The sequence below is a fragment of the Deinococcus puniceus genome, from assembly GCF_001644565.1.
Lineage (GTDB): Bacteria > Deinococcota > Deinococci > Deinococcales > Deinococcaceae > Deinococcus > Deinococcus puniceus.
In genome coordinates this window covers 175001-230917 of the sequence record NZ_CP011387.1, presented here as the reverse complement: position 1 = coordinate 230917, position 55917 = coordinate 175001, and the positions used below count along the sequence as shown (strand labels likewise).

Below are 55917 nucleotides of genomic sequence, written 5' to 3'. Positions count from 1 at the left end.
GCTCACGGCCTCGACATCGTGGTGGGTGTCCGGTGTACACGCAAGCTCGAGGATGGCCGTCAGGTGCGCGATCTCATGGTCAGAGGCGATTTGGTCAAGCCCACAGGGCTTGACCAAATCATGTGTGTCTCCTGGGTCTGGCTGCACCGCAACCAAGAGCCGGAACAACGCTTTGTGATGTCCAACCTCAATCTCGGCGGCGTGTATCTGGCACGGGTCGGGAAAGGGCGCTGGCGGATCGAAGCCTTCTTCAAAACCATCAAGGGGCGCTTTGGACTCGAACGCTTTGCTCAACACAGCAAACAGGGCGTATTTCGCTGGTGGTGCCTCTCCACGTTGGCCTTTTTCCTCTGTCATTTCCAAGATCTGGATAGCCCCGTGAGGACACCACAGGTCTGGCCAGATTGGGGAGACTTGGCGAGAACCCTACGGTTCTCGTTCGTTCCAGAGGTGCGTCGCCAGGCACTTTTACTCGAGTTAGCTGCCCTCGACGCCTTCCAGCACGCACAAAACTGCGTGAAAACTTAAATCGTAAGATGTCAGCCAACCTATTGGCAGGTACAGTTGCAGACTCAACGACAAATGTCCCAATCTTTTGAATAATTTCGAGATAGCCGCCCCCACCGATCATTTCTGCTTCTTCGATATTAAGTTTTTTTAGCATTTGATACCCACCTTTTATTTTAATTCTTTGAGGCTTTCACTATGATTGAGTAAACTAACTTTACGCCACTCAATTTAGTGAATGAAATGCCCGCTGCACTTCACTGCTTTAATATATACATCGTATAGCTTTTTTGAGATATGTCTTTAGTTATATGTCTTTAGTTATATATGCCTATGCGGCGTTTTGTGCTACCCTGCCTGAAATTACAATTCTGTAACCATCTAGTTTTCGACCTGTCTGGCCGATTGCAGTTCCGAGGCCGGTCAAATTTGTCTTGGGGGAGAGGCAACGTAAAAGTCACACCCCAAGTCTGTCACGGCTGAGTTGCGGCGGCGCCTACTTCTTCTGCGCCTCTTTCGCCTTCTGCCAGCCATACGCCCGCACAGCGTCTACCGCGAACCACACGGCCAGAATCAGGCCGATTGCGCCTGTGACCCAGCTTTCGGCACGCAGGGCAAAGAAGGCCGCCACCGCGCAAGCGAGCGCCAGCAACACACTGAACAGCAACACTAGGTGGGGGGGCACGCGGCGTCCGAACATAGGATCAGGATACGGTGCCCAATGTCACGGGATTCTGTCTAGCTCTACAGGAGCGGGCCTCTGGTGGCTGAGAGATTCCTGACCGTTCGGCCCCGCCCGCCGTGCCACACTGACGCGAAAGATGCCTGACTTTGACGTGATCGTAATGGGAGCCGGACACAACGCGCTGGTGACGGCGGCGTATGCGGCCAAGGCGGGCCTGCGGGTAGGCGTGTTCGAGCGGCGGCATATCGTGGGCGGGGCCGTGAGTACCGAGGAACTGGTGCCCGGTTATCAGTTCGACTACGGCGGCAGCGCCCACATCCTGATCCGCATGACGCCTGTGGTGCGCGAGCTGGAACTGACCCGGCACGGCCTGCACTATCTGGAAGTCGACCCGATGTTTCACGCCTCGGACGGAGAAACGCCGTGGTTTATTCACCGTGACCCGGAGCGTACAGCGCGGGAACTGGACAACCTGTTTCCGGGGCAGGGCGAGGCGTACAGACACTTTCTGGACGAATGGACGCCGTTTGCCCGCTCCGTAGCCGACTTGTTCAACTCTGCGCCGGGGCCGCTGGACATGGGCAAGATGATGGTCAGCAGCGGCAAAGGGCGCGACTGGCAAGCGCAACTCTCGCGCATCTTGCGGCCTTACGGCGATGTGGCCGCCGAATACTTTACGGAGGAGCGGGTGCGTGCGCCGCTGGTGTGGATGGCCGCGCAGAGTGGCCCGCCGCCGACCGACCCCCTCAGTGCGCCGTTTTTGCTGTGGCACCCGCTGTACCACGAGGGCGGCGTGGCCCGGCCCAAAGGCGGCAGCGGCGGCCTGACCAAAGCCCTGCGGCGGGCCATAGAAGCCGAGGGCGGCCAAGTCTTCGTGAACGCCCCGGTAAAACGGATCGTGGTGAAGGGCGGCAAAGCGCAGGGAATAGAGCTGGAAAACGGCGATATGTACACGGCCAACGCGGTGGTGTCGGGCACGCACGTTCTGACCACCGCCGCCGCCCTGCCCGACGAACACGTTCCCGCAGCGGCCCGGCAAGTGCGCGTGGGCAACGGCTTCGGCATGGTGCTGCGCCTCGCCCTCAGCGAAAAGGTGAAATACCGCAACCACACCGAACCCGACAGCCGCGTGGGGCTGGGCCTGCTCATCAAAAATCAGCAGCAACTGATGAAGGGCTACGGCGAATATCTGGCCGGAGAGCCCACCACCGACCCGCCGCTGATCGCCATGAGTTTTAGCGCCGTGGACGACAGTTTGGCCCCTCCGGGCGGCGAAGCCCTGTGGCTGTGGGCGCAGTATTACCCCTATCAACTGTCTAGTGGCAGTTGGGAAACGCGCACCGCCGAGGCCCGCGAGAACATCTTGAACGCCTTCGAGCATTACGCGCCCGGCACCCGCGACACCATCGTGGGCGAGTTGGTACAGACCCCGCAGTGGCTGGAGACCAATTTGGGCCTGCACCGGGGCAACGTGATGCACTTGGAGATGAGCTTTGACCAGATGTTCTCGTTCAGGCCGTGGATGCAGGCCAGCCAGTACCGCTGGCCGGGCGTGAAGGGGCTGTATCTGACCGGGGCCAGCACCCATCCGGGCGGCGGCATCATGGGCGCGTCGGGGCGCAATGCCGCCCGCATCGTGGTGAAGGATCTGACGCAGCGCAAATGGCAGAATCTGGGAGCGAGGTTGGCCTCCAAATGACGCCGCTGCTTCGGCGCGGGCTGCTGGCTTTCGCGGCGCTGGGTGTGGCTTTTGCCGGGGCCTTGGCGGTCATGGCTGGACTCGTGGGCGGCTGGGCTGGCATTGCGGTAGGCGTGCCGCTGGCGGGCGTGCTGGCACTGGCGGGCGATCAGGTGGGGCCAGCGTTTGCACCCACACTGCGAACCCGCGCCGCTGAACTGGCCGCCCAGACTCGCCCGTGGATGGCCTTCCTCGCCCTCTACGTGCTGCTGAAAGTGCCCGTTCCGCTGTGGCCCGAAGGCTTTTCGTTGCTGGGCCTGCTGAGTACCGGGGCGCTGTTTGTCTCTGCCTTCCTGTACGTGCAGGAGAAGGAAAACGCGGCCAAAGCGGTGGCGATGGCGGCAATGGCCTTCGCGGTAGGCCTCGGCATAGAGGTGTTGGGCAGCCGCACCGGGTTTCCGTTCGGGGTGTATTCGTATGCCACCGCGCCCGCGCCCACAGTGCTGACCGTGCCGCTGATCGTGCCGCTGGGCTGGTTCGCCTTTACGCTGGCGGGGCTGCTGCTGGCCGGGGGGCGGGCGTGGCTGGCGGGCGTGCTGCTGGCCCTCTGGGACGTAGGATTAGAGCCGCTGATGACCGCCCAGCGCTACTGGCTCTGGAACGATCCCGCGCCCGTGTGGGCTGGTGCGCCGATTCAGAATTTCGTGGGCTGGTGGGCGGTAGGCACGGCCATTGCTTGGACATTTATGCGGATTGCGCCGAACATGTTCCGGCGGCAGGAACGCAAGCCTACGTTTGCCCTCGCCTACCCCATCGAAGCCTTCTTTTTGCCGGGGGGCTTGGTGCTGGTGGGCAGATATGTAGAGGCGGGCGTGACGTTGGTGGCGATGTTGCTGGGGCTGGGTTTGGCGCGGCTGCTGCGGCAGGAGCGCGGGCAGGCGGCGGGCGGCCAGCGTGCCTGAGCGTCTGCCCAAAAAAGAAGCCCATGCCTGGGCGACGTGGATGGTCAGGCGCAGCATTCGGCGCAGCGTGCAGGGCCAGTTGGCGGGCGTGTGGGTGCGCGGCAACCTGCCCCCCTTCTGCCCCACAGGTGGCCTAGCAGGCGGCGCGGTGCTGGCTCCCAACCATCATTCGTGGTGGGACGGCTATGTCGTGCTTGAAGTGGCGGCGTGGGCTGGGGCAGACTTCCGTGTGCTGATGACACCGCATCAATTGGGCCGCTTTCCTTTTCTGCGTCGGGTGGGAGCCTTGGCCGCCGCACAGGTGCGCGAGGCGGCCCGTTTTGCCCACGCCGGAAGCTGGATGGTGGTCTTCCCCGAAGGCGCGGTTCGGCCCTCTGGCCCGCTGCAAGAAGTCCGGGCAGGCGCGGCGTGGGTGGCCCGTACCGCTGGCGTGCCGCTGGTTCCGGTGGCCCTGCGCGTGCTGATGCGCGGCGGTCAGCAGCCCGAAGCCTACTTGCGCTTCGGCTCCCCTGTTTCAGAGGCGTTGTTGCCCCAGGCCATCGCGCGGGAACTGGCCCTGCTGGACGCCGAACTGGCCGACTCCGACCCCGAACAACCGCTGGCCGGATACCTGCGTGTGTGCGGGCGGCGCGTAACCCCCGACGATCCGGTGGCCCTGCCTGCGCGGATGCTGACGCGGATCACGGGTGACCGATGAAGGGTGCTCCTTCAAAGCGCGACTGGGGGCGGGTTTATCGCTCCGTGGCAATGGGATTCATCGTCAGCAAACTGGTGGTGATGGCGGTCAATGCCGTCACGTTTCCCCGGTTGCGGCCCCGGCCCCTGCCTGCGGGCGGCCCCCGCGTGTCTATTCTGATTCCGGCCCGCAACGAGGCCCACAACCTGCCGCGCACGCTGCCCGGTGTGCTGGCGCAGGGCGCACACGAAGTCTTGATTCTGGACGATCACAGCACCGACGGCACGGGCGAGCTGGCCTGCCGACTGGGGGCGCGGGTCATTCGGGGAGAAGACTTGCCCGAAGGCTGGTTCGGCAAGCCTTGGGCCTGCGACCAACTGGCGCGCGCTGCTACGGGCGACATCCTGATTTTCACCGATGCCGACGTGACGTGGGGGCCGGGGGCGCTCGGCGCGGTGGTGCATCAGTTGGAAGCGAGTGGGGCAGACCTGCTGAGCGCCCTGCCCAGGCAGGACAACCAGACCCCCGGCGAGCGCCTGCTGACGCCGTTGGTCGACCTCGTGGTGCTGTCGTATCTGCCTTACCCGGTGCTCAAGTTGCCTTTTCCGGCGGCGAGTGCAGCCAACGGGCAACTGATGGCCTTTCGCCGGGACACCTTCGAGCGTGCGGGCGGCTACCGCTTGGTCAGGAACGAGGTGCTGGAAGACACCCTGCTGGCCTCCCGCCTGAAAGCGCAGGGCGGACGCTTGGCGATGGCGCTGGGCGGCGACTGCATCGGCGTGCGGATGTATTCCTCATACCCGGAATCGGTGCGCGGCTTCGGCAAGAATTCGCTGCCCCTGCACCTCAATTCCCGCGCCCTGATGACGGTGGCCCTCGCCGGACATTTGGCGGTGTACACGCTGCCTTGGCTCTTGCCATCAAGTTCGTCTGGAGGGGCTGCCCTACGCCTGCTCCGGTTTGCTGGACTGCTGGAACGTCCACTGACCAACCTGATCACAGGCCGCCGCAAGCCCGCTGACTTGGCCGAAGGGCTGCTGGGGCCGCTCACCCCGCTGCTGGCCCTGCCCGTGTATCTTCGCGCTATGCGGCGGCGGGTGACTTGGAAGGGGCGGGCGTACAAGCAATGAAGGGTGTGTGGGACGAGTGTAGAAGCTGGAACGTGGATCGTGAGGAAGGCGCAGTACCACGTTCCGGGCGGCCATGACGCCCAAACACGTCATCGTCATCGGTTCCGGCTTCGCGGGCCTCGCTGCTGCCCTGCGCTTGGCGGGGGCAGGCGTGCGCGTGACCGTGCTGGACAGCCTAGACCGCCCCGGTGGCAAGGCGGCGCTGGGCTATCCGGAGTTTTCCAGCGGGCCAACGGTGGTGACTATGCCGCACCTGTTCCGGGCGCTGCACGAGCGGGTAGATTTGCCTTTGCCAGGGCTGACGGCGGCGCGGCCCACCACCATCTATCACTACGAGGGCGGAGCCGTAAAAGGCCGCACCTTCGCCCCCGAAGCCGTGCGTGTGGCGGGCCTCGATTCCACGCTGGAGCAACTGAGCAAGCGCGAGGCCCACAGCTACAAGCGCCTGCTGAACGCGTCCCGGCAGATGTACCGGGACGCCGCGCCCACCTTCATTTTTGGGCCGCCTCCGGGCCAACTGTCGCTGGGCCGCTACGCCCTGACCCGTGGAGGGCGGGCCGCACCCTGGGCGAAGCTGTCGCAGTACGTGAGGAGTGGGCCACTGCTGACGCCGTTCTGGTTGCGTTTTGCCACGTATCTGGGGGCCGATCCGTACCGCGCTCCTGCCGTGCTGCACAACATCGCTTGGGTAGAGTTGGGGTACGGCGTGTGGCATCTGGAAGGCGGGCTGGGCAAGCTGGCCGAAACGTTGCGCGGCAAAGCAGAGGCGCTGGGCGTGCAGTTCGAGTACGGCACCACCGTGACGCACCTGATCAAGCACGGTGGGCGGGTGCTGGGCGCACACACCAACCGGGGCGCGGTGGCCGCCGACGGCTGGATCAGCGCCGCAGACCGCGCCCTCACGCGGCACTGGCTGGGGCTGGGGGCCGAAACCACCCCGCGCGGCGTCAGCGGATTTGCCCTGCAACTGCGCCTGAAAACGGACGCGGGCCAGTCTCATCACGTCTTTTTTCCCGAACGCTACGCCCGCGAGTGGGCCGATATCCGCGCCGGACGGTTGCCCACCGACCCCACGTTGTACCTTCACACCGATGGGAAGCAGGCCTTCTTGCTGGTGAATGCCCCGCCCCGACCCGACGTGGCCGCTGAACCACACGCTTACGGCGCGTTCCTGCTGCAACAGCTTGGGCGGCGTTTTCCGGCCCACTTGCCCCCGCTAGAGGTGGACGAATGGCTGCCCCTCTCCCCTGCCGATTACGCCCGAACTGCGGTGGGCGGCGCACTCTATGGCCGCGCCCCACACGGCCTGATGGGCAGCCTCCGGCCCGGCTGGACATTGCCGCAGGCCCGCAATCTGCGGCAAGTGGGCGGCACGGTGCATCCCGGCGGCGGCGTGCCGTTATCGGTTCTCAGCGGCTGGAACGGCGCGGGCGACCTGTTGGGCCTGCCTTACGACGACCTCGGCGGAAAGGCGGCGCTGGATGAGGACTGACCTCTCGGCGTTGCCCGAACCGCCCACCCGCCCCGGCAACGGCCACTTGCAAGACTGGGCGCTGCACCCGCTGGCCCTGATCGAAGAAGGCGCGAACCGGGCCAGAGTGGGCGGCCTGTTCCGGCTTCGGCTGGGGCTGCCTGCGGTAGTGGGATTCAGTCCGGCGTGGAACCGGGCGCTCCTGACCGACCTGCACACCTTTCGCAGCGCCGGAAGCTTTTCCAAAGTGGTGCCTTATCTGGCAGGCGGCGTAATCCTCACCGACGCGCCCGCCCACGCCCCCCGACGCGGCATGGTGAATCCGGGCTTTGGCAAACGCCATATGGAAACCTTGAGGGAGCGCGTGCGGGCCGCATTACCCCCAATCCCTGTCGGCGAATGGGACGCCCTCGCTTGGGCCGATACCGCCGCCCTGAAGATGCTCAACGCGGCGTACTTCAGCGGCGAGTTCGATCCCCAGTTGTTGCACGCCTTTCTGGCTCCGCTGCGCCACCCTTTTCCTATTCCGGCTCTACCGCGCCCACTGCTGTTTGCGCGTGTAGACGCAGAATTGCGGCGGCTGGCCCATCAGCGCCTGACGGCTGGCGGCGGAGATGATCTGCTGGCGCTGCTGGCCGCTCTTCCCGGTGGGCTGGAGGAAACGCGGGTCAGCCTCGCGGCAGGCCACGACACCACCACGCACGCGCTGGCTTGGGCGGCGTGGCACCTCGCCCACAGCCCCGAATGGCACGCGCCCGCCCATCACCCCGCCGTGCTGAAGGAAGTCTTGCGCCTGTATCCCCCCGGCTGGATGGGCAGCCGCCGCCTGTCGCGCGATCTGCGGTGGACAACCGCCGACGGGCAAAGCGTGCGCCTGCCACGCGGCACGCTGGCGCTGTATAGCCCCTACCTGAGTGGCCGGGACGCGGCGCTGTGGCCCGAATCAGGTGAATTTCGGCCCCAGCGGTGGCAGGCCGCGCCGCCTGCGTGGGCCTATCTCCCTTTTGGCGGCGGCGAGCGCATCTGCCTCGGCATGCACCTTGCCCACCTGATGATCTTGGAAGCGTTGGCGACGCTGCCCGCGCTGGAGCCTATGCGCGGTAATGCCACCCCACGCCCCGGCGTGACGTTGGGGCCAGCAGGCCCGCTGGTAGTGCGGGAGCGGCTGAAGCATCGGCCTGCATAGCTTGACTGGCCCTGCATACCGCGCTATATTTTTATTTATCAGCGTCCCTTGGGGCGCTCTTTTTGTTGTGATCATAAACCTGCCTGCCCCTACACTGACCCCATGACGCTCGGACTCAAGCGCGGAACCGTCGCCCTTCGGCCCTCATCCGCCGAGTATCCCGCGCTGTTTGAGGAAGAACGCGCCAGAGTCCGGCAGTCGCTTGGTGCGTTGGCGTTAGACATTCAACATGTGGGCAGCACCAGCATTCCCGGCTTGGCAGGCAAACCGATTCTCGATCTCGCGGTGGGCGTCCAAACCTCAGAGCAGATGGACGCTTGCACCCTGCCTTTACAAGCTATCGGCTACACGGCTTTTGGAGACCGCGAAGGCTGGGGCGAGTATTTTTTTGCCAAAGGGAGCGACACTAGACGCACGCATTATGTTCACCTGCTGGCCATCAGCCACCCGAAATGGGCGGACTACCTGCTGTTTCGGGACGTGTTGCGGCGGCGGCCCGACTTGCGTGACCAATACGGCCAGATCAAAGCGGCGTTGGCACAGGCACACGCAGGCAACCGCACGCAGTACACCGCCCAGAAGGGACTCTTCGTGCAGCGCGTGCTTGCAGAGTTTGCCTGCTAGCCTGCCCCCATGACTGTTCTGCCCACCCACCCACCGTTTGAAACCGTGTACGGCGCGGTGCAGTCCCTCGATTGGCTGTGCCTTGCCCCTCACCCCGACGACGCCGAGATTGGCGCGGGCGGCACGCTGATTCGGCTGGCGCGGGCGGGGCGAGCGGTGGGCGTGCTGGAACTGTCGCGGGGCGAGAGCGGCACGCAGGGCACGCCGGAAGAACGGGCGGCGGAATGCGTGGCTGCCGCCGAAATCATGGGACTGGCTTGGCGCGGGCAACTGGGCCTGCCCGATGGAAGCCTCGCCGATACCCCCGCCGGAGCGCAGGCGTTGGCCGCCACGTTGCGGGCGGTGCGGCCCCGCGTGCTGGTGGTACCTCACCACGCTGACCGCCACCCCGACCACTTCGGCACCTATTCACTCGCCAAACGCGCCGTGCATCTGGCCGCACTGAAAAAAGCCGATGTGGCGGGCGACCCCCACCGCGTTTCCCGTGTGCTGCTGTATCAGGGCAACGCCGATATTCGGGCCAATCTGCTGGTAGACGTAGGCGCAGTCATGGCCGACTGGGAAGCCGCCATCCGCGCCCATACCAGCCAATTTAGCGGGGCGTACATCTCGGAAACGGTGACGCCCGAAATCATAGAGCGCCGGAAGGGACGCCTAACGTACTGGGGAACGCTCTTGCGGGTGCGCTACGCCGAGGCGTTTGAGACGGAAGAGCCGCTGTTGGTCGACCCGGAGAGGCTGTAATTGGAGTGTGGTGGGTGGAACGTGGGAAAGGCGCAGGTGGGCAGAAAGATCAGGGTTTTTAGCTCTGAAGTTTGGCAATCTACCTAAAGATTAATTTCACATATCCACGAGCCACGAGCCTACCTTTGCCTTTCCCACTCACCACTGACCACTACTACCCACTCACGGGTTTGGCCCCCAACTTGCGCCCCGGCCACAGGTAATACACCTCAGTCAGCACGAAGACTGCTGCACCGAGGCCAAACACTCCGGCGGGGCCTGCGAGTTGCCACGCCGCGCCGCCCAGAAGGGGGCCGATGGCGTTGCCCAGACTTTCTGTCGCCATGACGGTTCCCCACGCGGCGGCGCGGTGTCCGGTGGGCAGGGTGCGGGCCACCAGCCCATTCCAGCCCGCTATGAATGCGCCGTAGCCCACGCCCAGAATCAGGGCCACCAAGGGCAACCGCTGCGGCAGACCGGGCAGGGCGGCCAAGGCAAAAGCCAGTGCCAGCAGCAACAATCCGGGGGCGAGGGCGCGGCGGGGATGGCTGCGGTCTGCGAGGCGGCCAGCCAGCCACAGGCTCAGGCCGAGGGTCACGCCGAACAGAATGCCGGGCAGAAGAAGGGCCGGGAGGGGCAACTGGAGTCGCGCCAGCAGCGGATAAATCAGCGTGATGACCAGCCCCGGTGCGAGGGTTTGAGCAAAAGCGGCAGGCAGCAGCACCGCCACACGAGACCAGCCCGCCCAAGGGTTCCGCGCCGTTTCTGCTCCTTCTTGCTTGGGCAAATGCAGCCGCCAAAGCGTGAGGGCCAACACCAGTGCGGTCACCTGAACGCCCAGCAGCACCGCCCACGCCGTGTCAGGGCGGGTTTGCATCAGCGGCCCGACCAACAAGATGCCCGCCAAAATAGCCGGAGTCGCCACCAGATTGCTGACCGACAACGCCCGCGCCGTGCGTTTTGGCCGCGCAAATGCCTGAGACGCGCCCATCACGCCCGGCCAAAGTGCGGCATAGGCCACGCCCCACGCCGCGCCGCCCACCACCAGCCACACCGGAGAAGGGGCAAGGCGCGTGCCCACCACGACGGCCAAGCCCAGCACCGCGCCCAATGTCAGCAGTCGGCCCAGCCCCCAGCGCTCGGTGACCAGTCCCAACGGGCCTTTGGCGAGGGCGTCGGCCAGATAGTGTGCGCCGACCATCAGCCCGATCAGCGCCGTAGAAAAGCCGAGGCTGGGGCCAGCCACAGGCAGCACCGACACCACGAAACCCGTGCGAACCAGTTCGGACGCCAGCAGCAGAGCCAAAAGTCTCCACACAGTCAGGGGGCGCGTCCAGAGCATCAGGGGCGATTGTAGCGCCGTCCTCCGCAACAGGCTGACAGAGGGCAGACCCGGCGTAAGGGAATAGTAATGACCATCTCGTTAGACTGCTCCTTAGAAAGCTGCCAGTGCGCTGAGCAGCGGTTTTTTATGCCTGTTGTGTGCCGCCCCTCCCCCGCAGTCAAGGAGTTGCCCCGTTATGAGCCTGTTCGACCCCATCGATTCCGACTTCCAATCGTTCCTGTTCGTGGAATCCGTGGTCTTTCCACAGGTCTTGGCGCTCCCCACACATGAATACGCGCCGGAAGGCGAACTGTATACCTTCTGTTTCGCCAACGGCTACGGTGCCCTCGTGGTGCGCCTGAGCGGGCATACGCTGGCCGACGCCTTTGAGCTGTGCGTGCTGGACTGCACCCAGCAGCCGCCTCAGCCTACCTTCCGCACACCAGTCGCCGCCAGCGTGTTGCCGGGCCTGTCGCATGAAGCTGTAACGCAGTTGTTGGTGCAGGCCGAACAGTTGCCTAGCCACCCAGCCTTGTTGCAGGCGCAGACGTCGCTGCTGGACGAGGTGTTTTAGACAGTGTGTAGGGCGGTCTAAAGGTCTAAGGTCTGAGGAAGGGCAATCGCGTTGCTCCCTCACCACGTCCCCGCCCACAGCCGCGTGAGACCCCAAGGCACGTGAAACGCGCGGGCCAATTCAATCTCTAAGACGACTGGCAATTCGGCTTCAGAAGAAAGAACAAGCCGAGTCTGGATGCGACAGGATGAATCCTCCTCAGCGGACTCGTAGAGCTGGGCAGCAGAGCGACAAACACTCCCCTGACCCATGTGGGGGTGGGGGAATCCAACGTGGAACAAGCCCAAGAACCCCCTCCGCCCTTTGGCAGAGGCGCAGGCCCCGGCGGGCTGTTAGGCTGACCCGCAGAGGAGAACCGACCCTGCCGTGCTGCTGACCCTGACGCTGACCCAACCCGCTGTATCTGACGCTGCCCAAACCGACGCTGCCCAAGCCGACCCCCTCCAGCCTGCTTCCGACCTCGGATTCCTGCTGCACAAGCACCCGGAGCGCGTGCAGACGCAAACGCTGTCGTTTGGCACCGCGTCGGTGTTCTATCCGCAAGTGTCGGCCCAGCGCACCACGGCAGCCCTGCTGCTGGAAGTCGACCCGGTGGGCCTGTCGCGCACGGCCCGCCCCGGTGCCGACCAACAAGGCGGTGCCCCACTCGAACCGTATATGAATGACCGCCCCTATGCGTCGGGCAGCTTTCTGGCGGTGGCCCTGCGCGATGCGTTCGGCACGGCGTTTACAGGCCGCAGCAAGGATCGGCAAGCGCTGGCGGATCGGGCGCTGGCCTTCTCGGTGCATCTGCCCTGCGTGACCGCACGCGGGTCGGAAGACTTACCCCAGCGCCTGTTTGGGCCGCTGGGCTACGCGGTGCAGGCCACGCCCATTCCCCTCGACCCCCTTTATCCCGAATGGGGCGAGCGGCCTTACGTGGACTTGAGGCTGTCGGGGCAGGTGCGGCTGCGTGATCTGCTGGCCCACCTATACGTGCTGCTTCCCGTGCTGGACGGTGGCAAACGGCACTACTTCCTGAACGAAGCCGAAGTCGACAAACTGGCCCGGCACGGCGCGGGCTGGCTGGACACGCACCCGGAACGCGACCTGATTACCCGCCGTTATCTGCGGTTCGCGGCGCTGGTGCGGCAGGCCGAGGAGGGGTATTCGGAGAGCCAGACGGCTGAACTGACAGAACCTACTCAAAGCGCAGCGCCCCGGCCCCGCCTGCACGACGAACGCTTGCAGTGGGTGGCCGAACAGGTGGCGGCCAGTGGGGCAAGCAGCGTGCTCGATCTCGGCTGCGGCGAAGGCAAATTGCTGCGCCTGCTGCTGGAGAAGGCCCAATTTCGGCACCTGCTGGGCATGGACGTCAGCGCCCGCGCTCTGGACATTGCCGCCCGCCGCCTGAATCTGCGCGAACGCCCGGAACTGGCTGCCCGCGTGACCTTGCTACACGGCAGCCTCTCTTACCCAGACTCGCGCCTGAAGGGGTTTGACGCGGCCACACTGGTGGAAGTGATAGAGCATTTGGAGCCGCACCAGATCGGCCCGCTGACCCGGCATGTGTTCGGGGACGCCCGCCCCAGCACGGTGATCGTGACCACGCCCAACCGCGAGTACAACGCAGTGTTTGAGGATGGGGGTGAGGGCATGCGCCACGCCGACCACCGCTTCGAATGGACGCGGGCCGAGTTCGAGGCTTGGGCGGCGGCGGCAGCCGGAGCGCACGGCTACACGCTGACGCTGCACGGCCTAGGCGACACGCACCCCGACTACGGCCCGCTTACGCAGGCGGCAGTCTTCGTGCGCCAAAACGGTTAAACGATGCTGCGCCGCTTGAGCTTGCTGGGCCTTTTGAGCGTTGGCCTCACTTCGGCTCAGACGGTGCCGCCCCTCAAACTGGCGGGCAGCACGCCGCCTTGGATTCCGGGCGCATCGTTCACAGCCCTGCCACCCGAAGCCGCCTTCCGCGAGTTATACGGCGGGCGGATAGACGGCGTGCTGGGCACCTTGCCCGGCCCCCCACCCCCCAAAGGAACCGGAGAACTGGTCAGCATTCCGGTGGGCCTGTTCCCGGTGTCGGTGGTGTACAGCTTGCCGGGAGTGGCCCTGAACCTCGACATTCCGACCCTGTGCCTGATGCTGTCGGGGCGCGTGCGGGAGTGGAATCATGCACGGCTGCGGGCGCTGAATCCGGGGGCGGCCCTGCCCACTTTGCCCGTGCTGGTCAGTGCGCGGGTGGCCCGCAACGGGGTCAGTTTGGCCGCTGCCGGGGCCTGCGTGAAGGCGGGCATGTGGCCGAGGGCGTGGCTGAAATCCAACTGGGTGGCGGGCGCGAGCTTCAGGCGGGCGACGTCGGAGTTGCAGCGGGCCGACCTGACTATTCCCGGCGTGCTGATGGTTCTGGGGCCGCGAGACGTACTGGGCGGCGCACAGGTGGCCCAGTTGCGCTCGCCGGGGGGCGCGTTCGTGGGGCCAGAAGCTCTGACACTGGAGACAGGTTTAGGCAACGCGCCGACGCCCTATCCGGGGGCTTCCCCCTCTCTGCCCGCTGCTCCTTTTCGGCCCCTGCCGCCCGCCACCGAAGTCGGCGCGTACCCCCTGCGCGGCGTGGTGTGGCTGAGCATGCTGAAAGAACAGGCCTACCGGGGACGCCGTGCAGCACAGGCACAAGCCCTAGTCCGCTTGGCCGAAGGCTTGCAAGCTGGAGCCTCAGCCAGCGGACTAGGCGGCGGGTTCGTAGGCCTGCCCCTCAACGCCCGCCCCGCCCTGCGCCTGAGCTTTCAGGGCAAAAGAGTGGAATTGGACGCCTCTGCTTCCGCTTCCAGTCCGTAGATTTCCAGAAAACGGCGCGTGCGTGCGGCCAGCGTGGGCAGCGGCGCAACCTCACCGCAGACCCAATCGGGCGCGTAGTTGCGGCACACAGCGGGGCGCGTGGCGTAGACGGCGCACAAACAACCCGCTCCCAGATTCACGCACGGTACGCCCAACGGCTTGCCCAGCGCGTGAATATCCGGCGCGGCGCAGCAAGCCCCACACGCGCTGCATTCCCGCACCAGCACGGAGCGGGCGGGAAAGGTGGCTGGTGCGGCGAAAGCGTCCATGCTCGTGGAGGGGAGAACGTGGATCGTGGTCAGCTCGTTTCCCACGATCCACATTCTTCTTACCCGATTTCCCCCACCGCCGCGATCAGCGCGTCATTCTCCGCTGGCGTTCCCACCGCCACACGCAGGCAGCCATTCAGTCCGGGCAGGCGGTCTTGGCGGCGCACGACTATTCCGCGCTCTAGCAGATGGCGGTAGGCGGCGTCGGCATCGGGCGTGCGGAGCAGGAAGAAATTGGCCCCACTGGGAATGGGCGTGCAGGTGGGGTGTGAGGCCAAAGCAGCCAGCACCCGCCCCCGCTCCTGAACCACTTCGGCGGCGCGGTGCTGCACGTATTCGGGGTGTTCCAACGCCACTTCCAGCGCGGCTTGCGTCAGGGCATTCACATTAAAGGCCGACACCAGTTTTTGCAGCTGAACCGCCAGTTGCGGGGAAGTCAGCGCGTAGCCCAGCCGCGCCCCGGCCAACCCCCACGCCTTGCTGAAGGTACGCAGGCTCAGGCGGTTGCTGCCCCCCTGTACCAGCGCGCGGTAATCGGTGCCGCTGTACTGGTGGTAGGCCTCGTCGATGACCACGACCCAGCCCTCGGCGGCCTCTACCACGGCCCGCACATCGGCCTCGGCGTCGGCGTATCCGGTGGGCGCGTGCGGCTGGGTCACGTACAGCACGCCGGGCGGGTTTGATTTGAGGGCAGCCTTCAACCCCTCTACAGGGAGTGAAAAGTCTGGATTCAGCGGCACCTGTACCAGCGTGGCCCCCAAGAGTTGGGCCTCTAGGGTATACACGCTGAAGGTAGGGCTGACCGTCAACACCGTTTGGCCGATGCCCGCGAGTTCGGTCAGGAGTTTAATCAGGACGTTGCTGCCCGGCGTGACCACCACGCCCGCCGCATCCCAACCCTCGTAGGCGGCAATCGCGGCTTGCAGGGTGTCGGCGTGCAAGTCGGGATAGCGGTTCCACGGGCGGGCCAGCATCCGCTCCACGGCCTGCGCTTTCAGCTCGGCGGGAAAGTCGTAGGCGCTCTCGTTCTGATCGAGCTTGATAGGGGCGTCTATGGGCGTAAACGGGTAAGCGGGCACGTTACGCACCGCCGCCCGCACGCCGCTGGTAGGCTGTGCAGACACAACATCAGAGAGGAGAGGCGTAGAAGTCATACACGGGTTTTAGCATTCTGCGCCGGGTTTTGCCGTGAAGTGTCCAGCCACCAGAGATGCAGACCAAACGCCCGTTAGGTGACGCGGCGGCGTGCTACCCTGACCCCAATGCGCCCGCCGCGTTCCCCGATGCCATGACGGATTCTTCCAGCCCCCCACCCGCCCCCGCCGCACCGCCTGCCGCGCCCACCAAACCGCGCCGCGAGCAGATTCATGAGGTCGCCAGCCGCCTGTTCTCGGAGCGCGGCTACCACGCGACTTCTATGCGCGATCTGGCGGGCCAACTGGGGATGCAGGGCGGCAGTCTGTACGCCCATATCGCGTCTAAGGACGAACTGCTGATCGGCATCGTAGACCGCGCCGCTCGCCAATTCGACGGCGCACTGTTTACCCTGCGCGGCGACTCCATGCCCGCGCCCGAGAAAATCCGCGAGGCCATGCACCGCCATATTCGCGTGGTAGCCGACAACATGGAAAGTGCCACCGTGTTTTTCCACGAGTGGAAGCACCTGTCGCCCGAAGCCTATACCCGCGTGACCAACTGGCGCGACACCATCGACGCCTTTTACCGCGATCTGGTGATTCAGGGCATCCGTGAAGGCAGCCTGCGCGCCGATCTAGACCCCAAAATGACGGCCAACCTGATCTTGTCGGCGGTGAACTGGGCCTACACGTGGTATCGCCCCGGCGGCAGCATGACCCCGCGCGACGTGGCCGAACAGTACGCCGATATGCTGCTGACGGGTTTGCAGGCGGCCCCGGTGGTGGCTGGCCCGGAGAGAAGATGAGCCAGCTTTTCTCCTTCTCGTTTCACTTGGCTAGAGTTGGCAACAGCACCCACCCTCTACCGGAGCAACCATGAGCAACCCTACCGTCACCGTCAAAATCCGCGACGCCCTGAAATACGCACAGGCCCGCGCTGAAAAATTCAGCCGCACGCAACAACTGGAAATCGGCACCGACTTGTTTATTCGCATCGCCCCCGGTGGGCGGCGCTTCCTGCTGTTCTGCCTCGACGGGGAACCGGACGGGGCCAACGCCCGCGCTATTGCCGCCACATTGGGCCTGAAGGACCCGCAGTACGGCTGGCATCAGGGGGCCACCTTGCGCTCCTTGACGGTGATTGAGGCCGGGTCGGAAGTGGTGGCGGAAGCAGCGGAGACCGAGAAAACGGAAGACTAGCCCACTCTCAAAAAAATAGGACAGGCAAAAGCAAAACAGGGCAAGCCCATTCGGTGCTTGCCCTGCTTCAATTTCGAACCTTAGTTTTTAGGGTTGCTGCCTTCAAACGCGGCCTTGAACTTCTGCAAGTCTTCGGCAATCTGCTGGCTGGGTTCCTCGCCAAACAGCTTGGCGACGGCTGCACCGAGCGGGCCAGCGGGCGGGCGGTAGCTGAGGGCCACGTGAATGCGTGTGCCGCCGGTGGGCATGCTTTCAAACTGCACGCTGCCCGCGTTGTCCACAGTGGCTCCGGGGAGGCTGTGCCAGCCGATGCGCTCGCCGGGTTTATCGTTCACAATTTCAGCTTCCCATTCCACGTGCGTGCCCAACGGAGCCTTGGCGACCCAGCGGCTGCGCTTGTCGTCCAGCACGGTCACGGTTTCCAGGTGACTCATGATGTGGGGCAGGTTGTCCAGCTTGCGCCAGTAATCGTAGACCTGCTGGGCGGGGCGGTCTATGACCACGCTGTGCTCCACGAAAATGGGCTTGGCGGCGCTGGCGTTCCCGCTCAGGCCCGCCGCTGCCATCACCGGGTCGTTGCCGGTGGCGGCGCGGTAGGCGAGGTAGCCGCCCACTGCAGCCATGCCGAGGCCGAGAACGCCGCGTTTCCTGAGACCCATCAGCAACAATGCCCCGCCCGCCGCGCCGCTGATCATGCGGCCTTGATCCATTCCTTCAGTTTTGGTCATGTGTAAATCCTCCGTGGGTTGCAGTGTAGGTGTGCTGGCCGCTGCGGCGGGTGAAGTCTTGCCCAACACAGATTAAGGCCAAGCGGGATTGAGTGCCGCGTAGTCAGATAAGAAAAGGCTCAACTGGCCTTGAAGGTGTCGCACTGGGCCGCGTCGCCGCTGGAGAAGCCGCGCTTGAACCACGTCACGCGTTGCTGGCTGCTGCCGTGCGTGAAGCTGTCGGGCACCACGTAGCCTTGGCCTTGGCGCTGGAGCGCATCGTCACCGATGGCAGCGGCAGTATTCAGCGCCTGCGTGATGTCGGCGTCGGTCAGGTTGGCGGCCTCGCTGCCGCGCACTTTGTTGGCCCACACGCCCGCAAAGCAGTCGGCCTGCAATTCGAGGGCCACGCTGTAGCGGTTGCTTTCGGCCTCGCTGCGGGCCTGACGCTGGGCGCGTTCCACCTGATCGGCAATACCGAGTTCGTTCTGAACGTGGTGGCCGACCTCATGCGCGATCACGTAGGAATAGGCGAATTCGCCGCCGCCACCGAGCCGCTTCTGCATGGTGGCAAAAAAGCTGGTGTCCAAGTAAATCTTATTGTCCAGCGGGCAATAAAACGGCCCCACGCTGCTGTCGGCATTGCCGCATCCACTGGTGGTGCCGCCGCTGTACAGCACCAGCGTGGGCTCGGTGTACACCCGGCCCGACTGCTGGAACACCCCCGTCCAGACCTGATTGGTGCTGCCCAGAATCCGGTCTACGAACTGGAAGCTTTCATCGTTGGCAGGCGCAGAACTTTGAGTCTGAGATTGCTGGGTGGGCGCAGTTTGCGAGCCGCCGCCCAGAATGACGCTGGGGTCTACGCCAAAGAACATGGCGATCAATGCGATGATCAGGCCGCCCACGCCGCCCACCGCGATGCCGCCCCCCGGCAGGCCACCGCCGCCCCGCCGATCTTGCACTCCGCCCCCACTGCTCGGAAGATTTTTCCAGTCCATAACGGCAGTCTCCTTGATGTGGTCGCCGCGCACCCAACCCCTACGCGCACGCTGACGGCAGGGCCGGGACACTGCGCGGCTGTGTGAGGGGCATTCTAGGCCGGGGCGCGGGGCAAAACGCTGACCGCGCCTTTAGGTTGGCCTTTTAGATGGCAGGGTTGGAAGGTGAACCCCCCCGTTGCTCTCGCAACGCCCCCCCTTAGAGGTGGGAACAACAGCTCTTGCGCTCCCCTCAAGGGGGGCTGGCTGCAAAGCAGACTGGGGGGTTTAGGCGCAAAATCCAAAGCAAAAACCCCCTCTCCGCGCAGGAAAAGGGGGCCAGAGAGATTGAACTGTTCAGTCGCCCGCAGGCAGCGCGCCCCCGCCCAGATCAGGCTTGGGCTGCTGCACTCTGGGTTGCGGCGGCTTGATGCGCTTGCGTTCGAATGTCCAGAAGACGGTGGGCACGACGAAAAAGGTGAGCAGGGTGGAGGTGATCACGCCGCCCAGAATCACGATGCCGAGGCCCTTGCGGAATTCTGCGCCGTCGCCCGTGCCCAGAATCAGGGGAATGCTGATGACCAACACGGTCAGCGTGGTCATCAGGATGGGGCGGAAACGCAGTTCGGCGGCTTCCACGAGGGCTTCCCTGAGCGGCATGGTACGCACGCGCTCGGTCACGAATTCGAGGTACAGGATGGAGTTTTTGGTCGACAGGCCCAGCAGGATCACCATGCCCAGCACCGTGATCACGTCCAGATTGACCCCGAACAGGCTGAGCGTCCAGAGTGCGCCCACGATGGCAATCGGCACGGGCAGCAGCAGGTAGATGGGGTAGCGGAACGAGTTGAACTGGCTGCCCAGCACGAGGTAGGTGAGCAAGATTGCCATGATCAGCACGATGGGGCCGTAGAACACGAGGTCTCCGGTCAGGCCCGCGCTGCCGAAGGCACTGGCGTTGCCCAGCGTCACGCCGCCCGTGAGCAGGCCCGCTTTCGTCACGTTGTCGATGATGGTCTGCTGGTAGCCGAAGGCGTTGGGGCCGTTCTCGATCAGGTCGATGTCGATGGTGGCGGTGTAAGCTTTATTTAGGCGGCTGAGGGTCGCCGGAGCCTGCGACAACTGGAACGCGCCCAGTTGAGACAGCGGCAAGTTGGCATTGAGCGCCTGCGAGTACACCGTCTGAGACAGCAGGCTCTGTTCGTCCTGCACAAGGGCCGGGTCAAGGCGCACCACGATGTCGATAGAGCGGTCTCCGTCGCGCAGGCTTCCGGCGGTAGAGCCGTCGTTGTAGGTACGCAGGGCCTGTGCCACGTCGCTGGCACTCAGGCCACTGCCCGCCAACCGCGCCGGGTCGGGCACGAAGGTTCGCTCCTGCCGGGTGGCGCTCAGGGTGCTTTTCAGGGTGGCGATGTTGGGGTCTTGCGAGAGCAGGCGCACGACTTCGCGGTTGCGCTCGATCAGCAGGGCCTGCGTGGGGGCCGTCAGGGCCAGCGGAATATCGGAGCTTCCGCCGGGGCCACCCTGTTCGGAGGCCGCCCGCAGTTCGGAACCGGGAATGGCGCGGGCAATCGGCTGCAAATCTTCGAGGTAGCGGGCGCTGAGGGTTTCGATGTTCTCGCGCTCGGCCTTGGGAATGAGGGTCACGGTGAGGCTGGAAGAATTGGCGCTGCTGCCGCCCAGCGCCCCGCCACTGCCCACGCTGGTCTGCACGAGGCGCACTTCGGGGCGGGCCAGCAGGTTCTCTTCGATGCGGCGGGTCAGGGTGTTGGTGGTGGTCAGGTCAGTGCCCACCGGCAATTCCAGATTTACCGTCAGAATGCCGCTGTCGCTGGCGGGCGTGAAGGCAAAGCCCACATTCCGCAGGGCGAGCGGCACGCTGAACATGAACAGGGCGGCGACCAGCATCACGATCCACGAGCGGTCTAGGACGCGCTCCACGCTGCGGGCATAGGCGCGGGCCACCCCGGTCACGGCGCGGTTGGTGATGCCGTGCAGCGTACCCGTCAGGGCTTCCAGCACGGCGTACAGCACGATCAGGACGTAGCGGACGACGGCCAGCACCACCGGAGCCAGCAGCACCGACAGGCCCAGCGCCACCGGAAGCGGCAGCACTTGCGCCAGACCCGCGCCCGCCGCCGCGCCTGCCAGCAGCAGTCCCACGAGGCCGCCCGCACGGCGAACGCCCGTCAGGGCGCTGCGCAGCAGTTCGGGGAAGCGGGCCAGCACACGCGGCAAGTCGCGCCACGTGACCGGTTCGGCTTCCTCGGTGTAGGCCATTCGCACGGTCAGGAACAACAGGCTTTCCAGCCAACTGAGGACGATGGCGGCGGCGATCCCCAGCGCAAATTGGCTAAAAAACTGGCCGATGATGCCGGGAATGAAGCTGAGCGGAATCAGGACGGCCAAGAGTGAAAAGCTGGCGGCAGTCACGGCGCTGAACACTTCCGAGCCGCCCAGCAGCACCGATTTCACACGGTCATAGCCCATGTCGCGGTAGCGCTGCACGTTCTCGGCCACCACGATAGAGTCGTCTACGACGATGCCGATAGCCACGATGATGGCCAGCAGCGAAATGATGTTGAAGGTGAAGCCCAGCAAACTGAACAGCAGCGGCGCGGCACTGATGGAAATAGGAATCGCCAGAATGACCGCAAACGCGGCATTGAGGCGGCCCAAGAACAGCATGCAGATGACGCCCACCGCCGCTACGGCGATCAGGAATTCCTTGAAGGTGTCCTTGATGCTGCCGCGAGTTTCTAGAGTGGTGTCGTTGGCGAGGCTGAGGCTGTAGCCAGCGGGGAGCGGCTGGGCCTGCATGGCGGCCCGCACGTTGTCGGTCACGGCCACGGAGTTGGTGCCGCTGGCCTTACGAACGTCGAGCAGCACGGCGGGTTGCCCGTTCACGCGGGCAAAGCTGGTGCTGGCAGCGGCCCCGTCGCGGATGGTAGCGACATCGGCCACGCGCAGCCCGGTAGACGGATCGACGATGATGCGGCTCACGTCGGTGACGCTGGTGGGGGTATTGCGGGTAGAGAACTGGGTGGTGTTGCCGCCCTGCGTCACCGTTCCGGCAGGCAAATCGAGGGCCGAGGCACTGATGGCCCCCGTGATCCGGGCGGGCGTGAGGTTGTAGCTCTGCAAGCGGGCCGGGTCAAGCAGCACCTGAATCTGGCGCTGCGGGCCACCCGAGAGGCCCACGTCGGCCACGCCGTCCACACGCTCTAGGCGCGGCACCAACGTGTCTTCGGCAAAGGTGGTCACGTCGGCGGGGCGGGCCGAGCCACCCAAGAGGGCCAGCGTCAGAATCGGCGTGGCGTTGGGGTCAAATTTTTGTACCACCGGGGCTTCGGAACCGTCGGGCAAGATGCCGCGAATGGCCGCCACCGCCTGAGACACGGAGTTGGCGGCGCTGTCGATATCCACGCTATCGGCAAAAGTGATGACCACTGCCGACTGGTTGCTGACACTGGTGGTGTTGATGTCGATGACGCCCGCGATGGTACTCACGGCGTCTTCCACGCGGCGGCTCACTTCGCGGTCTACTTGGTCGGGGTTGGCCCCCGGATAGGCCGTGCTGACCGCCAGAATCGGCACCTCGAAATTGGGCAGGAGTTCCACGCCCAGCCGCAGGGTCGCCACCAGTCCGAACAGCACCAGCATCACGAAAATGCCGATAGAGAACACGTAATTGCGGACGCTGAAGCGGATGATCGGATTGATGGCGGGTTCGGGCGTGCCGTCGGGGAGCGTGCCGCGAGCTTGAAGGTCTGCGCCGTCGGGATCGTGGGTACTCATGGGGCCTCTCCTGTGCTACTCCCCGCCGTCGTGGTGGGCGTGGCCGCCGTTTCTACCCGGATACTCGCGCCGTCTTGCAAGCTGGGGGGCACCGGAGAAATGACCTGTGCGCCCGCGTCCAGCCCTCGCACTGCCACTTGCCCACCCGATTCGGCCACCACCGTGACCGTCTGACGGCGGGCCGACTTGCCTTCCGCGAGGTACACGGCGTTTTCTCCGCCATCAACCTGTACGGCCCCGCTGGGAATCAGGACGCCCTGCCCCAGGGTGGCGCGGTAGCGGGCCTGTGCGCTGGCTCCCACCGGCAACGCCGCGCCGCCCTGCACCCGCGCCGTGATGGGCACGAGGCGGTCTGCTCCGGCGATTCGGGGGCTGTCCTGCACGGTGGCGACGTAATTCACGCCCCCGTAGCCGAGGTTCAGTTGGGTTCCGGCGGTCAGGGCGGCGGCGTCGGCGGTGGTGGCATTGAACTGCACCTTGATCGAACCGGGGTCGACCAACCTGAACACGGTGCTGCCCTGCCCCGCGAACTCTCCGACCTGCACATTCAGACTGGCCACCGTGCCCGCGAAGGGAGCGCGAACCGCCGTGCGGGACAGGTTTTCATCGGCCTGACGCACTCCGGCCTGTGCGCTGCTCAGTTGCGCCTGCTGAAGCGGCACGCTGCCCTGAGCGTTCTGACCGTTCTGGGAGAGGGAATTGCGGGCCTGCGCCAACTGGCTCTGGGCCGTAGCCAACTGCGCCCGCGCACTCTGCAAGTCGGCCAGGCTGATGCCGCCGAGCGCGTACAGGCTTTCGCTGCTCTGGGCATTTTGCTGCGCCTGAGACAACGTGGCCTGAGCCGCCTGCACCGCCGCATTCAGCGAGGTGGTGGCCTGTCCGGTGGTGGTGCGGGTCTGGTTCAGATTGATCTGGGCCTGCTGCACCTGAAGCCGGGCATTCTCTAAGGCCTGCCGCTGCTGAGAATCATCAAGTTGCACCACCACCTGTCCAGCGCGCACCTGCTCGCCTTCCGTGACCAGCACGCGCACCACGTTGCCGCCACTCTGGGCCGCCACGTTGCTGTCGCGGTCGGCCTGAATGGTGGCGCTGGACGTGCGCTCCACACTCAGGGTTCCACTCTTGGCGGGCACCACACGCACGCCGAGGGTAGTGGTTTTGGCGGGCGCGGCGTCCAGATCGTTGCTGGTGCCAGTGCCAGTAGCAGCAGCGGCGGGTTTGGCTTCCCCTTCCGCCGCTGCCGTGTTGCCGCCGGGCGGCGTGCAGGCCACCAGCAGCGTCAGGGTCAGCACGGTCAGGGCAAGAGGGAGACGTTTCTCTACCATTCCCCTCACCTCACCAGTCCGGTGACATCGGTGCCCGACGCGCTGGACAGCGCCGCGAGTGCCCGCCACAGGTTGTTCTGGGCCTGAATGACCGCGAAGGCCGATTGCTGCGCCTGCACCTGCGCCTGCTGCACTTCGACGGCGGCGGCGGTTCCGGCTTTCAGGCGGGCCTGCGCCTGCGTCAGGCTGGTTTGGGCGTTGGCGCTGCTCTGGCGGGCCAGATCGACCCGTTCCTGCGCGTCCTGAAAGCTGCGGTAGGCGTCGCGCACCTGCGTATTGGCGGCGCGGGCGGCGTCGTCGAGGCTGCGCTGCGCGTTGGCCAGCGACGTGCGGGCGTCTTGCAGGGTGCGAACCGGGGTGTAATCGTTGTTGGCCAGATTGACCTGAAGGGTGGCGAAACTGACGCCCTGCGCGGCCTGCACCAGCGAAGGCAGGCGTTTCTCCAGCCCCGATTGCAGGCCCGCCAGCGTCAGCGAGGGCTTGGGCGGCGCGGGCGGAGCCACCAGAGTCAGGTCGGTGCCGGTGGGCAGGCCGATGGTGCGGGCCAGTTGCGCTTCCAATACAGGTTGCTGGGCGCGGGCGTCGGCCAATTCCTGACGGTTCTGGTTCAGGCTGGTCTGGGCGCGGTTCACGTCCAATTGGGTCGCCACGCGGGCCTGAAGACGGGCGCGGGCAATCGCCAAGTTGCGCTCATCCAGCGCCACCTGAGCGGCATTCAGACTCACCCGTCCGGCGGCTTCAAATGCGCCCACATACTGCCCCAGCACCGTCTGGGCGATGTTCAGCTTGGTGCCGTCCAGCGTCACGGCCTGCGCCGCCGCGTCCTGCTGGGCCTGCGTCAACGTGGTGATGATGGAGGTGGGATCGGCCTGCACCGCTTTCAGGTTGGCCTGAGCCTTTTGCAGATTGGCGCGGGCGGTGGTCACGTCGGGGCCGCTGGCGAGGGCGCGGGTCACGGCACTGTCCAGAGAGAGGCTTACGGCTTGGGCAGAAGCACTGGCCGCCAAAGAGAGGCCGAGGGTGAGCAGCAGGGCAACAGAACGGGTCAGGGTACGGGTCATGGGTGGCCTCCGAAAAAGGTGAGTGGTCAGTGGTGAGTGAGAAAGGCGTGGGGAGCGGAAAATTGACGTGCTGAGGGAGAGAAATTCAGAAGCTTATCGGTCACGGCAGTTGTTCTTCAGCGCTCCCTAGAACCCCCCATTCAGCAAGGTGGGATCGAGTTCGGTGCTGGCCTGTGCAAGCAGCAGCGAGGACACGTAAGCGTTGGCTGTAGCGGCGTTCAGCGCGTTCTGGGCCTGTGCGGCGCTCAGTTCGGCCTGCGCGACGTCCAGAGGCGTGACCAATCCGGCGTCCAAGCGGGCGCGGGTGGTGGTCAGGTTGGCTTGTGCGCGGGCCAACGCCGACGCCGCCTCCTCTACCCGGTCAAGCGCGGTCAGCAGGTCGGCGGCCTTTTGGCGCACATCCAGATCTACGCTCTGGCGGGCCGAATCGAGGGCCAATGCTGCGGCCTGCTGGCCCACATTCGCGCTGGCGAGGGCCGTGCCTTTGCCGCTGCCGAACACGGGCAGGCTGGCATTCAGGCTCAGGGCCAGTCCGGTTTTGGCGGCCTCGCCCGGATCGCGTAAGGGAAAGCTGACCTGCGCCGCCGCCACGCCCGATTTGACGTTCAGGCTGCCGCCCACCGTGCGCCCGGCCCCACCTTGCCCGCTGCTCAATTGCCCGTACTGCACGCCCGCAGAAATATCGGGGAGAGACAGATCGAGTTGCGCGGCGCGTTGCTGCGCCCCGGCATCGGCCAGTTGTGCAGCGGCGCGGATCACTTCGGGGCGGGCCAGCAGAGCGCGGGCCACCAATGCGTCTACGTCGACGGGCGCGGCGGGCAGGGACGGCACGGCGTCGAAGGCGGCAGCGGTGGCAGGCAGCGTCACGCTCTGGCCGAGCAGATTCGCCAGCCCCCGCGCCGCCAGCTTCACGGCAGTTCTGGCCTGCGCTGCCGCGTTCTGGGCGCTTTGCAGGCCCGCCTCACGCTCTTGCAGGGCCAGTTCGGGAATCAGGTTGGCGGTGCGCTGGGCACGGGCCACCTCCAGTTGGCGGGCGGCAAGGGTGGCCTGAGCCTCGGCCAACGCTGCGCCTGCGGTGGCTTCTCTCGCCGCACCGTAGGCCCGCACTGCCCCCACCACCAGCGACACGCGGGTATCACGCAAGTCGGCCCCGGCGCGGTTCAGGGCGCGTTCGGCAATCCGCACCCCCTCGAAGGTAGCCGACCAAGGCAGCACGCTGGCCGACACCTGCGCGGTCAGGGTGGCATTGCCCAGCCAGTCGCCAGAATCGAAGGGAACCTTTGCCAAACTGGCATCGGTGCCCACCGTGACATTCAGGCCAGCACGGGCGCGGGCACTCTCTAAGCTCAGTTGCGCCGAGCGGTACTGCAAATCGGCGCTGCGCCAGCCTGGAGACGCCCGCACCAGCGTCAGCGTCTGCCCGAGGGTCAGCGTGGGGGAAACAGCGGCAGGGGCAACAGACACAGGAGGAACAGGAGCGGGGGCAGCAGCCGGAGCCGCTTCAACCGGGGCGGTGGGAGTGGGCGGGGCGGTCTGGGCCTGCGCGGCGGGCAGCCCCACCAGCAGCGTGACAGACAACAAAACAGTAGGAGAAAATCGCATAGGGGCAGGCAACCTCAGGGGGAAGGAGTGAAGCGGAGCAGAGGAAAGAACGGGCGCGGCGCGGCAATTAACGAGTGCGGACTCACTTACACCCAGACTTTACGGGAAAGCCAGTCAAAAGGTTCCCACCTCACCCTTGGCTTGGTCAGCCCAGACGGTCACGGTTCCAGCCCCGGCCACAGCACATCCATCACGCCGCGCACCAGCCGCCCACTGTCCATCGGAGGGTGAGTCGGGTCAGGCATCATGTGTTCGAGGTGCAGGTACTGGGTCATCGCGCCCATCCAGAGCAGCGCCGTCACGTCGGCGTCTACAGGCCGGATGCGTCCCAGCGCCACTTCTGCCCGCAAATAAGCCGCTACCGCCTGCGTGTCCTCGCGCAGTGGGTTTTCCAGCTTCATTAGCAGCGGGTTGGCCTGTCCACGAGAAAACATCAGCATCAGGTTGGGCAAAAAGCGGGCGGCGGCCTCGAGGAGTTCCAGCGCCGCACGTTCCAGATTGCGCCGCACGTCGCCGCAGCCCACTTGTGCATTCAGGTGTTCTCGCCACCGGGGAGCTTCGCGCAGCCCCACCACTTCCTCAAAAATATCCTCCTTACTCGGAAACCGCTTAAAGAGCGTGCCTTCGGAAATCCCGGCACGCCGCGCAATTTCGGCAGTTGTGGCCGAAAATCCATGTTCTAGAAACACTTCACGGGCCGCCGCCGTGATCTGTTCGTCGCTGATAATGCGGGGGCGGGCCATAAGTGAGTGTTTACTCGCTAATAGGGAAGTCTGACCGTAGGGAGGGTGACAATTCCAGTGAAAGCCTTGAGCGGGCGCACACCTGACGGCGGGAAAATGGGCCTAGACTGCGGGGTATGACACAACCCAGCGGCGGCAAGCACTCTGGCGACTCCCAGCAGGGCGAGGTTGTTATCAGCGAGGTGTTGATCAGCGGCGTAGACACTGGCCCCGCCGACGCCGAGCGCGAAAACCGGACGCCCACCGAGGATCACGCCCGCTTTCAACCGCTGGCGCATCCGCTGGAGGAACCGGAGGATGAGGACGGGTAGGAGGGGCAGCGAAGCTTGCGGGCGAACCCCCCGTTGCTGACGCAATCCCAGAGTTGAGCTGGAAGGTGAACCCCCCCGTTGCTAGCGCAATGCCCCCCCTTAGAGGTGGGGATTAAAAGCCGTTGCGCTCCCCTTAAGGGGGGCTGGCTGCGAAGCAGACTGGGGGGTTCACACGCGGCTCAATTCCTACTTCCCTCTCGGCATAAACTGCTCAGCCCCGCCCACCGCCTCAAACTCGGCCTGCACGGTCTCTAGCACCCCATCCGGCTTGCTGGCCGCGTCTCCCGGCAGCGTTTTGGCCCACACTTCCAGCGCGTCGGGGTAAGTGTCGCCGTCGGCATCTCCGCCTGATTCGAGCAAGGTAAATAGGATTTCAGGGAATTTGGCCTTGCCGCCCGCTTCGGCATTGGCCTTGAACGTGGCTTGAATGGCCTCGCCAAAGGGGTTCCACGGTGCGCCGCCGGACTCCTTGACGTGGCAATAGCTGCACGACATCACACGGCGGTCTAGAGCCGCCAACCCGCTGCCGTCATCCAGATGAAACTGATTGATGGCTTGGAGGCGGTATTTGGGCAGAGCGAGAGCAGCGGGGGCAGCCAGCACCAGCAGAGCGATGAGGCCGCCCAGAACGTGCTTTTCGGTGAGTTTCAGGCCAACCCCCATCAAGCCAACCACTGCGGCCCTTTAAAGTCTCCGCCTAGAATGTCGCGGGCATTCAGGCCCAGCCAGCCGCTCAGTGCGCCCGCGTACACGCCCCGGAAATCCTGCTTGTATTTGATGTCGCCCAGCGAGAGGTCTTCCAGATCAGGACTGTCGCCGTGGATGCCGCCCTTCACGCCCTTGCCCAGCGCAAACATCACGCTGCCCTGCCCGTGATCGGTTCCGGCAGAGTCGTTTTCGGCCACGCGCCGCCCGAATTCGGAAAAGCCCATGACCACTACCCTTTCGGCCACACCCTGCCGCTCCAGATCGGTCTGGAAGGCGGCAAGCCCAGAGGCCAACGTCGCCAGCAATTCATCCTGCTCGCCGCGCTGCCCCGCGTGGGTATCGAAGCCGCCCAGACTGACATACAGGATGCGCTGGCCCGTGCCAGACGCGATCAATCGGGCCGCGTCCTTCAGTTGCGTGGCAAATTTGCCTTCTGGGTAGCTGGCCCCGGCCTTGTATTTGCCCACATTGGCCTGCACTTTTTGGGTGTTGCTCATCATCTGGCGGGTGGCCCGCACCAGATAGTCGGCCTCGCCGTCACGGGGCGCGTCCAGCATGGCTCCGAACGCGCCTTCTAGGCCAGCAGGCAGCTTGACCTGAAAGTTGTCTACCGCGTCGATGCTGGGCAAACTGAATTCGGCGGCGCGGAGGGCCTGCGGCGTGCTGGAGCCGATGTTGCTGGCACAAAAGGGGTCACCGATCTGCTCGGCAATGCGGCCAATCCAGCCCTCGGCCTGCGCCTGCGTGGGGTCGGCGGTGTGCCAGATCGCCATGCTGGCAAAGTGCGAGCGGTTGGGATTCGGGTAGCCGATATTTTCCATCCACGCCAGTTGGCCCGAGTCCCAGAGGCCCATCAGCGGTTTCAGGCTGGGATGCATTCCCAAATCTGGCCCAAGCGTCAGCACGTCTTTTTTGGGAATGGCGATGGTAGGCCGGGCCGCATAGTACGCGCCGTTGCTGTAGGGAATCAGGGTATTCAGGCCGTCGTTGCCGCCCGTAAGCTGAATAACGACGAGTGTTTTTTGTCCGGTGGCTTGTGTGGCTGCCCGCGCCAGAAAACCGGGCATTCCGCTGGTGGCGGCGACGGCGAGGGCCGAATATTTAAGGAAGTCGCGGCGGTGTAGGGACATGGGGGAACCTCTGTGAGTGGTGAGTTTGGCAGTGGAAGGTGAACCCCCCGTTGCTTCGCAACGCCCCCCCTTGAGGGGAGGATCTAAGAGCTTTTGTCCTCCCCTTGAGGGGAGGTGGCCCGCAGGGACGGAGGGGTTAGCTTTTAAGCCAATTGAAATTCCGGACTGATCAGCATTAGATACGTCCGTTGCTTGGCACTCAGGCCGTTTAAAGCCGCCGCCGTCGCTGCCCGCTCCGTGCCCAGCAGGGCCAGCGGCGTGGGCGGGGTGTCCAGCTTGGGGGCGTTCGCGCCGAGGCTGAGGGCGGCGGCCAGTTGCATGCGCCCCAGCAGGGTGGTGTCATTGATCCATTCTCGGCCCCCATCCCAGCCCTTCACGGTGTCGGGTTGCAGCAGCAGTTGGCCCATGCGTCCGGCGGTTTGCACCAGATTCAGCAGTTGCTTGGCTTCCATCTTGGGGCTGCCAAAACTGCGGAGGGCGGCGGCGATAAACTCCACCGGGCCACGAATCACGGCGGCGCGGCTGGCATAAAACACTTCGCTGGACAGCAGTTCTTCCAGTACGGCGCGAATGTTGCCGCCCGTGCGGGCAAACGTTTCGGCGCTGCCCTTCACGGCGGCCTCGGTGGGCACATCGGACACGAAGGCGCGGTGCAACTTGCGGGCCACGAATACGGCGGTGGCCGGATGCCCCGCCGCCAGCGCCAGCACGTCTTCGCCCGTCAGATTGCCCGTTTTGCCCAAGTAGGTCTTGCGCCCGTTGTCGTGCTGCTTGGGGTTGAACACGAATTTCGGAGCTTCCAGATACTTTTGGTTGCCGCGCCCGCCGATAAATGTCCAGCCACTCAGCGCCCGCGCCCCTTCCTTCACGTCTTCCTCGGTGTAGTTTTGCTGCGTAGGGGAGCCGATCCCGGTGGTAAACAGTTCCAGCAACTCTCGGCTAAAGTTTTCGTTGGGCTTGCCGTTGCGGTTCTGATCGTTGTCGAGGTACCGCAGCATGGCGGGCGTGCGGGCCACGTCCAGCGCGAAGGCCGAAAAGCTGGGCGTGGCCGCGTGCCGCCGCAACAGCGACAGGTATTCGGTCAGCGCGGGCACGTTCTTCACCTTGTCGGTGCCCACCACAAAATGGTTGCTCCACAGCAGCGTCAGGCGTTCGCGTAGGGGGTGGGGGCCGTACAGCATTTCGAAGAGCCAGCGGGCACGGATCAGTTGCAGGCCCGCAGCAGGGGTGGCCGCCTGCGCCGGGTCAAAGGGATTGCCGGGAGCCTCAGCGCCGTCGAAACTCAGGAGTTCACGGGCCACGGTGCGGGCATCACGGCCCACCAGTGCGCGAATTTGGGCGTCGGTGGCCCCGAACGAAGTGCGCCTCAGCAGGTGCGCGGCGTCCTCAGCAGTCAGGGGGCGGGAATAAGGGGGGAGGGTCATGGGGGCGCTCCTGAAGGGGGTGGATCGTAGATCGTGGAAAGGGCGGGGGGATTCTGTCAGTGGTGAGGGGAAAAAGCGAGGCGGGGCACAGCATTTGAGCCTTTCGCTCACGGCCCACAGCCAAGCTCTTACCTGTTGGAGTCAACCGGAGCCGCAAAAGTTCCCAACCCCGCTTCATTCACTTGCCGCACGTTCGCCAATGCCAGTTTCAGGGCCGCATCGGGCAGGTTGCCTACCAGCCACACGAAGCGCACGCCGCCCGCTCCCGCCACGCGCACCGAGGCCACACCCACCGCCCCGCGCACGTTGCGCGGGGCCACGATCAGGGCCAGCACGTTCACGCCGTCCGACAGCGTGATTTCGATACCACCCTGAGCTGCGGCGCGTGCTCTGGCGGCCACAGGGACAAAGCCAGCGGGCAGGCGCAGGCCCGGTAAGGCGGCTTTCAGCACCGCGCCGAGGCCGCTGCCGGAAGGGAGTTGTGGCGCGGGTGCGCGGGCCAACGCTCCATTCACCTTCAGGAAAGCGGCGCGGCGGGCCAACGTGCCGTCTGGCATGCGTTCCTCGAAGGCCAGCGGCACATTCCATTCCCGGTCTATCCACAGGCTCCAGCGGGCCGCCGCGCCCTGCTTGGGCGTCAGGTCAAAGCGGGTGCTGGGGCGGCCTGCAATGGCTTCTGCATCGCTGCGCGTGACCGTAAAATTGCGGGCCAGCAGCGCGGGCCGAAAGGGAACGGCAGGCAGGGCGTTGGCCGTGCGCGTGGGCGTGGTTCGGGGCGGAAAAAACACGCTGACTTCCACTTGCCCGCGTGCCGTCCACTGGCGGGCTTTTTTGAGGGCGGCGGCGAGGTCTTCGGCAGCAGAGGTGGAATAGGTAGCGTGGGCAGAACTCAGCAAAAGCAGGCCCAGCACGGGCAGGAGTTTTACCATCCTTCCCCCAGAGCATCCTGATAGACGGCATACGCGGCACTGGCGGGCAGATCGGACGGCATCAGGGCGGGCCGCAACACACTGACTCCGGCAATGACGGCGGCTGAGGCGAGGGCGGCGGCAATCCATTTCGCGGGTATGTTGTGTGTGCGCCAGATCGGGCGGGGAGGTGGCGCGGCAACCGCTTGAGCCTGTGCCATCTCAGTTTGGGCCATCTGAGTTTGCTCCAGCCTCGCCCGGTGGCCTGCCAAAAACCGCGCTGCCGCACCTGCATCAGCTTCATTCGGTTCTCTGGCCCTTGCAAACAGCGCGTCCAGTTCGGCGTCGCTGGTATCCCTCTCTGGCTCAAATTTGGCTGGGTCAAACTGACTCATGGGGTCACTCCTGTTTTGGTCAGCAGCGCGCGCAACGCGGCCCGCGCCCGGTTGATTCGGCTTTTCACGGTGCCCAGTTCCGCGCCCGTAATGTCGGCTATTTCGGCGTAGTCCAGCCCCGACAATTCGCGCAGAGCCAACGCCTCGCGCTGATCGGGCGGCAGCGTGTGCATGGCGCGGGCAAGGCGTTCGCGCAGGTCGGTATTTTCTCCAGACAACGCCAGATTGTGCGGCGCGGCAGGCTCGGCCACCGATTCCAGCGGCACATTCTGGCGGGCTTTCAGCGCCCGCATGCAGGCATTCAGGGCGATTCGGTGCAGCCAGGTGGAAAAGGCCGCCTCTGCCCGGAAGGTGTTCAGGCCACCGTGAACCGCGATAAACACGTCCTGCACCACGTCGTCTGCCGCGCTGGGGCCAACCATGCTGGCGGCGAGGCGGTGAATACGCGGCGCGTGGCGCGTGACTAGCACCTCGAACGCCCCCTCGCGGCGCGGCCCCGACTGCCGGAAGGCCTGCACCAGCGCCTCATCAGGCAAATGTTGGAGATCGGGAGAGTCATTCAAGGTCACCTCATAGGTTAGAGGCGGGAGGCGGGGGAAAAGTTCCACACAGGGTTGAGTTGGAAGGTGAACCCCCCGTTGCTCCGCAACGCCCCCCCTTGAGGGGAGGACACAAGCACTTTCGCTCCCCTCTAAGGGGGGCTGGCTGCGGAGCAGACTGGGGGGTTTACACGCGACTCAATCTGACTTGGAAGGTGAACCCCCCTTCCCCCGTTACCATAGGGCCATGACCGCCCGCACGCTTTCACCCTCTGCCGAGGATTACGTCAAACAGCTGTACGCCCTTGGCCTGAGTGGGCAAAAAGGCGGCGGCAAAGTCAGTACGCAGGCGTTGGCCGACGCGCTCGGTGTAGCTCCGGCCAGCGTAACCGGGATGCTCCGCAAGCTCAGCGAGCAGGGCCTCGTGTCTCACGCGCCGTATCAGGGCGCACGCCTGACCGCCGAGGGCGAGCGGGTGGCGCTGGAAGTCTTGCGGCATCACCGCCTGCTGGAACTGTTTCTGCACCGGGCGTTAGGCGTGCCGCTGGACGAGGTACACGAGGAAGCCGAGCGGCTGGAACACGCCCTGAGCGAGCGGCTGGAGGCCCGCATCGCCGCGTGGCTGGGCGACCCCACGCACGACCCGCACGGCGACCCGATTCCCACGCTGGCGGGCGAGGTGCCTGCACGCGCAGAGCGGCGGCTGTCTCAGTTGGCGGTGGGCGACGGCGGTATGGTGGCCCGCGTGCCAGACGGCGACGCCGAGCAGTTGCGGGCGCTTGTGGCGGCGGGCCTGACTCCCGGCGTTACCCTACAGGTACGGGTGGTAGACGCCGCGTTGGGCACGCTGACCGTTGAGATCGGCCCCACTGCAGAGCACGCTCTGACGCTGGCCCTCGCTGTGGCCGCGCAGGTTCACGTTCATGCCGGAGCTGGTGTGGCCGAGTCTGGTGTTACTGAGTCTGGTGTTGCCGGGGAGAAGGCCCCCGGTTGAAGAACGTGTTTAGGCAACAACTGGCCGCCGCACACCTCGCCCTGACCTTTCTGACCACGCTGCCGTTGCCGCATATCCAGAAGGTGCAAGACGGCGATTTTGCGCGGGCCAGTGCTTACTATCCGCTGGCCGGGTACGCGGTGGGCGGCGTGGTGGCCCTGACGCTGTGGCTGCCCCTACCCTTGCCGAACGGCGTGCGGGCGGCGTTGGCGGTAGGCGCGTGGTTGCTCGTGACCGGAATGCTGCACTTTGACGGCCTCGTGGACAGCGCCGACGCCCTGTTCGCCATGAAAAGCCCGGAGCGCCGCCTAGAAATCATTCATGACGTGCATGTGGGCGCGTTCGGGCTGGCCACCGGGGCCCTGAGCCTGCTGATGCTGTGGAGCCTGCTGGCGGCCAATATTCCGGCTTACGCGGCAGTGGTGGCGGCGGTGGCGGCGCGGCTGGTGCTGCTGGCCCCCATGAACCTGTTTCCGGCGGCGCGGCAGGAATCTTTGGGCGCACGCTCGCGCGAGGGACGCTGGGGGCTGGCGCTGCTGCTGGCCGTGCCCGCGCTGCTGCTGCCGGGGGCAGGCGTGGCCTTTCTGGCGGCCCTGATCGCGGCATTGCTGGTGGCCCGGTTCGCGGCGGGGCGCTTGGGCGGCGGCATCAGCGGCGATATCTACGGCCTCGTGGTGGTGGTGGCCGAACTGGTGGCGCTGGGCGCATATGCATGGGGGAAGGGGTGAGCTTGGAGTCTCCCCCACTCACCCTGCACCTGATCCGGCACGCGCCCACGCTGCCCAATGTTCAGCGGCGCTATCCAAAAGTGGGAGAAGACGCGCCCCTGTCGGACGCGGGGCGGGCACTGGCGACGAAACTGTCGGGCACACTGGCAACAACACGAGCGGCTCCGGCGTTGGCTTACACCTCCCCGACACAGCGGGCACGCGAAACGGCGGCGCTGGCAGGCTTTCCGCAGGCGCAAGCGGCCCCAGCCCTGCAAGAAGCCCATTTTGGCGTGATGGCAGGCCACACTTGGGCGGAACTGGAGGCGCAGTATGGGACGGCCCCGCGAGACTGGATTGAGGCCCTCTCTGATCCTGATTCCGACTCCGGGCCACCGGGCGGCGAAACGGGCCGCGCCTTCCATGCCCGCCTTCAGGAGTGGCTGGACGACCTGCCACACGCGGGAACGGTGCTAGCTTTTACGCACGCTGGCCCGCTGCTGGCCCTGCTGCGCCTGACCGTGGGTCTGCGGGCCGCCGAAATCGCGCCGGGGGGCAGGGCGGTGCTGCACCGGGCCGCAGTGCATCCATCTTCGATGGGCGGGGACTGGTGGCTCTCGCATCTGGGTTCCCCTGCTGGTTAGGCTGAGGGCATGACTTCCGTACAAGTTCCCTTCTTGGTCACGGGGGGCACCGGGCAACTGGGCCGCCCCCTCGTGGCCGAACTGTTGCGGCAGGGGGCCGAGGTGCGGGTGCTGACCCGCCGTCCGCCCACTGCCGCGCCCACTGCGGGCCTGACCTATCTCGTGGGCGACCTCGTGACGGGTGAGGGGCTGACCGAAGCTCTGCGCGGCGTAAGCACCGTGATTCATGCCGCCCATGACCCCGCCGACCCCGTGCAGGACGTGACGGCCACCCGCAATCTGCTGCAAGCTTGCCGGAATACCGCGACCCCGCCCGCCGTGCTGTACGTGTCGATTGTGGGCGCGGCTCAGGCCACCGCCTTTGGCTATTACGCGGGCAAGGTGCGTGGTGAAGCACTGGTACAGAGCAGCGGCCTCCCCCATCTGATTTTCCGGGCCACCCAATTTCAGGAATTTGTGGCCGAAATACTCACCGGATTGACGCGCTGGCCGCTGGTGCCGCTGGTGCCGCTGCTGCCGGGGCAACTGCAACCAGTGGCCGTAGCAGATGTGGCGGCTGTGCTGGCCGACCACGCCCTGCGCGGCACACGCGGCGAAACGGTCTTGGCCGGGCCAGAGGTGATGACGCTGCACGACCTGACGCGGACGTGGCTGGCCGCCCACCACCAGCGCAAGCTGTTGCTGCCCCTGCCCTTCGTGCCACCTCACCCCTTTTTGCAGGCTATTGGGCGCGGCGTCCTCACAGCACCGCAGGCAGCCTACGAGGGGCGCACTTGGGCCAACTTCCTGCGCGAATCCACCCTATGACCCTGATTTTTGTGACGGGCGGCGTACGCAGCGGCAAAAGCAGGTTTGCAGAGCGGCTGGTGCAGGAGCGGGCGGGTAGCAGCGTCACGTACCTCGCCACCGCGCAGGCCTTCGACACCGAAATGGAAGACCGGATTGCCCGCCACCGCACAGACCGCCCCGCCGAGTGGCACACCATAGAGGAACCGCTGGACGTGCTGAGCGCTCTGCAAGTCGCCCCCACGCCCGCCATTCTGCTGGACTGCCTGAGCCTGTGGGTCAGCAACCTGTTGCTGTCGGGACTGGATGAGGCGGCGATTCTGGCGCGGGCCGAAGCCGTACTGCACGCCCAAGCCCTGCGCGGCGGCCTGCTGATTGCCGTCACCAACGAAGTCGGCAGCGGCATCGTGCCCGACAATGCGCTGGCCCGCAGCTACCGCGACATTCTGGGCCGTGTGAACCAACGCTTTGCCGCCGCCTCCGCCGAAGCGTATCTGCTGGCAAGCGGGCTGCCGCTTCGGCTGAAGTAGACGGTTCAACCCCCAGTCTGCTTCGCGGCCAGCTTCCTGCGGGGAGCGTAACTGCTTTTGTCCCCACCTTTAAGGGGGGGCGTTGCGCCAGCAACGGGGGGGTTCACCTTCCAAGTCTGCCCTAAGCTCTCCCTATGCTCATCTCTCCCCTTTCCCCCCTGCCCCCCGAACTCGCCGCCCTAGTCGCCGCCATACAACCCGCCAACGCCGCTGCGGTGGCCGCCGCCCGCATCCGGCAGGCCCAGCTGACCAAACCGCTGGGGGCTCTGGGAGAGTTAGAAGACATCAGCGTGCGGCTGGCGGGCGTGTTCGGCTCTGACCGTCCGCACCCACGCGGCGTGGCGGTGCTGGTGGCGGCGGCAGATCACGGCGTCGCAGCAGGCCCTCACCCCGTCAGCGCCTACCCGCCCGAAGTCACGCCCGCGATGGTCGCCAACTTCTTGGCCGATACGCCCGCCGGACTGGGTGGAGCCGCCGTGAACGCCATTGCCCGCAGCGTGGGGGCGCGGGTGTACGTGATGGATGCGGGCGTGAATGCCGACCTGCCGCCCCATCCGGCGTTGGTACGGGCGGCGGTCAGGCGTGGCACTTCTGACCTGAGAACGGGGCCAGCCATGAGCCGGGATGAGGCACTGTCCCTGATTCTGGCTGGTGCGGCACTGGCCCGCCAAGCCGTGCAGGACGGCGCAGACCTGATCGTGCCCGGAGAAATGGGAATTGGAAACACCACGCCCGCTGCGGCCCTGACCGCCCGGATGTTGGGGCTGGACAGACTGGGGCAAGACGCCGCCGCCGTGACTGGACGAGGCACGGGCGTAGACGACGCCACGCTGGAGCGCAAAGTGGCCGCCGTGCGCGAGGCGTTGGCACGCGGCGGCAGCGATCCGGCTGACCCCTTGGGCGTGCTGGCCGACCTCGGCGGCTTCGAGATCGCCGCGATGCTGGGCATGATGCTGGGAGCGGCGGCTCTGGGGAAGGCCATCATTTTGGACGGATTCGTAGAAGGCAGCGCGGCCCTGCTGGCTGTGGCGTTGGCCCCCGCCCTAGCCGACTCCCTGTTTGCCGCCGGAGAGTGCGCCGAAGTGGGCCACGCCGCGCAGTTGGCTCACCTGAACCTGAAGCCCATGTTCCGGCTGGGCCTGCGCCTGGGCGAGGGCACGGGGGGCGTACTGGCCGCGCCGATGTTGCTGGCAGCGGCAGCCACCCTGCGCGAAATGCAGACCTTTGCCGAAGCTGGGGTTCCGGGTGGGGCTTGAGTGCGTCTAAGGGTCTAGGGTCTAAGCACAGGCAATCGCTGCAAAGGCAATCGCTGGCGCTCATCCACCCCCTCCCCGGCCCTCCCCCTTCAAGGGAGAGGGAGCCAAACCAAGCTCTTTGGTCTTGCCCTTTGCCCTCGCCCCTTGCGGGACTCGGAGAGCTGCGCAGCAGAGAGGGGCGCTGCCAAAGCAGCGGGGTGAGGGGGCCACCGGGAAGACTCCCCCGCTCCAGCACCTTAGACGCCCTTCGCACCAACGCCTCCCCCGCTATCCCGCAAAATAGGCCTATGCCCGACCACGAACTGAACTTTGCCCGCGAAATCCTAGGCTCGCGCAATTACCGCGACGTGCCCGACGACGAGGTGTTGGCGCAGGCCGAGCGGCTCTTGGGCGACTGGATGTCGGGTGAGGCCCGCATGGAACGGCCCAAACTGTACGACCATTACGCGCTGCTGCTGCTGGCCCTGATCCGCCGCACCCGCAGCCTAGAAGACCGTGTGACACAACTAGAATCCCAACTGAAGGCAGACAGGTCAGAATGACTGCCCACATCCGGGTCAAGGTCTGCGGCACCACCTCTGTCACCGACGCCGTACAGGCTGCCGAAGCCGGAGCCGACGCCCTCGGTTTCATTTTCGCGCCGATCAGCAAACGGCTGGTGACAGTGGAGGCAGCGCGGGCCGCCAGCCTGAGCGTGGGGCCTGTGGTGGCGCGGGTCGGCGTGTTCCTGAATCAGGGGCTGGACGAGGTGCTCAGGACGGCGGAGCGGGCGCGGATGAGTGCGGTACAGCTTCACGGCGATTTGTCAAGCCTTTACGTGAGCGAGGTGGCCCGCTATCATCCCGTTCTGCGTGTGTTGCGCCCCGCCGATTTGAGGGGAAATGCAGACGCGCTAGAGGTGCTGGACTTGCCCGGCGTGACCCTGATGCTGGACGCACCGGAGCCGGGCGGCGGTGTGCCGCTGGACTGGGAAGCCTTGCGCTCCGTGTTTCCGGCGGGGGCTTGGCTGGCGGGTGGGCTGGGGCCGCAGAACGTGGCCGCCGCAATCCAAGCGCTGAACCCGGCAGGAGTGGACGCCGTGAGCCGCTTAGAAAGTTCTGCGGGCGTGAAAAATCATGAGTTGGTGCGATCTTTCGTCTTGGCCGCACGTTCTGGCCTCTCCGCTGATGGGGCCTAGTTATCCACAGGCACGCGTTTCACTGTGGATAACTTTCGGACTTTTCAAAGGCCTTTCGGAAACCCCCTTCTGGGCTGTGCCAGACAATCAAAACCCCCTGTTTACCGGGGGTGTTTCGCTGGTGTATCCACAGGTTGTCCACAAGGCCTGTGGATAAAATTGTGGATAACTTTCAGGGGCTGGTGGGGCCGAGTTGGGAGTCAGTGTGAGATTTTGCCGTCAACGGCGGCAGGCTGAAGCTCTCTGCGAGGGCGCGGCCAGCCTCTACCACATTGCCTGCGTTTGGCAGCTGCAGGCCCGCCGCTGCAAAGGGAACGCGGGCCAGCGTATGGGCCTTGACGGTCAGGTTCTCGGCATTGCCATGATCGGAGGTGAGCAGCACCCGCGCCCCGACCTGCAAAGCCCCGGCCAGCAGCGCGTCTACCCGCGCCAAGTAGGCCCGCGCCGCTGCCGCCACCGCCGGACGGGTGGGCAGGCTCCCGAGATGGCCTAGGGAATCGCTGAACCACAGGTCTGCCGCCAACAAATCGTGTGTTTGGGCACTGGCGGCCAAGCTCTCGCCGAGGCGAAACATCTCGTCCAGTGGACGAACTGGCGGCCAAGGTTCGGCGTAGCTGAGGCCCAGCGTGGCAGGCACGGGCGGCACACCGGGCGGGTTCAGGGGGCTTCCGGCAGCCAGAAAAGAGAACGGAAAACAGCCCATGCGGGGCCGCCGCGCCTGCGCTTCGAAGTACGGGGGTGGGTAGTGGTTGGCGAGGGCCACCCTTGCCCCCACCTGCGCCAGCCGCACTGGAAGCGCCGATTCCCGCAGAAGGCGCTGCAATGTCGGCCCCGGATGCGGCCCAAAATGCTCGCCCATCACACGCACAGCGTCTATTCCAGTGAGCCAGCACGCCTGCCCCGTGCCCGATTGCGGCAGCCCCGGCACGCCCAGAGTGGTATCGAGCGCCTGACCCGCGTCGATCAGGGGCCGTAGCGTAGAGAGCGGCTGATCCCAAATAGAGTCTGGCCCCACCGCGTCGAGGGGATGGCCCACGCCGTCAAGGGCGAGCCAGAGCAGGGCGGAGGGCATAGGGGGAGTGTAGAGGGTGGGGGCTGGAACGTGGTAGGTGGATCGTGGATCGTGGGAAAAGCGCGGGTGGGCAGAAAGATCAGGGTTGTTAGGTGTGAACTTTGAACACAGCCCTAGAGATTCATTTGACGGCTCCACGCTCCACCCGGCACGTCAGCGCCCTACCACACCCACGCTGAACCGGGTTCATTGCCTTCGTTCAGCATTTGGTCTAAAACACTGAACGTGCCCACACGCTTGCTGCCGCTGCTCTCCGACTTTCCTCAATCGGGGGAGGCATTGGGGGCACGGCTGGGCGTGGGGCGCGTCACAGTAAACACGCTGGCGCGGCGGCTGGAAGAAGACGGCGTGCCCGTCGTCGTTTCCCGTGAGGGATATGCACTGGCGGTAGGCACGCCTGCGCCTGCTTTGGTGGCCCCTCTGCTCACCACCCACACCTTCGGGCAAGCCCTGCGCTACGCCGGAACCGTGACCAGCACGCAGGACGTGGCCCGCGCTTGGGCCGACGATGCCGACGACCCGGCCCCACACGGCGCAGTCGTGGTGGCCGAACGCCAAAGCGCGGGCCGGGGCAGGCGCGGGCGGGCCTGGGAGACCACGCACGGCACGCTGGTCTTCAGTGTGCTGCTGCATGGTCTGACCTTGCCCGAACTGGCGCTGATTCCTTTGGCGGCGGGGGTGGCGGTGCAGGCAGCGGCCCGAATAGGTGGTCTGCCGTGTGGTTTGAAGTGGCCCAACGACCTCCTTGCAGCGGATGGCCGCAAGCTGGCAGGCATTTTGCTGGAAGCCGACCTACGCGGCGAGGAAGTCCGGCGGGCGGTGCTGGGCATCGGCATCAACGTGTCTGCCGCACCAGACGGGGCCGCTTGCCTGACGGAATGGAGGCCCGGCCTGACCCGCGCCCGCCTGTTGGCCGACCTGTTGGCGGCGCTGGAGCACTGGCTGGCGCAACCGCCCGCGCAGATTTTGGCGGCGTGGCGGCAGGCCAGCGTGACCCTAGGCCAACCGGTGCAGGTGCAAACGCCGCGTGGCCCGGTGGCAGGCACGGCGCTGGACATCGACGCTCAGGGCAGCTTGTTGGTGCAGATTTCCAGCGGCGAAGTCATCACGATCAGCGCGGGCGACGTGCAACTGGTGGGGCAGCTTGTCGGGCCACTGGCCTCCCCCATTCCCCAATCCAGCTAAGATTCATTCACACCCCAATTCAGCCTCTCTCAGACCCACAGGAGTTCCCATGACGCACGCTGCACCCCGCTTTCCCACGTTGGCCCAAACCCTCGCGCCCAGCCGCTCCATTACCCGTGATATCGCCCTGATCGTAGGCGGCGCGGCCTTCGTGGGCCTGCTGGCTCAGGTCGAAATTCCGCTGCAACCTGTGCCCCTGACCCTTCAAACGCTGGGCGTGCTGCTGGTGGGCGCGGCGCTGGGCTGGAAACGGGCCTTTGCGGCGCTGGCCCTGTACGTGGTGGCCGGAGCGGTGGGCCTCCCTATGTTCGCCGGGGGCAGCGCGGGCCTGTACGCGCCTACGGGCAAGGTGCGGGCCAGCCTCGGCTACCTGCTCAGCTACCCCTTCGCCGCCGCACTAGTAGGCTTGTTGGTGCAGCGCTACGCCCTAGACCGCAAGTTCCTCGGCACCTGCTTAGCCATGCTGGCAGGCAGCGTCGTCATTTACGCCTTAGGTCTGCCCGGCCTCAGCATCCTGACCGGACTGGAGGGCAACGCCCTGTTCGCGGCGGGCCTGACCCCTTTCCTGATCGGTGACACCCTGAAGCTGGGGCTGGCCGCGCTGCTGCTGCCTGCGGCTTGGGGACTTGTGGGACGCAAAGAGAGCTAAAGATCGGCGCTGGGCCATGAGCTTCGGGCCATCAGCTTTGGGCCATCAGCTTTGGGCCATAACATCACCACCAAAAAAGCCCCCGCTTCTGCACTGCAGGCGGGGGCGTCTTGCGCTGGGTTGTCGATGCCTTCCGTTGTGAGGAGTGCCCCGGCGCAAGCGTGACTACAGCTTAGGCGGCGGCCCTTGCCCGCGCATCCGTCAAAAGGCGGAGGGAGCGCGGGCTACAGGCTGGGAATTATTCCGCGACAGCAGCAACGGTGGCGACGCTGGCGACTTCCACACCACCGTTCTTGATGGCGGCCATCACGCGGGCGCGGATTTCGTCTTCCATCTCGGGGCGCTCGGCAATGTAGGCAATGGCTTTCTCTTTGCCCTGCCCGATGCGCTCGTCGCCGTAAGAATAGAAGCTGCCCGCCTTCTTGATGATGTCCATGTCGGCGGCGAGGCCCACGAGATCGGCGATCTGGTCAAAGCCCTTGCCGTACACGAGGGCCAATTCCACTTCCTTGAAGGGCGCGGCGACCTTGTTCTTCACGGTCTTGATCTTCACCGTGTTGGCCACCGCGTCGTTGCCGACCTTGATGGGCTGGCCGATCTTACGGACGTCGAGGCGCACCGAGGAATAAAACTTCAGGGCGCGGCCTCCGGTAGTGGTTTCGGGGTTGCCGTACATCACGCCGATCTTCTCGCGGACTTGGTTGATGAAAATGGCAGCGGTGCCCGTCTTGCTGAGGATGGCTGTCAGTTTGCGGAGGGCCTGCGACATCAGGCGGGCCTGCAAACCGGGCAGGCTGTCGCCCATGTCGCCCTCGATTTCGGCGCGGGGTGTCAGGGCGGCCACGGAGTCCACCACCACGACGTCAATTGCGCCGCTGCGAACCAAGAGTTCCATGATTTCCAGCGCCTGCTCGCCGTTGTCGGGCTGAGACACCAAGAGTTCATCGGTATTCACGCCCAAAGCACGGGCATACACGGGGTCAAGGGCGTGCTCGGCGTCGATGAAGGCGCAGGTGCCGCCCGCTTTTTGGGCCTGAGCCAAGATGCTGAGGGCCAGCGTGGTCTTGCCGCCCGACTCGGGGCCGTAGATTTCGGTGACGCGGCCACGAGGAATGCCGCCCACCCCGAGGGCCAAATCGAGGCTCAGGCTGCCCGTGCTGATGGTCTGCACGTCCAGCTTGGAATCCGCGCCCAGCTTCATGATGCTGCCCTTGCCGAACGATTTCTCGATCTGGGTCATGGCGTTCTCGATGGCCTTGGCGCGTTCTTTGGCGTCGCTGGGAAGGTGCAAAACGGTGTCTTTGTTGCTGTCCTTGCTCATGGTGTACTCCTTGGGGGCTGCGGCCTATAGGGTGCTGTGGGCGCGGGCGGAAGAACGGTGTTCAGGGGGATGGTGGGTCAGAATTCGGCGGGTTGGTCAGGTGCGTCCGGCGTGGGCGGCTCTGGTTCTGCCGCGCCAGCACGGAAGCGGAAGGTGCTTTCGGTTTGGTACAGCGGCCCGGTCTTACGGAGGATGGAGCGTGCCAAGACGGCGCTGCTCGCCTGCCAGCCGAGATCGAAGGTTTTGGGCGGCACACGCGGGGCCGGGCCTTTTTTGCGGGCCAGCGTGATGTGCGCCTTGAACGGTTGCTCGTCGGTGGCGAGGCCCAGCGCGGCAATCCCTTCGCGCAGGTTCGCGGCCAGTTCGGCCAGTCCTTCAGCTTCCACCTTGACGAACCACACGCGGGGGCTGCCCTCGTTGGGAAAGTAGCCGGTGCCGCGCAGCCGCACGTCCAACGTGGACACATTCTGGGTCAGGTCTGCGCCCAGTTTGCGGAGTTCGCCCAATCGTTCCGGCGGCACCGCAGGCAGATACGCCAACGTGACGTGCATCTGATCGGCCCGCACCGCCCGCCAGTTGCCCTTCAGGAGCGACTGGGTTTCGGCCAGCGGCGTAGAAATGTCGCGGGGCAGGGTGAGGGCGTAGAACAGGCGCAGGCTGGGTTCCGGCGCGGGAGTTTCTATGCGTGCGGGACGGTCTGGCCGAGACTGAGTCTGGTTTTTATTCTGAGGCTTGACGGCGGGCGCAGAAGCTTGTGGCCCCCGCTTGGGTGCAGGTTTAGGAGTGGGCCGGGTCACGCCTGTACCTCACGGGTTTGCAGGCTGCGGAGGGCCAAGGCAAGTGCCGCCATCGCTGCTCGTTCGCGCACTTGGGGAGCGTCTCCGGGCCAGTTGATATGGGCCGTTTTCTGCAGACCATCCGTGTCCAGCGCAATGTAAGTTTGTCCGGCCAGTTCGCCTGCTGTGGCTGTGACTACGGCCAAGCCCACCGCCGCGCCCAGATATTCACGCGCTCCGGCGGCCAGTTCGCGGGCGGCCTGCTCGCTGACCACGCCGTGTGCATTCAGCGTAATGGGGGTCAGGCCCAGCGTAATCAGGCGGGCGTGGTCTACGGTCACAGCGGCGTCCAGAAAGCCCGGTGCATCCGCCAAAGCCGCACAGACCGTGCCGCCGCTGCCCGCCTCGATGACGCCGAGGGTGCGCGTGCCTAGGGCCTGAGTCAGCACCGAGGCCAACGTGTCGGAATCTTCGCCCCAAATCCAGCGGGCCAGTAGGCCGCGCACCCCCTCCAGCACAGGCAAAGCCAACGCTTCGGCTTCCTGCGCGGTGGGCGCACTGGCCGCCACACGCACATCCACACCGGTTTTGCGGGCGTAGGTGGCCACACTCGGGTTGGCCTGCCGGGTCAGTGCGCCCAACAGTTCCGCCACGTTGCTTTCTCCGATGCCCTGCGTATGCAGCGTCACGGCATGAAAGGCGCGGGCTGGCAAGGGCAGGCGCGGCAAGACTTGTTCGCGCCACATGCGGTGCATCTCAAAGGGTGGGCCGGGAAGGGCGACGATCAGTTTGCCTTGAGAACGCACAAACCAACCGGGAGCCGTCCCAACTGGGTTGGCGAGAGCTTCGGCACTGGGAATCAGCCACGCCTGCTTACGGTTCACTTCGGGCATGGCGCGGCCCCGGCTTTCGTACAGGCCGCGCAGGTGCGCCATCTGCTGCGGGTCTTCGGTGGGGGTCTCGCCCAGCGCGGCGGCAATAGCTTCGCGGGTAAGGTCATCGTCGGTGGGGCCGAGGCCGCCGCCCAGAATCACCAGATCAGCCCGCGACAACGCCAACGTAATAGCGTCGGTCACGCGGCCAAGGTTGTCTCCCAACACAGTTTTTCGGTGCAAAGTGACCCCCCTTTCCGCCAATTCGCGGGCCAAGAACGCGGCATTGCTGTCGACGATTTCGCCCAGCAACAGCTCTGTTCCGACACTGATAATTTCTGCTAACAGCATAACCACCTCACGCAAGTATAGGTCAAAACGAAACGAGATGCCAGTGCCGGAGGAGCATCGGCAGGAAGAATGGAGGGGAAACGGAGACTCACCCGACGAGTGTAGGCCGGGGCAGCCTGCTGGTGGCTGTGCTGCGGGTTCAGGTAGCTGTGCAGAGGCTGGGAAGCCACTCTCAGGCGGCTGTTGCCGTGCGCTTTGACCCTAGACCCTTAGACCGTCTTCCCAGCCCAACAACTCGCCCCGGCTTTGGCCGATGCTCTAGGCTGTACGCCATGACCCTCTGGACGTCGCCGCCTGCGCCCTTGCCCCCGCCTGCCTTCGGCCCCGATCCGGCCCTGCTGCACCGCCTGACCCGCGACCTGACGCCTACACAGGCGCAGCATGTGGCGATCCTGACACCGCAGGGCATCACAGCCAACAGCGCGGCGCTGGCCGGAGCCTTGCGCTTTCACCGCTTCCCGCTGCATGCAGTCACGGGGCTACCCATGCAGGCCGCAGACGACGGCGGGCTGTCTGGACTGCTGGGCGGCCTCGTGCGTGCCCTGACGCCTGATAAAGACGACACAGCGGGCAAAAAGGGCGTGACCGTACATTGCCGCGACGAAAAGAGCGGGCCGTACCGCCGCGTGTATTCCAAGCCCGGTTATGCCTACCAGCACAGCACGGTGTACCTGCCCAGCGACGTAAAAGGCGAGATGAAAGAGGAAAAGGAAGCCGGGCACGGCGACACGGCGTTCGTGTACGTGGGCGGCTGGGGCGGCAAGGGCGGCGCGGTGGACGCCGGATTTCAGCACGGGCGCTATCTGGGCGGGCCGCAGGACGACTGGGCACCGTTCTTTTTGGTGCAGCAGATGGGCGGCCCCAGCGCCATTACCTTATCGGACGAAAAGCAGGCCGGGGGCGCACCGTGGCGGCTGCTGGCAGGCCAAGAAGCGCAACTGACCTTCTGGGTCACACAGGACGCCGACTTGACCGTGCTGAGCATGAACATGCAGGGCGAAACCAGCAAAGACCGCGCCCCGGCCACCCTGACCTTGCGTGCGCCGATAGACGCCCGCTTTGGCTGGAGCGCCGAGGGCGGCGCAAATATCCTCAAGCGCATGACCACTATCGGGCAGAAGTACGGCCAGCAGAACCTGAGTACGGGCAGCTACATGAAAGGCGTGCGCTGGCAAGGCAGCCGAATTGGAAGGGCAGAAGCCGACGCCGGGCCCTGGGTGGCCGAGCAGACGGGCGGCTACTGCACCTTTCCCAGTGCGGAAACGGCTGAAGCTGGGGCCGAAGAAAGCCTCCGCAGCGACGGGCAGGGGCCGAAGTGGTCTATTCAGTTTCAGGACGCGGGCAATGAAACGGGAAGCGTCTTCTTGAAATAGGGCTGGTTGTGAGCCATAAGCCATGAACACCACTTTTCTGTTGCTTGTCTCCGAGGTGCCCCAATGACTGCACACCCTTTTCTTGCTGTTCTCGCCCTCGCCTTAGCTGGAACCAGTCAGGCCGCATCCACGCCCACAGACCGCGCCCCCGTCGTGGTGCGCTTTGAGAATCTGGCGTGGGTCAATGCCCTGACCGCGCTGCCCATCCTGCAAAACGGGCGCGTGCTGGTGCCGCCCACCGAAGCCTGTGATCTGCTGGCGCTGACCTGCACCACGCAGGGCATGACCCTGACCGCTGCTGGGCCATCCAGCACGGAGCAGGCCGTCTCCCTGACCCGTGTGGGCGGCGCATTGATGACCCCTCTGGCCCCCTTGGTGCAGTTGGCGGGCCAGCGCATCGGCTGGAATCCGGCGGCGCGGGTCGCCACTATTTACGGCGGCGCAGGCACCGGCAACCCCAACGGCGCAGGCTGGCGCAGCGCCCTGAACGAAATCACGGCCCGCACCACACCCGGCACGAAAATCTATGCGGGCCCGATCAGCGTCAGCATAGGCTCTGTTCGCAGCGGTGTTCCCACCGTGCCGCTGACCCTGAATACCTTGCAACCGCTGAGCGAACTGACCCTGATCAGTAAGGCGGCCAACTCGCTGACCATCACGGGAAGTCTGGTTCCGGGCACGGTAGACGTTCCCAATCCCTTCATAGGCTGCCCGCCCGGTCAAAGCTGCACCCTACCCACCCGCCGAGACGCGCTGTGGACACTGGCCTACGCGACACTACGCTAGAAAACCCCCGTTCAGAAACATAAGCCTGCACACTCTCGCCACTCAGGGGAAAGCGTGCAGGCTGTTATCTGAATTCTTGAACTCAGGCCGTGATGATGTCGATCTGGGCAGGCGCACGCACGCGGCGGCGCACGCCCTGTGAGTAGTCGGTCAGGTCGCCCAGCAGTTCGCTGATGCCCACGCGCAAGAGGTACTGACCACCGGGAAGGGGAGCAAGTGCCAAGAAGGGAGCGCGGGTGAGGGTGTCTAGAATGCTGGTGAGTTCGGCGGTATTCACGCCGCTGCCGAGGCGTTCCGCGAGCCTCTGCACACTGACGATGCTGTGCGCGGGCTGCTGAGACAGCGTGAGCAGCACGAAGGTAAACGCGCCGCGCTGGGCGAGGTGGGCGCTGACCAGTTCCGCGATGCTGGCGGCACTTTCCAAGTCCAGATTGCCCGCCCGCCAGTAGCCGCGCAGGTCTATAGCGCTGATGGGCGCAAGGCGGGCGTGTTCGGTCAGGGCGGCCAAGGCTTCTTCGGTCAGGCGGGGCACTCCAGCGGCGGGGCGTTCCTGTTCGGTGGTGAGAAGGGCGCGGTGCAGGTCGGGCACGCCCGCTGCCTCCTTCCAAGCGGCCTGAGCCATGGCCGCCAGCGTGGGCGCAATAAGTACCGTGTAGCTGTGCTGCGGCCCCAACTCTGCCGTGAGGCGCAGCAGGCCGCCGCCCGGATGATCGAGGCGGTATCCGGTCAGGCGGGCGAGTTCCGTGACCATGCCTTCCGGGGTGGTGGGCATAGGCGGCAGGGCAGAAGCTGCAGGCGGCTGCAGCGCTGGGGCCGGAGCCGCCTTGATCTGCGTGGGATTGAGCTGGGACGGGCTGGAGTCGGTGCCGCTCGGCACGCCGTTTCCGCTGACATACCCGTTGCCGTTCGTGTATCCGTTGTTCCCACTTCCATTGCCGCCGACTACCACGCCGTTCAGACCGCTGCGGGTGGGCGTGATTCTGACCGTGGTGCTGGCCGGAGCCTGTACCGCTTGGCCTGCCTGCACCTGTCCAGCCTGCATCTGTCCAACTTGGGCCGTGACCAGTTGGGCGGTCAGGCGTTCGGTGGCCGGAAGCTGCACTGGAGAAATCTGCAAGGGGGCGGCGTCCCGTGACTCCGCCTTCGCTTCGGCCCTGATCTCGGTTCTGGTTTCAGAGCTCTCGGTGCGGCCCTGCTCAGTCTTGCCGTTCTCCTGTTGGCCTTTCTCCAGTTTGGCCGCGTCGGCTTCGGCGTCAATTCGCTCCATTCGCACTTCCCGCACGTGCGGCGTAGACGACACCACCACCCGGCGAGATTCGGGGGTTTTGGGCAGGGTACGCGGGGGCGGCTGTACGGCGTGCGGCTTCACGATGGCCTCCACCTGATAGCGCGACGGCGCGAGGGCCGTCAGCATCAGCACGTCGTTGACGCCCAAATGCTGGGCGTGGTACAGGCTGCCGAGTCCCCATACCCGTCCCCGCTCGCGGTCAATCTGCACGGCGTGTTCCTGACCCCGGTCATCTACGAACTGGGCCGGGCCGCTCTGAGGAAAATGGCCTTCAATGTATTTGGCAAGGCGCAGGCTGCCTTCTTGCAGACAAGGGCGGGTAATGATGTAACGCATTGATTTCATGCGGGGGTTCCTCCGTTACAAGCGGCCCCGGTTCAGGCGGAGACGCGATCATGCGAATTAATTTGCTCTTAAAGTAGCAGAAGGAGGGGACTGTCAAGCGCACAAGCACGGTCAGGAAGTAAGTCAGGGGGCCATCTGTTAAGAGTTCCGGCCCGTGATCTGTGTTGAAGATCTAAGCCCGCGCGAACATGAAGTGCATGAAGACGCCCCGCTTCCGCCCAACTCCTCTGTGGCTCACGGCCCCGGAAACGCTGCCACAGACGCGCAGAACGGTTATTCTGAGCGCATGACTCTCAGCCTGCAAGAGACGGCCCTGACCTTGGTGCAGCAGTACTACGCCGCCTTCAATGCCGCCGACGCAGCGGGGATGCTGGCCCTGCTGAGCGAAGACGTGCGCCACGACATCAACGAGGGCGAGACGCAGATTGGCCGGGATACCTTTCAGGCCTTCCTGGCCAAAATGGACGCCCATTACCGCGAGCAGGCCGCCGACTTGGTGGTCATGGCCAGCGCAGACGGCACCCGCGCCGCTGCCGAATTCATCATTCACGGGGAATACCTGAAAACCGACACAGGGCTGCCGGAAGCCGCTGGTCAACGCTACGTACTGCCCGTAGGTGCGTTTTTTGAGGTGCGCGACGGTGGGCACGGCCCCCAGATTTCCCGTGTGACCAACTATTACAACCTCGCAGACTGGACGCGGCAGGTGGGCGGCTGAGGCCGGTGCAACTCTCAGTTCTGCCCGCCACAGGCGAGGAACTGCGGGCCGCGCTTCCGGAACTCGCGCGGCTCCGGCAACAGGTCTTCCGGGCCTTCCCGTACTTGTACGAGGGCGACGCGGAATACGAAGAGAACTACCTGCGAACCTACCTGAATGCACCGGGCACAGTGGTGGTGTTGGCGCGGACAGACGGCGGGCGTGTGGTGGGGGCCAGCACCGCCCTGCCCCTCCTGCAAGAAACGCAGGACATTCAGGCTCCGTTCAGCGGGCCAGAGTTTGACCCGCCAGAATTTGACCGCTCGGACGTGCTGTATTTGGGCGAAAGCGTGCTGCTGCACGAGTTCCGGGGGCAGGGCATCGGCCATCAGTTTTTTGAAGTGCGGGAAGCCCACGCCCGCGCCCTCGGCCTAGGCGTGACGGCCTTTTGTGCGGTGCAGCGCGACGAAGCGCATCCCGCCCGCCCAGCCGACTTCCGCCCACTCAATGCTTTTTGGATGGCACGAGGTTATACCGAACGCCCTGACCTACACACGCAGATGACATGGCGTGATGTGGGGGAAACGCAGGAGACGGCGAAGGACATGCGGTTTTGGGTGAAGCGGCTGTAGGGATCGTAGAACTTGGAAAAAGATTCTTCACCACGATCCACCCGCCACGTTCCTACCCCAGCGCCTTCACTTCCGTTTGCAGCCCTTCCAGCGTGACTCGCAGCTGCGCGGCCCGGACTTCTGCCCCGGCCAACCGCGCCTGCTCCTGCTCGGTAAAGCGGGTGTAGGGGCTGATGGCGTCGCGCAAGCGGGCGTCGGCGCGTTCCTGTTCGCGCTCGTATTCGCGGCGCACGATCTGTTCGAGGGCCACGCGCAGGGCGGCCACTTTTTGGCGCAGGCCACGCTGGGCCTGAACTCGTTTGTTGGGCAGCACGAACAAGCCGAGGCTGCCCAAGGTCAGGCCCGCCAAAATGCCGCCCGTAAAATCCAGCGCCGTAGCCCCGATCAGTGCGCCGATGCCCGCGCCGATGCCGATGCCCCCGGCAAGGCCGCCCACCGCACCCTTCAGGGCGTCTTCGGCGTCTTGGGCCAGTTGGCGGCCCAGTTCGTGTTCGGTGGTGGTTTCTAGGTGGTCGCGGGCGCTTCCGGCGATACCCTCCAGCAAGGCTCCCCGGTCATAGCTGAAGCGGGTGCGGGCCACTTCGCTACTGGGTTGGCGGCGAATCAGGAAGGCCTGTACGTCTTCCCAAAAGTGCAGATTGGCCTCCACGAAGCGGTCAATCATGGTGCCGAATTGGCGGTCTATGGCGTCGGGCAAGTCGGCCACCGCCTCGCGCCGAAACGCGTCTTCCAGATCCCGGCTGTTGATCAGGCCGCGCAGGTTGCGAAAGGTCAGCTTGGAATCTATGAATTTGTCGGCCCGTACCTCGAATTCACTGAGCAGGCGGCCCATGCGGTTCAGTTGGCCGTCCAGTTCGCCCAGCATGGTTTCGCGGTGGCGTTCGCGTTGGCCCTCCAGATCGCGCAGGATGGCTACGTCCTCGCTGAGGGTCTGGCGGGCGGCGTGGGCGCGCCCCTCTTCGCCGCTCAGGATTTCGGCGGCGGTACCCAGTGGAGAAGCCAGTTTTAATCGGGTGCGCTCGGTATCCGAGAGCCGCAGCTTCAGGACTTCGCGCAGGGCATGAAAACCCGGATCGCCGCCGCGCTGCTCGCCCCGCGCAGAAATCAGCAGCACGGGCGGCGTGAGGCCCAGCACGCCGCGTGCGCCCGCCTCCACAAATTCGCGCACCTGTGCTTTCTGGGCCTGCGTTTCCAGCAAATCCGACTTGTTGACCACCATGATCACGCTCCGGCCCCAACGGGCGGCCAGACTGAGGAACTGGCGCTCGGACTCGGTGAAGGGGCGGTCTGCACTGGTGAGGAACAGCACCAGATCGGCACGCGGCAAAAACCCCTCCGTGAGCGCCTGATGCTGCCGAATAATCGCGTTGGTGCCGGGGGTATCCACGAGCGCCACGCCCTCCAGACTGGGCAACGGATAGGTCAGGCGACTCACGAAGGGGTCACGGGTGGGTTCCATTTGGCCGGGTTTTTCGCCGTGTACCAGTACATAAATCCGGTCTGTGGTGGGGGTCACGCCTTCGGGCAATACCGACGCGCCCAGCAGGGCATTGACAAAACTGCTTTTGCCCGCGTTGAACTCGCCCACCACCACCAGCAAAAACACTTCATCAAGTGAACGGGTGGCGGTGCGGGCGTAGTCCACGGCTTCGGGCGGTGCACCCTGCGTCTCTAAGAACGCCTGAAGGTCGGCCAAAAGTGTGCGCTCCCGCGTGAGGATGTCTTGAACCCGGTCAGAAACCAGCATGACTCTAGGGTACGCCGTAGGGCGGGGGGCAACGCTGATGGGAGGTTGGGAATTGGGGCGGTGGTGATTGGGGGCGGTGGGAACTGAAGCAGCGTGGAAACCCCCCAGTCTGCTTCGCAGCCAGCCCCCCTTGGAGGGGAGCGCGAAAGATGTTTAGTCCCCATTTCTAAGGGAGGCGTTGCGCCAGCAACGGGCGGGTTCACCTTCCCGCTACACTCCCTCCATGCTCCCCTTCCCTCCCCTCTCCCGCGCTGAACTGCGCCGCTATTCCCGGCCCCTGCTGGTGCCCGAATGGCAGGAAGGAGGCGCACAGGAACGCTTGCGGGCGGCCTCGGTGCTGGTGGTGGGCGCGGGCGGATTAGGCGGCCCAGTGGCGCTGCAACTGGCAGGCGCGGGCGTGGGGCGCTTGGTGGTGGCCGACGCCGACACCGTAGACGTGAGCAACCTGCACCGCCAAACCCACTTTGAACTGGCCGATGTGGGGCGCAGCAAAGCGGCGGTGGCGGCAGCAAGGGTGCAGGCCATCAACCCGTTTGTACAGGTGCAAACCGCGCCGATGCTGACCGAGCAGAACGCCGACGCCTTGATAGCCGATGTGGAGTTGGTTGTAGATGCCACCGACAACTTCGAAGCCCGCTACGCTCTAGCCGACGCCTGTGCCAGAGCCGGAAAAACGTCGGTGTGGGGGGCCGCCAGCGGCACGACTGGGTTGGTCAGTGTGTTCGGGCCTGACCCAGTTGGAAGTGAGGCGAGACTGAGTCTGCGCGACGTGTTTCCCGTGCCGGAAGGGGCCGAATCCTGCGCCGAAGCCGGGGTGCTGGGGCCGTTGCCCAACATCGTAGGCGGCCTGATGGCCCTAGAGGCGCTGAAGGTGCTGGGCGGCGTGGGCGAGACGCTGTGGGGGCGAATCTGGACATTCGATGCCCTGTCTGCAGAAGTCCGGGTGCTTAAACTGCGTCTCAAGTCTCTGTGATGGGGGTAACTCGACTTTAAGAGTCTACTCATTTAATACTCACTGATTTCACCCAGTTTTAAGGGGATTTTTCACATTTAGCCCCCTTTTGTCGCTAAGGGAACAGCAGGTAAATAAGGAGAAATACCCCCGCCAGCGCTTCTTTCCGAGTTTGCTTAAGCCCAAACGTGTGTTACTGTCCATTTGAGCTGAGCAACTGCTCACAATTCATCCCCCGGAGGCCCACCCATGACCAAAAGCACCAAATCTGCCGCCAAGAAACCTGCTGCCAGCAAGACGGCTCCCAAAGGGGCGAGCAAGGCCGCTAAAACGGCTCCAGCACCTGCTGCCGCCGCCAAGGTCGCCAAAACGCAGATCATTGATCTGGTGGCCGACGCCACGACCCTGAGCAAGAAGCAGGCTGCCGAGGCCGTGTCCAGCATGCTTGATCTGGTCGTTGCCGCCCTGAAAGACGGCAAAAGCGTGGGCCTCCCCGGACTGGGCACCCTCAGCGTGGCGGCCACCGCCGAGCGTCAGGGCGTGCGCCCCGGCACGAGCGACAGGATTACCATTCCTGCGGGCAAAAAGGTGCGCTTCAAGGTCGCCAGCACCCTCAAGGGCACGCTCTAACCTTTTCCGTTTCTCCCGCACTTCAGTCACCCTCCGCTCCTTGGGGGTGATTTTTGTTGTCTCAGCATGCCCGGCTCTAGGCATCCGGTTGCAGCGGCCCAGCTCAGTGGATTTAACAAAGCAGTTGATAAAACTTGTATACTTTCGGGGTGATCGTGCCACCGAGCCATGCTCAAGTCGGTGCAGGATCAAAAGGGTACAGAACTTTAGGCAGACTTCATCTAGGCTACGGATTGTCCCCTTTTGTCATGCGTCCCACACGCCCTGCCCTGTACTGCCCAGTACGGTGACCTAAACCGGAGGCTCACCCATGAAGACGTTCCTGATTCTTTCTTTGACTTTGTTAGCCAGTACAGCCGCCGCCAAACCTATTGTCGTGGGAAGCAAGCTTGATCCAGAAGCACAGATCTTGGGCCAGATGATCGTGCTGACCCTGAAGAATGCTGGTTTGGACGTGACCGATAAGACCAACTTAGGTGACACGGGCGTGAACCGGAAGGCGATCTTGGCCGGAGAAATAGACGTGTATCCCGAATACACCGGGAACGCTGTGTACCTGTTCCCCGCTGCCAAAATCACAGCCAAGCAGGCGGGCAGCCCCGGCGTGATCTACGGCTTTGCCCGCCAACTCGACGTGAAGAACGGGATTTCTTGGCTGAAGCCCGCCAACGTGAACAACACTTGGGTCATTGCCGTACCGCAGGCTTTTGCCAGCGCCCAGAAACTTGCCAGCGTGACCGATCTCGCCAAATACCTGAACGGCGGCGGCAAATTCAAGATCGCGGGCAGCCCCGAATTCTTCAACCGCCCGGATACCATGCCCGCTTTCGAACAGGTCTACGGCTTTAAGCTGAAGGCCGACCAGAAACTGACGCTGGCAGGCGCGACCCCGCCCCAGACGCAACAAGCCGCAGCAAGTGGCACCAACGGCGTAAACGCAGCGATGGCCTACGGCACCGATGGCAGCCTGTCCGCCCTGAAACTGGTGGCCCTCAAAGACCCCAAAGGCGCACAGGCCGTGTACCAGCCCGCGCCGATCATTCGCACGGCCACCCTGAAAGCCAATCCCCAGATAGAGGCGCTGCTGAACAAAACCTTCGCCACGCTGACGCAGGCCACCTTGCAGGGCCTGAATGCACAGGTGGCGCTGGAAGGCCGCACGGCGCAGAGCGTGGCCCAGACGTACCTCAAGAGCAAGGGCCTGATCAAGTAAGTATGCAGGCAGACGGCGGCAGGTTGCGTGGGTTCTTCCCCAGTTGGGATCAGCCCCGCCTGCTGGCCACCGCGTGAGCATTCCTAATCCAGCAGGGGCGGGGGGCAATCGGCCTTCCGCCCCACTGCTGTCGGCGGCCAACAGTGTGGTTAGCGGGGGGCTGGTCAGAGGGGACGTGCTGCAGGTCTTGGCCCTCGCCGCCCTACCCATGCTGGCGGGGGCATTGTTGCCCTGGGTGCTGCTGCGCCCCAACCGCCTTGCACCGGGGGAATACCTGCGGCTGCCCCCTGCACTCTTGGCCCTGATGGTGATGCTGGCGCTGTTGCCCCTGCTGGCCGCCCGACTTTTTCCGCGACTAACGTGGGCGGCAGCTGGGCTGGCGGTGGTGGCGGTGTTCTGGGTGCTGGGCCTGCAAACCCGTTCCGCCCTTGTGGGTCAGGCCGAATTTGCACGGGCCAGTGCCGCAGCGGGCGTGTGGCTCAGCGGTCTGGGCGCGTTGGTGGCCGTGTACGGCGCGGGCCTGCTGTTGGTGGGCAGGCAACGGGTGCTGGCGTGGGCGTGGTTGCCCGCTGTGCTGGCGTTGGTGGGGACGGGCCACCTGTCGGGCTGGTCGGTGCTGATAGAAGCCCGCAACGAAGGCCCGCGCTGGGTGCAGGAACTCGCGCAACATCTGCGGCTGGTGGGCACGGCGCTGGGCCTGTCTACCCTGATCGGCGTACCGCTGGCGGTCTGGGCGGCCGGGCGAGAGCGCGTGGCGGTGGCCGTGCTGGGCCTCGCCAACGCCATTCAAACGCTCCCTAGCTTGGCCCTGCTGGGCCTGCTGATCGCGCCTCTTTCCGCCCTCTCCAACGCCTTCCCGGCTTTGCGTGCGGCGGGTATTTCGGGCATCGGGGTGGCCCCGGCGCTGACCGCCATGACCCTGTATGCCCTGCTGCCGATCCTGCGAAACGGCGTGGTGGCGCTGCGGGGCGTTCCGGCAGGCACGGTAGACGCTGCACGCGGCATGGGCATGACGGGCCGCCAGATTTTCTGGCGCGTGCAGGTGCCGCTGGCCCTTCCGGTCTGGCTGAGCGGAGTTCGGCAGGCTGCCGTGCTGCTGGTGGGCGTGGCGTCGGTGGCCGCCCTGATCGGCGCGGGCGGGCTGGGCACCTACATCTTCAAGGGCCTGCAAAGCGCCGCCGCCGACCTGATCTTGCTGGGAGCCGTGCCCGCCGCGCTGCTGGCGATTGGCGTAGACGCGGCTCTGCGTGGGCTGGAAGTCTGGCTGGGCCGCCGTTTCGGGCGCGTAGGCTGATGCTCTTCCTCTGTCTTTTCGGAGTTTCTATGAATGAGCCGCGT

The 55917-nt window shown here is 65.2% G+C and carries 56 protein-coding genes (1 of these 56 running past the window's edge); 33 read left to right on the top strand and 23 right to left on the bottom strand.

Features of this window, described 5'->3' with window-relative positions; genetic code table 11:
• Positions 1-528 carry the 3' portion of a transposase gene (locus SU48_RS01105; protein WP_064013637.1) on the top strand. Its footprint begins 498 nt before the window's first position, so 528 of the gene's 1026 nt are visible here — the last part of the coding sequence; the start codon falls outside the window, past its left edge; the stop codon is at positions 526-528.
• 475 nt (positions 529-1003) lie between these two features.
• On the opposite strand, the gene SU48_RS01100 is transcribed toward SU48_RS01105, so the two are convergent.
• The gene (locus SU48_RS01100) at positions 1004-1207 is read right to left on the bottom strand and encodes a hypothetical protein (protein WP_064013636.1); all 204 of its coding nucleotides are present in this window, start codon (positions 1205-1207) and stop codon (positions 1004-1006) included.
• A 121-nt stretch (positions 1208-1328) separates the two neighbouring features.
• On the opposite strand from SU48_RS01100, the gene SU48_RS01095 reads away from it, so the two are divergent.
• From SU48_RS01095 to bshB1, 8 genes are all read left to right on the top strand, one after another.
• Entirely contained in the window at positions 1329-2891 is a 1563-nt protein-coding gene (locus SU48_RS01095; protein ID WP_064013635.1) for a phytoene desaturase family protein, read from the top strand.
• Complete coding sequence (locus tag SU48_RS01090) at positions 2888-3832, top strand: carotenoid biosynthesis protein (RefSeq protein WP_064013634.1); 945 nt, start codon at positions 2888-2890, stop codon at positions 3830-3832. The genes SU48_RS01095 and SU48_RS01090 overlap by 4 nt, the downstream gene beginning before the upstream one ends.
• Positions 3833-3872: 40 nt before the next feature.
• The gene (locus tag SU48_RS01085) at positions 3873-4529 is read left to right on the top strand and encodes a lysophospholipid acyltransferase family protein (protein WP_064015766.1); all 657 of its coding nucleotides are present in this window, start codon (positions 3873-3875) and stop codon (positions 4527-4529) included.
• Between the two features lie 50 nt (positions 4530-4579).
• A complete protein-coding gene (locus SU48_RS01080) occupies positions 4580-5638 on the top strand; it encodes a glycosyltransferase (RefSeq protein ID WP_064013633.1) in 1059 nt (352 codons plus the stop codon).
• Positions 5639-5711: 73 nt separating this feature from the next.
• Positions 5712-7130, top strand: a complete 1419-nt coding sequence (locus SU48_RS01075) for a phytoene desaturase family protein (protein ID WP_064013632.1) — start codon at positions 5712-5714, stop codon at positions 7128-7130.
• Positions 7120-8295, top strand: coding sequence for a cytochrome P450 (locus tag SU48_RS01070; RefSeq protein ID WP_064013631.1), 1176 nt, complete (start codon positions 7120-7122; stop codon positions 8293-8295). Before SU48_RS01075 ends, SU48_RS01070 begins: the two co-directional genes overlap by 11 nt.
• A gap of 102 nt (positions 8296-8397) precedes the next feature.
• Positions 8398-8919 carry a GrpB family protein gene (locus tag SU48_RS01065; RefSeq protein ID WP_064013630.1) on the top strand — a complete coding sequence of 174 codons (522 nt, stop codon included), beginning with the start codon at positions 8398-8400 and terminating at the stop codon, positions 8917-8919.
• A 9-nt stretch (positions 8920-8928) separates the two neighbouring features.
• The gene (bshB1, locus tag SU48_RS01060; RefSeq protein ID WP_064013629.1) at positions 8929-9663 is read left to right on the top strand and encodes a bacillithiol biosynthesis deacetylase BshB1; all 735 of its coding nucleotides are present in this window, start codon (positions 8929-8931) and stop codon (positions 9661-9663) included.
• A gap of 154 nt (positions 9664-9817) precedes the next feature.
• Here bshB1 and SU48_RS01055 read toward each other — a convergent pair whose 3' ends face one another.
• Positions 9818-10984, bottom strand: coding sequence for an MFS transporter (locus tag SU48_RS01055; protein ID WP_064013628.1), 1167 nt, complete (start codon positions 10982-10984; stop codon positions 9818-9820).
• Positions 10985-11162: 178 nt separating this feature from the next.
• On the opposite strand from SU48_RS01055, the gene SU48_RS01050 reads away from it, so the two are divergent.
• From SU48_RS01050 to SU48_RS01040, 3 genes are all read left to right on the top strand, one after another.
• The gene (locus SU48_RS01050; RefSeq protein WP_064013627.1) at positions 11163-11540 is read left to right on the top strand and encodes a hypothetical protein; all 378 of its coding nucleotides are present in this window, start codon (positions 11163-11165) and stop codon (positions 11538-11540) included.
• 366 nt (positions 11541-11906) lie between these two features.
• Positions 11907-13346 (top strand): 3' terminal RNA ribose 2'-O-methyltransferase Hen1, encoded by a 1440-nt coding sequence (locus tag SU48_RS01045; protein ID WP_082869591.1) that lies wholly within the window; start codon positions 11907-11909, stop codon positions 13344-13346.
• Positions 13347-13379: 33 nt separating this feature from the next.
• The gene (locus SU48_RS01040; RefSeq protein ID WP_197474660.1) at positions 13380-14360 is read left to right on the top strand and encodes a type 2 periplasmic-binding domain-containing protein; all 981 of its coding nucleotides are present in this window, start codon (positions 13380-13382) and stop codon (positions 14358-14360) included.
• On the opposite strand, the gene SU48_RS13805 is transcribed toward SU48_RS01040, so the two are convergent.
• Complete coding sequence (locus SU48_RS13805; protein WP_082869793.1) at positions 14309-14629, bottom strand: YkgJ family cysteine cluster protein; 321 nt, start codon at positions 14627-14629, stop codon at positions 14309-14311. The genes SU48_RS01040 and SU48_RS13805 overlap by 52 nt on opposite strands.
• Positions 14630-14688: 59 nt before the next feature.
• Positions 14689-15783, bottom strand: coding sequence for a pyridoxal phosphate-dependent aminotransferase (locus SU48_RS01035; RefSeq protein WP_064013625.1), 1095 nt, complete (start codon positions 15781-15783; stop codon positions 14689-14691).
• A gap of 134 nt (positions 15784-15917) precedes the next feature.
• On the opposite strand from SU48_RS01035, the gene SU48_RS01030 reads away from it, so the two are divergent.
• On the top strand, positions 15918-16571 hold the full coding sequence (locus SU48_RS01030) for a TetR/AcrR family transcriptional regulator (protein ID WP_064015764.1): 654 nt from the start codon (positions 15918-15920) through the stop codon (positions 16569-16571).
• 70 nt (positions 16572-16641) lie between these two features.
• Positions 16642-16965: a hypothetical protein gene (locus tag SU48_RS01025; RefSeq protein WP_064013624.1), complete on the top strand. Its 324-nt coding sequence runs from the start codon at positions 16642-16644 to the stop codon at positions 16963-16965.
• A gap of 80 nt (positions 16966-17045) precedes the next feature.
• Here the strand turns inward: SU48_RS01025 and SU48_RS01020 are convergent, their stop codons facing one another.
• From SU48_RS01020 to SU48_RS00990, 7 genes are all read right to left on the bottom strand, one after another.
• Positions 17046-17693, bottom strand: coding sequence for an SRPBCC family protein (locus SU48_RS01020; protein ID WP_064013623.1), 648 nt, complete (start codon positions 17691-17693; stop codon positions 17046-17048).
• A 119-nt stretch (positions 17694-17812) separates the two neighbouring features.
• Positions 17813-18673, bottom strand: coding sequence for a KPN_02809 family neutral zinc metallopeptidase (ypfJ, locus tag SU48_RS01015; RefSeq protein ID WP_064013622.1), 861 nt, complete (start codon positions 18671-18673; stop codon positions 17813-17815).
• Between the two features lie 336 nt (positions 18674-19009).
• Positions 19010-22450: an efflux RND transporter permease subunit gene (locus SU48_RS01010; RefSeq protein ID WP_064013621.1), complete on the bottom strand. Its 3441-nt coding sequence runs from the start codon at positions 22448-22450 to the stop codon at positions 19010-19012.
• Positions 22447-23775 carry an efflux RND transporter periplasmic adaptor subunit gene (locus SU48_RS01005; protein ID WP_064013620.1) on the bottom strand — a complete coding sequence of 443 codons (1329 nt, stop codon included), beginning with the start codon at positions 23773-23775 and terminating at the stop codon, positions 22447-22449. Before SU48_RS01005 ends, SU48_RS01010 begins: the two co-directional genes overlap by 4 nt.
• Before the next feature lie 5 nt (positions 23776-23780).
• Positions 23781-24836: a TolC family protein gene (locus SU48_RS01000; protein WP_064013619.1), complete on the bottom strand. Its 1056-nt coding sequence runs from the start codon at positions 24834-24836 to the stop codon at positions 23781-23783.
• Between the two features lie 126 nt (positions 24837-24962).
• The gene (locus SU48_RS00995) at positions 24963-26438 is read right to left on the bottom strand and encodes a TolC family protein (protein WP_064013618.1); all 1476 of its coding nucleotides are present in this window, start codon (positions 26436-26438) and stop codon (positions 24963-24965) included.
• Positions 26439-26596: 158 nt separating this feature from the next.
• Positions 26597-27181: a TetR/AcrR family transcriptional regulator gene (locus SU48_RS00990; protein ID WP_064013617.1), complete on the bottom strand. Its 585-nt coding sequence runs from the start codon at positions 27179-27181 to the stop codon at positions 26597-26599.
• A 116-nt stretch (positions 27182-27297) separates the two neighbouring features.
• Between SU48_RS00990 and SU48_RS00985 the strand changes: the two genes are divergently transcribed.
• Complete coding sequence (locus SU48_RS00985; protein ID WP_064013616.1) at positions 27298-27492, top strand: hypothetical protein; 195 nt, start codon at positions 27298-27300, stop codon at positions 27490-27492.
• Positions 27493-27678: 186 nt separating this feature from the next.
• Here the strand turns inward: SU48_RS00985 and SU48_RS00980 are convergent, their stop codons facing one another.
• From SU48_RS00980 to SU48_RS00955, 6 genes are all read right to left on the bottom strand, one after another.
• A complete protein-coding gene (locus tag SU48_RS00980) occupies positions 27679-28155 on the bottom strand; it encodes a hypothetical protein (protein ID WP_064013615.1) in 477 nt (158 codons plus the stop codon).
• Complete coding sequence (locus SU48_RS00975) at positions 28155-29330, bottom strand: DUF1501 domain-containing protein (RefSeq protein WP_064013614.1); 1176 nt, start codon at positions 29328-29330, stop codon at positions 28155-28157. The genes SU48_RS00980 and SU48_RS00975 overlap by 1 nt, the downstream gene beginning before the upstream one ends.
• Positions 29331-29473: 143 nt before the next feature.
• On the bottom strand, positions 29474-30754 hold the full coding sequence (locus tag SU48_RS00970; RefSeq protein WP_064013613.1) for a DUF1800 domain-containing protein: 1281 nt from the start codon (positions 30752-30754) through the stop codon (positions 29474-29476).
• Positions 30755-30882: 128 nt separating this feature from the next.
• The gene (locus SU48_RS00965; protein WP_064013612.1) at positions 30883-31683 is read right to left on the bottom strand and encodes a hypothetical protein; all 801 of its coding nucleotides are present in this window, start codon (positions 31681-31683) and stop codon (positions 30883-30885) included.
• A complete protein-coding gene (locus SU48_RS00960; protein ID WP_064013611.1) occupies positions 31677-32057 on the bottom strand; it encodes a hypothetical protein in 381 nt (126 codons plus the stop codon). Before SU48_RS00960 ends, SU48_RS00965 begins: the two co-directional genes overlap by 7 nt.
• Entirely contained in the window at positions 32054-32626 is a 573-nt protein-coding gene (locus SU48_RS00955) for an RNA polymerase sigma factor (protein ID WP_064013610.1), read from the bottom strand. The genes SU48_RS00960 and SU48_RS00955 overlap by 4 nt, the downstream gene beginning before the upstream one ends.
• A gap of 217 nt (positions 32627-32843) precedes the next feature.
• Here SU48_RS00955 and SU48_RS00950 point away from each other — a divergent pair, with 217 nt between their 5' ends.
• The 8 genes from SU48_RS00950 (at position 32844) to SU48_RS00915 (ending at position 38690) form a co-directional block, all read left to right on the top strand.
• Positions 32844-33590: a metal-dependent transcriptional regulator gene (locus tag SU48_RS00950; RefSeq protein WP_064013609.1), complete on the top strand. Its 747-nt coding sequence runs from the start codon at positions 32844-32846 to the stop codon at positions 33588-33590.
• A complete protein-coding gene (locus SU48_RS00945; protein ID WP_064013608.1) occupies positions 33587-34318 on the top strand; it encodes an adenosylcobinamide-GDP ribazoletransferase in 732 nt (243 codons plus the stop codon). The genes SU48_RS00950 and SU48_RS00945 overlap by 4 nt, the downstream gene beginning before the upstream one ends.
• Complete coding sequence (locus SU48_RS00940; protein ID WP_331710195.1) at positions 34315-34941, top strand: histidine phosphatase family protein; 627 nt, start codon at positions 34315-34317, stop codon at positions 34939-34941. The genes SU48_RS00945 and SU48_RS00940 overlap by 4 nt, the downstream gene beginning before the upstream one ends.
• A 9-nt stretch (positions 34942-34950) precedes the next feature.
• The gene (locus SU48_RS00935) at positions 34951-35748 is read left to right on the top strand and encodes an SDR family oxidoreductase (protein ID WP_064013606.1); all 798 of its coding nucleotides are present in this window, start codon (positions 34951-34953) and stop codon (positions 35746-35748) included.
• On the top strand, positions 35745-36257 hold the full coding sequence (gene cobU / locus SU48_RS00930) for a bifunctional adenosylcobinamide kinase/adenosylcobinamide-phosphate guanylyltransferase (protein WP_064013605.1): 513 nt from the start codon (positions 35745-35747) through the stop codon (positions 36255-36257). Before SU48_RS00935 ends, cobU begins: the two co-directional genes overlap by 4 nt.
• Before the next feature lie 134 nt (positions 36258-36391).
• Positions 36392-37513, top strand: a complete 1122-nt coding sequence (gene cobT / locus SU48_RS00925; RefSeq protein ID WP_064013604.1) for a nicotinate-nucleotide--dimethylbenzimidazole phosphoribosyltransferase — start codon at positions 36392-36394, stop codon at positions 37511-37513.
• A 287-nt stretch (positions 37514-37800) separates the two neighbouring features.
• Complete coding sequence (locus SU48_RS00920; RefSeq protein ID WP_064013603.1) at positions 37801-38055, top strand: hypothetical protein; 255 nt, start codon at positions 37801-37803, stop codon at positions 38053-38055.
• Positions 38052-38690, top strand: a complete 639-nt coding sequence (locus SU48_RS00915) for a phosphoribosylanthranilate isomerase (RefSeq protein WP_064013602.1) — start codon at positions 38052-38054, stop codon at positions 38688-38690. The genes SU48_RS00920 and SU48_RS00915 overlap by 4 nt, the downstream gene beginning before the upstream one ends.
• 172 nt (positions 38691-38862) lie before the next feature.
• On the opposite strand, the gene SU48_RS00910 is transcribed toward SU48_RS00915, so the two are convergent.
• Positions 38863-39762, bottom strand: a complete 900-nt coding sequence (locus tag SU48_RS00910; protein WP_064013601.1) for a metalloenzyme domain protein — start codon at positions 39760-39762, stop codon at positions 38863-38865.
• Between the two features lie 225 nt (positions 39763-39987).
• Here SU48_RS00910 and SU48_RS00905 point away from each other — a divergent pair, with 225 nt between their 5' ends.
• Positions 39988-40947: a biotin--[acetyl-CoA-carboxylase] ligase gene (locus SU48_RS00905; RefSeq protein WP_064015763.1), complete on the top strand. Its 960-nt coding sequence runs from the start codon at positions 39988-39990 to the stop codon at positions 40945-40947.
• A gap of 49 nt (positions 40948-40996) precedes the next feature.
• A complete protein-coding gene (locus tag SU48_RS00900; protein ID WP_064013600.1) occupies positions 40997-41596 on the top strand; it encodes a biotin transporter BioY in 600 nt (199 codons plus the stop codon).
• 238 nt (positions 41597-41834) lie between these two features.
• Here the strand turns inward: SU48_RS00900 and recA are convergent, their stop codons facing one another.
• The 3 genes from recA to SU48_RS00885 form a co-directional block, all read right to left on the bottom strand.
• The gene (recA, locus tag SU48_RS00895) at positions 41835-42917 is read right to left on the bottom strand and encodes a recombinase RecA (RefSeq protein WP_064013599.1); all 1083 of its coding nucleotides are present in this window, start codon (positions 42915-42917) and stop codon (positions 41835-41837) included.
• Positions 42918-42994: 77 nt separating this feature from the next.
• Positions 42995-43714, bottom strand: coding sequence for an RNA 2',3'-cyclic phosphodiesterase (gene thpR, locus SU48_RS00890; protein WP_064013598.1), 720 nt, complete (start codon positions 43712-43714; stop codon positions 42995-42997).
• A complete protein-coding gene (locus SU48_RS00885; protein WP_064013597.1) occupies positions 43711-44916 on the bottom strand; it encodes a CinA family nicotinamide mononucleotide deamidase-related protein in 1206 nt (401 codons plus the stop codon). The genes thpR and SU48_RS00885 overlap by 4 nt, the downstream gene beginning before the upstream one ends.
• 272 nt (positions 44917-45188) lie before the next feature.
• On the opposite strand from SU48_RS00885, the gene SU48_RS00880 reads away from it, so the two are divergent.
• Entirely contained in the window at positions 45189-46289 is a 1101-nt protein-coding gene (locus tag SU48_RS00880) for a hypothetical protein (protein ID WP_064013596.1), read from the top strand.
• Positions 46290-46352: 63 nt separating this feature from the next.
• Complete coding sequence (locus SU48_RS00875) at positions 46353-47075, top strand: hypothetical protein (protein ID WP_064013595.1); 723 nt, start codon at positions 46353-46355, stop codon at positions 47073-47075.
• Between the two features lie 82 nt (positions 47076-47157).
• Here the strand turns inward: SU48_RS00875 and SU48_RS00870 are convergent, their stop codons facing one another.
• Positions 47158-48708, bottom strand: a complete 1551-nt coding sequence (locus SU48_RS00870) for a hypothetical protein (RefSeq protein ID WP_064013594.1) — start codon at positions 48706-48708, stop codon at positions 47158-47160.
• Between the two features lie 286 nt (positions 48709-48994).
• Between SU48_RS00870 and SU48_RS00865 the strand changes: the two genes are divergently transcribed.
• Positions 48995-49426 carry a ketosteroid isomerase-related protein gene (locus tag SU48_RS00865; RefSeq protein ID WP_064015762.1) on the top strand — a complete coding sequence of 144 codons (432 nt, stop codon included), beginning with the start codon at positions 48995-48997 and terminating at the stop codon, positions 49424-49426.
• 5 nt (positions 49427-49431) lie between these two features.
• The gene (locus SU48_RS00860; protein ID WP_064013593.1) at positions 49432-50037 is read left to right on the top strand and encodes a GNAT family N-acetyltransferase; all 606 of its coding nucleotides are present in this window, start codon (positions 49432-49434) and stop codon (positions 50035-50037) included.
• 52 nt (positions 50038-50089) lie between these two features.
• On the opposite strand, the gene SU48_RS00855 is transcribed toward SU48_RS00860, so the two are convergent.
• Positions 50090-51784, bottom strand: a complete 1695-nt coding sequence (locus tag SU48_RS00855) for a dynamin family protein (protein ID WP_064013592.1) — start codon at positions 51782-51784, stop codon at positions 50090-50092.
• 223 nt (positions 51785-52007) lie between these two features.
• Here SU48_RS00855 and SU48_RS00850 point away from each other — a divergent pair, with 223 nt between their 5' ends.
• From SU48_RS00850 to SU48_RS00835, 4 genes are all read left to right on the top strand, one after another.
• Positions 52008-52757, top strand: coding sequence for a HesA/MoeB/ThiF family protein (locus tag SU48_RS00850; protein WP_064013591.1), 750 nt, complete (start codon positions 52008-52010; stop codon positions 52755-52757).
• A 228-nt stretch (positions 52758-52985) separates the two neighbouring features.
• Positions 52986-53366, top strand: a complete 381-nt coding sequence (locus SU48_RS00845) for an HU family DNA-binding protein (RefSeq protein ID WP_064013590.1) — start codon at positions 52986-52988, stop codon at positions 53364-53366.
• Positions 53367-53676: 310 nt separating this feature from the next.
• Positions 53677-54579: a glycine betaine ABC transporter substrate-binding protein gene (locus tag SU48_RS00840; protein WP_064013589.1), complete on the top strand. Its 903-nt coding sequence runs from the start codon at positions 53677-53679 to the stop codon at positions 54577-54579.
• A gap of 175 nt (positions 54580-54754) precedes the next feature.
• Positions 54755-55873 (top strand): ABC transporter permease, encoded by a 1119-nt coding sequence (locus SU48_RS00835; RefSeq protein WP_064013588.1) that lies wholly within the window; start codon positions 54755-54757, stop codon positions 55871-55873.
• Positions 55874-55917: the final 44 nt, after the last annotated feature.

Coding starts and splice junctions, on each gene's coding strand:
- SU48_RS01100 (WP_064013636.1), bottom strand. CDS start 1,207: ATGTTCGGACGCCGCGTGCCCCCCCACCTAGTGTTGCTGTTCAGTGTG.
- SU48_RS01095 (WP_064013635.1), top strand. CDS start 1,329: ATGCCTGACTTTGACGTGATCGTAATGGGAGCCGGACACAACGCGCTG.
- SU48_RS01090 (WP_064013634.1), top strand. CDS start 2,888: ATGACGCCGCTGCTTCGGCGCGGGCTGCTGGCTTTCGCGGCGCTGGGT.
- SU48_RS01085 (WP_064015766.1), top strand. CDS start 3,873: ATGGTCAGGCGCAGCATTCGGCGCAGCGTGCAGGGCCAGTTGGCGGGC.
- SU48_RS01080 (WP_064013633.1), top strand. CDS start 4,580: ATGGGATTCATCGTCAGCAAACTGGTGGTGATGGCGGTCAATGCCGTC.
- SU48_RS01075 (WP_064013632.1), top strand. CDS start 5,712: ATGACGCCCAAACACGTCATCGTCATCGGTTCCGGCTTCGCGGGCCTC.
- SU48_RS01070 (WP_064013631.1), top strand. CDS start 7,120: ATGAGGACTGACCTCTCGGCGTTGCCCGAACCGCCCACCCGCCCCGGC.
- SU48_RS01065 (WP_064013630.1), top strand. CDS start 8,398: ATGACGCTCGGACTCAAGCGCGGAACCGTCGCCCTTCGGCCCTCATCC.
- bshB1 (WP_064013629.1), top strand. CDS start 8,929: ATGACTGTTCTGCCCACCCACCCACCGTTTGAAACCGTGTACGGCGCG.
- SU48_RS01055 (WP_064013628.1), bottom strand. CDS start 10,984: ATGCTCTGGACGCGCCCCCTGACTGTGTGGAGACTTTTGGCTCTGCTG.
- SU48_RS01050 (WP_064013627.1), top strand. CDS start 11,163: ATGAGCCTGTTCGACCCCATCGATTCCGACTTCCAATCGTTCCTGTTC.
- SU48_RS13805 (WP_082869793.1), bottom strand. CDS start 14,629: ATGGACGCTTTCGCCGCACCAGCCACCTTTCCCGCCCGCTCCGTGCTG.
- SU48_RS01035 (WP_064013625.1), bottom strand. CDS start 15,783: ATGACTTCTACGCCTCTCCTCTCTGATGTTGTGTCTGCACAGCCTACC.
- SU48_RS01030 (WP_064015764.1), top strand. CDS start 15,918: ATGACGGATTCTTCCAGCCCCCCACCCGCCCCCGCCGCACCGCCTGCC.
- SU48_RS01025 (WP_064013624.1), top strand. CDS start 16,642: ATGAGCAACCCTACCGTCACCGTCAAAATCCGCGACGCCCTGAAATAC.
- SU48_RS01020 (WP_064013623.1), bottom strand. CDS start 17,693: ATGACCAAAACTGAAGGAATGGATCAAGGCCGCATGATCAGCGGCGCG.
- ypfJ (WP_064013622.1), bottom strand. CDS start 18,673: ATGGACTGGAAAAATCTTCCGAGCAGTGGGGGCGGAGTGCAAGATCGG.
- SU48_RS01010 (WP_064013621.1), bottom strand. CDS start 22,450: ATGAGTACCCACGATCCCGACGGCGCAGACCTTCAAGCTCGCGGCACG.
- SU48_RS01005 (WP_064013620.1), bottom strand. CDS start 23,775: ATGGTAGAGAAACGTCTCCCTCTTGCCCTGACCGTGCTGACCCTGACG.
- SU48_RS01000 (WP_064013619.1), bottom strand. CDS start 24,836: ATGACCCGTACCCTGACCCGTTCTGTTGCCCTGCTGCTCACCCTCGGC.
- SU48_RS00995 (WP_064013618.1), bottom strand. CDS start 26,438: ATGCGATTTTCTCCTACTGTTTTGTTGTCTGTCACGCTGCTGGTGGGG.
- SU48_RS00990 (WP_064013617.1), bottom strand. CDS start 27,181: ATGGCCCGCCCCCGCATTATCAGCGACGAACAGATCACGGCGGCGGCC.
- SU48_RS00985 (WP_064013616.1), top strand. CDS start 27,298: ATGACACAACCCAGCGGCGGCAAGCACTCTGGCGACTCCCAGCAGGGC.
- SU48_RS00980 (WP_064013615.1), bottom strand. CDS start 28,155: ATGGGGGTTGGCCTGAAACTCACCGAAAAGCACGTTCTGGGCGGCCTC.
- SU48_RS00975 (WP_064013614.1), bottom strand. CDS start 29,330: ATGTCCCTACACCGCCGCGACTTCCTTAAATATTCGGCCCTCGCCGTC.
- SU48_RS00970 (WP_064013613.1), bottom strand. CDS start 30,754: ATGACCCTCCCCCCTTATTCCCGCCCCCTGACTGCTGAGGACGCCGCG.
- SU48_RS00965 (WP_064013612.1), bottom strand. CDS start 31,683: ATGGTAAAACTCCTGCCCGTGCTGGGCCTGCTTTTGCTGAGTTCTGCC.
- SU48_RS00960 (WP_064013611.1), bottom strand. CDS start 32,057: ATGAGTCAGTTTGACCCAGCCAAATTTGAGCCAGAGAGGGATACCAGC.
- SU48_RS00950 (WP_064013609.1), top strand. CDS start 32,844: ATGACCGCCCGCACGCTTTCACCCTCTGCCGAGGATTACGTCAAACAG.
- SU48_RS00935 (WP_064013606.1), top strand. CDS start 34,951: ATGACTTCCGTACAAGTTCCCTTCTTGGTCACGGGGGGCACCGGGCAA.
- cobU (WP_064013605.1), top strand. CDS start 35,745: ATGACCCTGATTTTTGTGACGGGCGGCGTACGCAGCGGCAAAAGCAGG.
- cobT (WP_064013604.1), top strand. CDS start 36,392: ATGCTCATCTCTCCCCTTTCCCCCCTGCCCCCCGAACTCGCCGCCCTA.
- SU48_RS00920 (WP_064013603.1), top strand. CDS start 37,801: ATGCCCGACCACGAACTGAACTTTGCCCGCGAAATCCTAGGCTCGCGC.
- SU48_RS00915 (WP_064013602.1), top strand. CDS start 38,052: ATGACTGCCCACATCCGGGTCAAGGTCTGCGGCACCACCTCTGTCACC.
- SU48_RS00910 (WP_064013601.1), bottom strand. CDS start 39,762: ATGCCCTCCGCCCTGCTCTGGCTCGCCCTTGACGGCGTGGGCCATCCC.
- SU48_RS00900 (WP_064013600.1), top strand. CDS start 40,997: ATGACGCACGCTGCACCCCGCTTTCCCACGTTGGCCCAAACCCTCGCG.
- recA (WP_064013599.1), bottom strand. CDS start 42,917: ATGAGCAAGGACAGCAACAAAGACACCGTTTTGCACCTTCCCAGCGAC.
- SU48_RS00885 (WP_064013597.1), bottom strand. CDS start 44,916: ATGCTGTTAGCAGAAATTATCAGTGTCGGAACAGAGCTGTTGCTGGGC.
- SU48_RS00880 (WP_064013596.1), top strand. CDS start 45,189: ATGACCCTCTGGACGTCGCCGCCTGCGCCCTTGCCCCCGCCTGCCTTC.
- SU48_RS00875 (WP_064013595.1), top strand. CDS start 46,353: ATGACTGCACACCCTTTTCTTGCTGTTCTCGCCCTCGCCTTAGCTGGA.
- SU48_RS00870 (WP_064013594.1), bottom strand. CDS start 48,708: ATGAAATCAATGCGTTACATCATTACCCGCCCTTGTCTGCAAGAAGGC.
- SU48_RS00865 (WP_064015762.1), top strand. CDS start 48,995: ATGACTCTCAGCCTGCAAGAGACGGCCCTGACCTTGGTGCAGCAGTAC.
- SU48_RS00855 (WP_064013592.1), bottom strand. CDS start 51,784: ATGCTGGTTTCTGACCGGGTTCAAGACATCCTCACGCGGGAGCGCACA.
- SU48_RS00850 (WP_064013591.1), top strand. CDS start 52,008: ATGCTCCCCTTCCCTCCCCTCTCCCGCGCTGAACTGCGCCGCTATTCC.
- SU48_RS00845 (WP_064013590.1), top strand. CDS start 52,986: ATGACCAAAAGCACCAAATCTGCCGCCAAGAAACCTGCTGCCAGCAAG.
- SU48_RS00840 (WP_064013589.1), top strand. CDS start 53,677: ATGAAGACGTTCCTGATTCTTTCTTTGACTTTGTTAGCCAGTACAGCC.